Source organism: Mycoplasmatota bacterium, from assembly GCA_018394295.1.
Taxonomy (GTDB): Bacteria; Bacillota_I; Bacilli_A; order Haloplasmatales; family Haloplasmataceae; genus JAENYC01.
On sequence record CP074573.1, the window covers coordinates 2998911 to 3056581 of the forward strand.

The following is a 57671-nucleotide window of genomic DNA, read 5'->3' on the forward strand; positions in this document are numbered from 1 at the left end:
ATTGGAGCGATAAGAAAATTACCACCTAAAGAAGTGATTTTAGAGAGTATAATTCATATTAAAAATTGCGATATACTGGAATTTGATGAACTCATTAAACGATGTGTATTTATGGGGTATAAAAGACAAAGTGTTGTTGAAAATCATGGAGAAATTGCTGTTCGGGGTGGAATTATTGATATTTTCCCATTTACTTCAGATCATCCTTATCGAATTGAATTTTTTGATGATGAAATTGATTCTATTCGTTATTTTGATGAAAAATCACAAAGAACGATTAGGATGTTAGATGAGGCAAAAATTACTCCAATATATGAACTTATATATTCTGAAACAATAAAAAATAAAGTGATTAATGATTTAAAAGAAGCATTTGATGAGAAAATTAAAAATCGTAAACAACAAGAAATTAACTCTTTAAATGAATATTTTTATCATGATATAAATGATATTGAAAATTATCAAGATTTAACTCGTATCCATAAATACATTACTTATTTTTATGAAGAGTCATCCACTATTTTTGATTATTTAAATGATGGATTATTGCTTTTTATTGATTATAACAATATTCAAAATAGTTTTGATAATTTTAATTTGGAATATCATCAATTTTATACAGAACTATTAGAAGATAATAAAACCGTATTTGTACCTAGACATTATAATAATTTAGATGATTTAACTGAGGTTAAACATAATCAGGTTTACATACAAGAGTATACGAATTTTATTAAAGATATTCCTTTTTCAGATAGTGTTAATTTTAATAGTCGTAAAATAGAACAGTATTATGGTGTATTAGAAGACTTTTATGAAGAAGTGAAGAGAAATAGTGATAACAAAACTTATTGTATTTCTTTTCGTCAAAAAAATCAGTTACTTCATTTTAGCCAAAACTTAGAAGATCAAAAGATTTCATTTGCGATTATTGGTGATAATGATGAAATCATTCTTAATAAAGTGAATTTAGTATTGAGTAACATCCCTGAAGGGTTTGAATTAATAACTGATAATATTAAATTCATAACATCCCATGAATTATATAAAAAAGTCACAAAAGTAGTAAAATACCGAAGTACAATAAAAGAAGCAAGACGAATTAAAAATATTGATGAATTAAAAATTGGTGATTATGTTGTTCATCATACCCATGGGATAGGACAATATATTGGAATTCAAACTTTAGAAACAAATGGTGTCCATAAAGACTTTTTACAAATTGCTTATAAAGGTGAAGATAAATTATATTTACCTGTTGAAAATATCGATTTGATTCAAAAGTTTTTGGGTAAAGAAGGTACGAAGCCAAAAATTCATAAAATTGGTGGTACTGAATGGGCTAAAACGAAAAATAAAGTCAAAACAAAAATCAAAGATATTGCAGATAAATTAATTAAGTTATATGCTCTACGTGAGCAAACAGCTGGGTTTGCATTTTCAAAGGATACAGAAGAACAACAGGAATTTGAAGAAAACTTTATTTATGTTGAAACGCCAGATCAACTTCAAGCAATTGAAGAAGTTAAGAAAGAAATGGAACAAAGTATACCAATGGATCGGTTATTATGTGGTGATGTTGGTTATGGCAAGACTGAGGTTGCGATGAGAGCTGCTTTTAAAGCAATTATGGATAATAAACAAGTGGCTTATTTAGCACCAACAACGATTTTAACCCAGCAACATTACGATAATTTTATCGAGAGATTCCGTGACTTTCCAGTTAATATTGCATTATTGAATCGTTTTGTAAGTAAAAAAATGCAAACAGAAATCATTAAAAAGATTAAAAAAGGTCAAATAGATATTGTAATTGGAACCCATAGATTATTATCTAAAGATATCACATTCCAGGATTTAGGTTTATTGATTGTTGATGAGGAACAACGATTTGGTGTTGAGCATAAAGAAAGAATTAAAGAATTAAAAGTTAATGTAGATGTATTAACATTAACCGCAACACCAATTCCAAGAACTTTACAAATGTCTTTAATTGGTGTACGGTCGTTATCTCTATTAGAAACACCACCAGCCAATCGCTATCCGGTTCAAACTTATGTTATTGAGGAAAATGATACAGTGATTAAAGAGTCTATTGAGCGTGAACTAGCACGACACGGCCAAGTTTTTTTCCTATATAACAGAGTGGAAGATATTGAAAGAAAGGCAAGTAGACTTCAAGAATTAATACCAGATGCGAAGGTAACCTTTGCCCATGGACAGATGTCTAAAGAACGGTTAGAAAAAACAATGGTTGCCTTTTTAAATAAAGAATTTGATGTATTAGTCTGTACAACAATTATTGAAACAGGTATTGATATTGCCAATGCAAATACCTTGATTATTTCAGATGCAGATCGATTAGGTCTTTCACAGTTATATCAACTTCGTGGACGTGTAGGTCGAAGTGATAGAATTGCTTATGCATATATGATGTATCCGAAGCGAAAAGTATTAAGTGAAGTAGCGAGTAAACGCTTAATGGCGATAAAAGAGTTTACAGAACTTGGATCAGGATTTAAAATTGCTAAACAAGATTTAGCGATTCGTGGGTCAGGAGATCTATTAGGTGCGCAACAATATGGATTTATTGATTCAGTTGGTTTTGAATTATATACTAAACTATTAAAACAAGCGATAGCTGAAGGCAAGAATGAAGTATACGATGAAAATATTGATGTAAAAGAGAATGAAATTGAAATTAGAATCTTAGAAGACGCGTATATTCCATACGATTACATTGATAATGAATCAATAAAGATCGAAATGTATAAAAAAATAAAACAAATAAATTCTGAACAAGATCTAATCGATCTTGAAAATGAATTAATCGATCGGTTTTCAGATTATCCACAACCTGTTCAAAACTTGCTTAATTTAGCATTTATTAAAAGTTGTTGTCAAGATTTAGGAATAATAAAAATTTTAGATACTAAGAGTAATATAGAGTATCGTTTTAGTGAAAAAGCCAGTTCAAATGTAAATGGAGAAAAATTATTTTTAGCTGCGAATGAAGTTTCTTCCAATATAAATTTTAAATATTTAAATGGTCAAATTGTAATGATAATTGATAAACCTCGTTTAAAAGATAATTATTTAATACTTTCTAGGAAGTTATTTGTTAAAATTATCCATGGTCGAATAATGTAAAATAATGAATAATTATGAAAATTAAGAAAAAAATATAGTTAGCAAGACAATTACGAAAGCGAGGTTTTATATTGAAAGCTACAGGTGTTGTTCGTAGAATTGATGATTTAGGTCGAGTTGTAATTCCTAAAGAAATTCGCCGAAACTTGCGTATAAGAGAAGGAGATTCACTTGAAATTTACGTAGATAATGCAGGTGATGTCATATTAAAAAAATATTCACCTGTTGAAGATTTAAGTGAGTTTTCACAACAATATGCTGATGCGTTATATATGGCTATACAAAAGGATATCATCATATGTGATAGAGATTCAATTGTTGCTGGTACTGCTAACTTAAAGAAAAAGTATGTACAGAAAAAAATTAGTGATCAATTAGAAAAATTTATGACTAATAGAACAGCAAAGGTTGAAAGAGATAACGCTGAAATTGAAATTACAGAAGATAAAAAAGAACAATATGAATATGCAGTTCAACCTATATTAAGTAATGGCGATTGTGTCGGTGCAGTTATAGTCATTGGAAATGATAATAATAAAGAAATAAATGATATTGATGTTACAAGTGCAAAAACAGCAGCATCATTTATAGGTAAATACTTAGAAGGTTAATAAATTATGCCTACAGTTGTAGGCATTTTTTTATTTACATTACTAAAAAGATAACGTATAATTAAATGCAATGATGTCAAGTTTTAGGAGTTGAAATAATGATAAAACATATTTTTTGTGACCTTGATGGAACCTTATTAAAGGATTTTAACAAAATACTTGATGAAGATATCAAAGCATTACAAGCAGCACAGGAAAAAGGACTTACGGTATCAATCGCAACTGGACGCTTAGATTATGAAATCAAAATGATTATGAATAAGTATCAATTAAAGGGATATAGAATATCACAAAATGGGGCTGTTGTTTTTGATGAACTTAATCAATTAGTATATGAAAAAAGTATATCAAATGAAGATACCTTAACAATATTAAAAGCATTAAAAGGGTATCATATAGTAATCTTTTTTCAAACAGCAGATGCCTATATAGTTGAGGAAAAGATACCACTAATCGTTGAGTTTGAAAAGTCACAATCTCTGATTACTTATAATGAAAATAAAAATATTTTAAAGGAATTAGATAAACATCAATTTATCTCAATTTCTATTTGGGCAGAAGAAGATCATAATATAGAAATAAAAAAACAATTAGATAAAGTTTTACCTCCACATCTAGTTAGTTATGTTTCAAGTAAATATACCCTTGATATTACGGATGTAGAAAATTCAAAAGGGAATGGTATTAAACAGATTTGTGAAAAAAATAAAATCTCATTAAATGAGATTGCTGTTATTGGAGACTCACAAAATGATCTATCGATGTTTAATATCACAGATAATAGTTATGTGATGGATGAAGCTGATGTAGAAGTTAAAAAGCATGCTCAATTTTGTGTTGAAAGTGTAAAACATGCTGTTTTTGATATATTAAATAATAGGTGATCATATGAAATCAAAATTAATGAAAGGTGCTTTGTTTGTAACAATCGCCACCTTTTTTGTTAAGATTTTATCTATCGTATATAAAATACCATATCAAAATTTAACTGGGGATAAAGGATTTTATATTTATCAACAGATGTATCCTTTGTTTGCACTGGTTGTTGCAACAAGTAGTTTTGCTAATCCATTAGCCATTAGTGAAACAATTACACAAAAAAAAATGATGGAAAAAACGATTAGTTCAAGTCTTTTTTTCATTTTTAGTATTTCTCTATTGCTATCACTTGTTATTGTTATATTAAATCCTTATTTAGGGTTTATTATGGGTGATAGAAATCTCTCAAGTTTGTTTTACCCATTAATCCCAGTTTTATTAATCGTACCAATTATTTCAATTGTTAGAGGGTACTTTTATAGTAATGTTCATACCATTAATCAAGTTGGGATATCAATTATTAGTGAACAATTATTTCGTGTTTTATTTATAATATTTATTTTATACTTGTATTATAATGTGATTATAATAGATCTTTATCAGGTAGCTAAATATAGTTTTTATGGCTTCAGTATTGGTCTTTTTATGGCGTTAGTCATTGTTTTACATAAATTTAATATAAAGCTTATTCATATTAGATATGTTAATCTTCAAGTAGGACTTAAGATTATTAAAAGAAGTCTATTTCTACTAATTAGCGCTTCACTTTTATTATTTTTACAATTAATCGATAGTTTAACTATTACGAAACAATTAACGCATATCATGTCATTACAAGAAGCTATGGTTGTAAAGGGAATTTATGATAGAGGATTACCAATTATTCAAAGTGCTATCTTTTTTGTTTCTCCTCTACTATCAAGTATTATTCCTCATATTCAAAAAAAGGATTTTAGTAAACTCATCCTCTTTATCTTGTATTTATCATTACCAGCAATGATTGGTCTTATTTTTGTATTGAAAGATTTAAATGTCCTTCTTTTTAATGATGGTAAGTATACCTACGTTCTACAGGTAAGTGCTATTATTGTCTTACTTTATTCATTATTTTTAACTTTTTCAGCAATCACTAAAGATCATAAGCGTTTGACAATCATAATTATTTTAGGACTTGTTATTAAGACAAGTGGTAATTTAATTTTGATTGATGAAATGGGCATTGTGGGAGCCTCACTAAGTTCTGTTGCTAGTGTATTATTCATGCTTGTTTTTATAATTATATTAAATAGAGAATTCATCCAAGTACAATACCAGTTATTATTTAAAATAATGACATCTTGTGGGGTGATGAGTGGTGTTTTATTATTGAGTATTTTTATCCCCTCTTTAAACCATTTATTCATAAAAATACTATTAGGAATCAGTAGTTATTTTGGTGCTAGTTATATTTTAAAAATAGAAAAGTCAGATTTTATGATAAAATATACTAGTGACGCATAAAATAGCATAGAGTATTAACTATAACCCTATTGCATTTTTCATATATTGACTTTTTTGAAAAAAATAGTACAATATTATTATGAAATAAAAGGGAGTAGCCTTCATATAATTTATGAGATAAAATCAACAAACGGTTAAATACCTGGTTTTATCATAACGAAAGTTATTGGCGAGACTTTTATTGCTAGATGCGATAGAAGTCTTTTTGTATTGTAAAACTTAGGAGGAAACTATGAATATAGTATTGATTATTTTATTTCTGGTCTTAGGTCTGATAATTTTAATTAAATCTGCTGATTTTTTTGTTGATGCAGCCGTTAAGATAGCGGAAATTTCAGGTATTCCTAAAATGATTATTGGAGCGACAATTGTTAGTTTAGCTACCACTTTACCTGAACTTTTCACCTCTATGTCCGCATTATTTAGTGGTTCAACTGAGGCCTCTGATATGGCAGTAGGAAATGCTTTGGGATCAGCATTTTTTAATACATCGGTCATTCTTTCTATTGCAGCTATTTTTATGTCAGGAAAAGCTGACAGAAAAAATATTATTGAAAAGGCAATTATACTAGGTTTAGCACTGTCTACCTTATGGCTCTTTGCTTTAGATGGCGTTGTAACCTGGTATGAAGGAATAATTCAATTATTATTTGTGGTAGTTTATACGATTGTTAATGTGATGTCTACCAAAAAACATAAAGAAAGAAACAATAATGTTGTTGCCGTAGATAATAAAAGTAGAATACTGATTATTAATACTGTCATTTTAGTTATATCTGCAGTAGGTATTTATATTGGTTCTCAATTATTAGTTACAAATGCTGTTGCGATAGCGGAAATGACACATGTTCCAGGAAGAATCATCAGTATTACTATTATGGCTATTGGGACATCGCTTCCAGAATTAACTACAACGATTACCTCAGTCATTAAAAAAGAACAAAGTTTATCAATAGGGAATGTGTTAGGGGCGAATATCTTAAATGTAACCTTGGTATTAGGGAGCTGTGGATTATTCGCGTCAAAAGGATTGCTTGTTAATAATGAAACATTATACCTTGATTTACCACTAGTGTTTGGAATCGTTGCTTTATTTGTCATTCCTATTATTATAAATGGTAAATTAAAAAAATGGCAAGGTTTTTTAGGTCTTATTACCTATTTAGTTTATATGACTTACTTATTATCAACGATTTAAAGTTATGATTGGTTAAAGTTCTTTGTATTGACTTTAAAGAACTTTAACTTTTTTATTTAGTAATTATTGGAAAAGTAATTAAAACGATTCATAAATTCCCATAATATCGTTAGATAAATAATAACGATATTGGAGGGAATTTTTTTATGCTTAAATTAGCACATAAACATTTATGGAAAAAAGATAGGATAGATAATCATTTTCCTAAGTTAGACCATGATATAGAAGTTGATGTTTTAATCATTGGAGGTGGTGTATCAGGTGCACTTTCAGCGTATATTTTTCAAGAAAAGAATATCAATGTAGCATTAATCGAAAGAGGAAAAATTGTTAATGAATCTCCGATAGGTTCTACATCACCTGAAGAAATTGATACTGATTTCAAAAAAATCATACCCTATCTTGATGAGGTACAAGTAATGGATACTTTTTCTTTTACATTAGAAATGATTTATAAATTAGATGACATGACAGATAATCTAGCTGATAAATGTGAATTTTTTAGAAATCCAAGTCTTAATTATTCAAATCAAGATGAAGGTACTGACTCATGTGATACGAAAGGAGATTCAAACCAGTTTGCTTTTCCTTTATGTGAATGCTTATCATATAATAGTGGTGTTAGAGTTAATCCTCTAAAATTAACGAATCAATTATTTAAATATTGTAAGAAAAAGGGCCTACCCATCTATGAAAATACAGAAGTCTATGAGTTCAAACTAGAAAATAATGGGGTTACTGTTGTTACGAAAGATAAAAAACAAATTCTTTGTAAGAAAGTTTTAATGGCAAGTAGTTATGATAGTTCATTATTTTTTGATAAAAACCTAAACTGGCAAGAACATCGATTATTTAAAAAAATAGAAACATTAAAACAACAGGATAAACATTTATTAACACAATATAAGTATCAAATGATAGAAGGAAATAATGCAGTGGAATATCACTTTAATGGTCTTATGTCAGATAAAAAAGACGACATACTGTATATAGATGAACATAATGAATATCCAAACATCTATTTTAATTTTGGGATAGATAACAAAGGATTATTATATACTTTGATGGGAGCAACGCTTCTTTCAGATAAATACTTAGGAATTAATAATAAACGCTTAAATATGTTTAAATTGTATCGATAACTACATGAATTTGTGGTTATTTTTTTTTAGGCAACACTAAATTTATTTTTAAGAATAAACTAATGTAGATAGAAAAAGGATGATGAAATGAAAAAATGATGAATGAGTCTATTATAAAAAAGATGTTAATTGTTCAAAAAAGTGAAATGACTGAGCATAATTTTTATCGTAAGATTGCATCACTACAAAAAGATGAACATAATAAAAAGTTGCTTAACCATATTGCGGATGATGAGTTAACCCATTATGAGTTTTGGAAAGCTTATACTAATGTAGATGTAAAAGGGAATATATTTAGGGTTTTATTTTATTATTTTATTGTAGTTCTTTTTGGATTAACTTTTGGTGTAAGATTAATGGAAAAGAATCAAAGAAAAATCAAACGATTATATCATGAAATAAATGATGAAATTGGTGGGATAGAAGATATTATTAATGATGAAAATGAGCACGAAACAATGCATATAAATGAAATTGATGAAGAACGATTAAAATATATTGGTTCTATTGTATTAGGTCTTAATGATGCTTTAGTTGAATTCACAGGTGCTATTGCTGGATTTACCTTTGCTTTGGCAAGTAGTCAACTGGTTGCTAAAGCAGGATTAATTGCAGGAATTGCAGCTTCCTTATCAATGGCAAGTAGTGAATATTTAGCAACTAAGCATGAAGAGAACCAACGATTCGCAATAATTTCAGCGTTCTATACAGGAATGGCTTATTTGATTGCAGTATCATTAATGATTTTTCCCTATTTTATTTTTGAACAATTATTTGTGTGTTTAGGAATAATGATCAGTATTGTTGTTTTGATTATTTTTTTATTTAATTACTATATTTCGATTGCTAAAGAACTATCCTTTAAAAAAAGATTTATAGAAATGCTTTGTATTAGTTTAGGAGTAGCTACATTATCATTTTTAATTGGATATTTAGTTAGAAATGTAATAGGTGTTGATGTATAAATATAACTGCCCCAAAAAAGGCAGTTATTTTGTTTTAATTGGATTTATATGATAAAATATGTGAGAAAATATATATAGGAGATGATATTATTGTTTGATAAAGATACTGTCCAAAAAATGTTGTTCCTACAAAAAGGTGAAATTACGGATTATATTATTTATAAAAAATTAGCTAGAAACCAAAAATCAGACCATAATAAAGAAATATTAAATAATATTGCAGAAGACGAATTAAATCACTATCATTTTTGGGAACAATATACAAAAACTAAAGTCAAACCAAATCGATTTAAAGTGTTTTTCTTCTTTTTTATTGCTCGTATATTTGGTTTAACTTTTGGGATTAAATTAATGGAACGTGGTGAAGTAGAAACACAAGAAGTTTACAATGAACTAAAAGATAAAATTTCGGGCATTCAACAATTAATTGATGATGAAGAAGAACATGAAAAAGAACTCATCGATGCATTAGATGAAGAGAAACTAAAATATGTAGGGTCTATCGTATTAGGACTTAATGATGCTTTAGTTGAATTAACAGGGACTTTAGCAGGGCTATCATTTGCTTTTGCTAATCCTAGATATGTCGCGTTAGCTGGTTTGATTACAGGAATTGCGGCTTCTTTGTCAATGGCGAGTAGTGAATATTTATCTACAAAGCAAGAATCTAGTCATGGATTTGCATTAAAATCAGCATTATATACAGGTGTTGCATATGTATTTGCCGTAGCGTTTATGATATTACCATATTTACTTCTAACTAATGTTTATGCTAGTTTATTATCCACAATTGTTATCGTTATCTTAATCATTTTTGTATTTAATTATTATATTTCAGTTGCTAAAGATTTTTCTTTCAAGAAACGGTTCTTTGAAATGGTTTCTATAAGTTTAGGCGTTGCTTTACTATCCTTTGGTATTGGTATACTTGTAAAATCATTCTTAGGAATCGATATTGGATAATATGAAAAAAGTTGAATTACTTGCTCCTGCAGGTTCCATAGCTGCTTTAAAAGCAGCTATCTCAAGTGGCGCTGATGCAGTCTATTTAGGTGGCGGTCAGTTTGGGGCAAGAGCATACGCTAAAAACTTTAGTAAAGAAGAAATGATTGAGGCAATTAAATTAGCACATTTGTATGATGTTTTGGTATATATTACGGTTAACACCTTAATTTATGATCATGAATTTCAAGAAGTTATGGATTATGTTGATTTTTTATATCATCATGATGTAGATGCACTTATTGTACAAGATTTAGGATTAATGCGTGTTATTAGAGAATATTATCCTGATTTAGAAATTCATGGTAGTACACAAATGACCATTCATAATGCTGAAGGCGCTAAATTACTTGAAGAAGAAGGGGTTAAACGGGTCGTTTTGGCTAGAGAAAACTCCTTAGAAGAAGTAAAAAAAATTAATGAAAAAGTGTCGATAGAGACAGAAATATTTATACATGGTGCTTTATGTGTCAGTTATTCAGGACAATGTTTAATGAGTAGCTTAATTGGTGGAAGAAGTGGAAACCGAGGTAGGTGTGCTCAACCTTGTCGAAAGTTATATGATTTAGCATTAGAAGATAAGGTTATTGATAAAAATAAATTTCTAATCAGTCCGAAGGATTTAAATACGATTAATCACCTTGATGAAATTATTGAGTCAGGGGTTTCTTCCTTAAAGATTGAAGGAAGAATGAAGAGCCCAGAATATGTAGCGGTAGTGGTTTCAATTTATCGAAAAGCAATTGATCAATATTATCAAAAGAAGAAGATTAATATAACAACAGCTGATTTAGAACAGTTAAAACAAATTTTTAATCGTCAATTTACAAAGGGATTTCTATTTAATGAAAATGGAAATGCGTTCATTAATACTGAGAAAAATAATAACATGGGTGTTTTATGTGGCGTTGTTGAGTCATCAAAAAAACATCAAGTTTCTATCAGATGTTTTAAAAAAATTCATGTTCAAGATGGAATTTATTTTGAAGGGACGGATCAAGGATTAACGATTTCTAAAGTGTTTAGGAATGGAAAGGCAATTATTGAAGCAAATAAAAATGAATTAATTACTTTAGATGTGAAAGAAAAGATAAAACCAGGCGTTAAAGTTTTTAAAACAAAAGATGTGATGCTTGAAGAAAAAGCAAGAAATATCGATTTAAAAAGGATTGGGATAAAGGCAGAAGTTACCCTTAAAATAGGTGATAAACCTAAATTGAAACTAGTAGATGACTTAGGGTTTGAAGTTGTGTCAGAATCTAATTTTATTGTACAAAAAAGTAAAAAACAAATATTTAATGAGGATAAAATTAAAAATCAGTTAGGTAAATTAGGAAATACCCCCTTTTATTTTACCTCCTTAAACATAAATAAAGATGAAGATATCTTTATTGTCGTTAGTGCTTTAAATGAATTAAGGAGAACTGCGATTGAGCAATTAATTTCTTTAAGACAAGAACGACATAAAAGAGATAAACATGTTCCTTATCAATATCAAAAAGAAACCGTTGAAAATAATAATAGCCAACCTGATTTAGTTGTTTATTGTCATCAAATGGATCAAGTAAAGGCAGCCCATGATTGTGGTATCACTAAAATAATTGTTAATGAAGAAATATACGATGAAATAAATGAAAATAGAGAATTATATTATTGTGGTAAGAACAGAGTTAATGAAAAACCAATGATTAATACTAGTTGTAAAGGATTAGTAGTGTCTGATTTAGGTACTCTATATCTAACAAAAGACACTTCTACTGAAGTTATAACGAATTTTAATTTAAATGTTACTAATTCAGAAACGGTTAAATATTTAAAAGAAAAACAAGTTTCATATGTGACCTTATCATATGAAATGAATGATTTGAGTTATAAAAAACTAAAATATAATGATAAATTGAATTTAGAAATTATCGTTTATGGATATCAAGAGGTAATGGTAACTAAGTATTGTCTATTTACTGAAAATTGTAAGAGACAATGTCAAAAGCAAAATTATTATTTAATCGATTCTAGAAAAGAAAAGTTTTTAGTTAATATGGATAAAAAATGTCATATGCATATTTATAATAGTAAAAATTTAATATTAGCGAATGAAGTATTACGACTTATGAAATATGGATATAAAAGATTTCGATTACAATTTTCTAAGGAAAATTATGACGAATCAGTTAGGATTATTAATGCTTATAAAGACCTAATAGATGAGCATAATAAAATACCTATCGATAAGATAATAGAAGAGTATAAAATTAAAAATCAATTCACTCGTGGATATTTTAATAAGGATATTTTATAATATTAGTGAATAAAATTAATTTAAGGAGATGAATGGTATGGATATTAATTTCAAACATGATCATAAATGTTTTAATTTTCGTGTGGCTTCTGTAATCAAAAAAGAGGATAAAATATTACTTACAAAAGACTTAAATTATCATACATTACCAGGTGGAAGAGTCCATTTTGGAGAGACTACAGAAACCGCAGTTAAAAGAGCTGTATACGATGCATTAAATATACATGTTGAAATATCAAAGTTGCTTTCAATTAATGAAAACTTCTTTGATTATGGAGAAGATGATTATCATGAATTATTGTTTGTCTACTTATGTGAAATAGAAGATGATGTTGATATAGAAGATATAGATTTTAGTAAATTTACAAAAACTCAGTATCAACTTATCTCATGCAAAGAAATATTAAATTTGAATTTTAAACCAGAGTTTATTTTAAGTGATTTAGAAAAAGTTTCTAATCAAATTACTCATAATGTGAATAAATAACAATAGATAAATTCTTGCGTAAAGAGATGTAAAAAAATAAAACTAGAGAAAAGTCAATCATATTTTCTCTAGTTTTTTGTTCGTCTTATTTATTGTTTTTACTTAATAAAATAACTAATTTATGAAAAATTTAAAAAAAAGTAATAAAATATTGTATAGTACCTTGCAATGAAAGGTACCATGTGTTATAATGCTCATGTAATTAAGAGGAGGTTCAAAATGAATATACAATTTAAAAAAGGAGTATTAGAGTTATGTGTTCTTTCTATACTAGATCAAAAAGACTGTTATGGATATGAGTTAGTTAACAATATCTCACGCAGTTTTACAATTAGTGAAGGAACAATTTATCCATTGTTATCTAGATTGAAAAAAGAAGGGTACGTGACAACCTATTTAGAAGAGTCACAAGAAGGTCCCACAAGAAAATATTATGAACTGAGTCCAGCAGGAAGAAACATTTTAAAGGACCTAAAAACAGAATGGTTTTCATTTACTAAAGGAGTTAATAGATTATTGAAGAGGAGTGAAGCATATGAATAAAAGAGAATTTATGAAAGTTTTTAATGAACAATTAAAAGGGATACCAGAACAAGATAAAAAAGATATATTATATGATTATGAAGAGCATTTTACGATTGGAATGAATGAGGGAAGAGAAGAAGAAGATATCGCAAAATCATTAGGTCATCCAAAATCTTTAGCTAAAGAGATGAGAGCCAATTATATGATTACTAGAGTTGAAGAATCGTTTACAGTCGGAAATTTCTTTCGCGCATTATTTGCTTCATTAGGATTAGGTTTCTTTAATTTAGTTTTCATATTAGGACCTTTCATTGCCGTTGCAGCTACGATATTTGCATTATTTGTATCTGGTGTTGCGTTTATTGTAAGTGGATTATTTGTGATTATTGCACCATTTTTTCCAAACTTCTTTGATAATGTTCCAAGCCCTATACTAGGGATTTTTGTTGGATTAGCAATTTCTTCTCTAGGTGGATTATGGACGATTGGGACAGTTTATTTATCTAAATGGTTTTATCTAATTACTATAAAGTATTTTAAATTTAATTTAAGTATTATTGTGAATAGGAGAAAATAAAAATGACTAAAAAAATTATTATAACCTTAGTTTGTATCTTTATATTTTCAGGGATAGGTGCTATTATAGCTTTCGGAGCATCTGATAGAGTAGATTTTAATAAAACGATTAAAATTGATGAAGAAAAAGTATTTACTATTGATGATGTTGATCAATTAAACATAAAATCAACAAGTGCTGATGTCAATTTTATCTATGTTGATAGTAATGAAATCAAAGTAAAGTATTATGGAGAAATCAATTGTTTTTTATGTAAAGTAGATTATAAATTAAATGCAAGTAAATCTAATAAAACAATTGAGTTTAATGTTAATAATACATCCTTTAATTTTGGAATCTCATTTTTTGGAGATGTAAACATGGATGTTTATTTACCTAGTACATATGAAGGTAATCTTTATATTAGTACAGTATCTTCTGATGTAAAACTTCATGATATGACATTAGATTATTTAAACATCCGTAGCGTATCAGGAGAGGTTGAAGCAAGTAATTTAACGTTAAATAAAGCGAGGTTTAAATCAATTTCAGGTGATATTGATATTAAGAATATGACAGTGGCAAATGGTACCACGATACATACCACTTCAGGTGAGATATCACTTGACACAGTTACTTCTCAAATAAGTTTAGATTCTATATCAGGTGATATTGAAGTAGATGCGTTGAGTGGAAATCTTAATGCATCATCAACTTCAGGTGATTTAGAAATAAATGAAATAAGTGATAACTTTGATATCAGGGTTAATAGTGTATCAGGTGATGTAGTATTAGATGTCAATCAAGATGCATCATTTAATTTTGCAACAGATTCTATATCAGGTGATATTAAGATTAAGTTTGAATATTTAGTAAGTGGATCAAATTATGAACATCATGTTAGTGGAAGAGTAGGAGATAGTTCAAATAATATCAATATAAATACCACATCTGGAGATATTACCATTAAATAATATCTAGTAATGAACACACACCTATCTACTTGATAGGTGTGAATTTAATAATTAACTATTAAATCAGGGTATTGAATACACAATTAACTTGAATAAATTAAAGAGAGTGTTTTTCACTCTCACTTGTGTTATTTTGCACAATAAACCAATGGTAAATGTTTACTTTTTTTTACAAGCAAAGTATAATTAGATAAACAAAGAAATAATTGCTAGTATAATCATAAGAACACCAGCGTAATAATCTAAGCTAGCGTTGAGTAATTTTTGAGCTGTTTTTTTACCAATAGAAAGACCAATAAAAGTTAAAATACAGCTGACAATTGAGAAAAGGAATGCAACTATTAATATATGAGTATGATCAATTGTTGTAAATGCAATTCCAGCTAGAAAACTATCAATACTTACTGAGAAAGCAAATATACATTTATTGATAAGATTTCTTATACTAAATTGATCGTCATTCTCTTTTTTTAATAATATCATAAACCCTAATATACATAAAATTATAAAGGGAATCATTTTGATTTTTCCTTCTAAATAGGTGGCTAAATTGATTTGTGTAAAAACAAAAAAGGCTAAATAATAACCAATTAAGGGCATAAGTAAATGGAAAAGACCTACAATTAGACTTGTAATCAATTAAGGGCATAAGTAAATGGAAAATATCCCATAAACTAAACTGAGCATGAAAGCATCAATACTTAAGGCTAAGCCTATAGATAGACCATATATAATCGATATCAGTATATTAGGCATGCTAGTTCCTCTTTTCTTATGAATAAAAAACAAAGGATGATTATATGAAAAGAATAAATGATAGAACAAAAAGGCAATTAGGACTAATAATTCATTATTACAGAAATTTATATTTTCATAGTGATGCAGTAAATGCTGTAGACTATAAACAAATTAATTTTTGTCATAATATTTGTTCGCAAGCTCAATTGTCGAGGCTTGAGCATGGTGAACCACTAAAGGATCAAGAAATTTATGTTGCTTTTTTGAAAAAACTAAAACTAAATTTTGATAAAGTTTCAAACAATGACTATATTTTATTTGAAACATATTTTGAAAATATCTTAACTTATCAAAATGATGATGATTTAATTATTAATTATAATGAATATGTCCTATTGATAAATAAATTCCAAAACGTATTTAAAAAGAATATCATTTATACACATTATAATTATGCTTTAGAATTTATTTTAGCGATTCTAGCGGATGATATTGAAGAAGCAAATTATCTTCGTCAGGATGTAGAAGATAATTTAGATATATTGCCTACAAAATATTTGATTTTAACATTACAATACTTAGGAATATATTACAATAAAAATAATAATTATAATAAGGCTAATAAATATTATTTACTTTCAATTGAACATATGCATAAATCAAACATAAATAATTCAATTATTTACATTGAAATAGCTTTTAACTATATAAAGATGAATAAGTGTCTTTACGCGTTAGATTACTTAAATAAAGCATTAGAAGTTTTTATTAATACACATAATTATGAAATTTTAGAAAGAATATATCGTTGTTATGGGTTAATAAATTTAATAAATAAATATTATGATGATGGTCTTAATTTATTATCAATATCTTTAGACTATAGTATTAAGACAAAGAAAAATAAACTTATATTAAATAACTATTATTTAATTTCAGTTGGCTATTATTTAAGAGGAAATTATGATAAAGCATATAACGTGATAAATAAAGCTGAAAACTTAAAAGAAACAGAACAAGGAAAATTAATTAAACTAATTATTAGTTTAAAATTAGAACCAGTTCAACCGATTAAGTTTGATGATCAGAATTGTAGGGTAATATCAGATTTTTATTTGAATACCGATGATAAAGAAACTTATTTTGATAAGTATATAGAACCGAATTTGGATAAATTTTTAGAGACTACTCACTTACTTGTATTAAATGATATGTATCGGATATATAAAGAAAATAAAAAATATAAAAAAGCACTAGAATTATTAGAAAAATATTTTTTATAATATAGGTTTAATATAAATTAATGAATATTTATTAAAAATAACGTATGCATCGCCTTTTTTTATACAAATATTCAAATTAATGGATTTATAATTATTTTCATCATATAATTACATTAAGATGAATGTGAGGTGAATGTAATGGAATATTGGTTAGCCCCATTAATTTGGTTCTTAATCGCTATTTTACTAATAGTTATTGAATCAATGACATTTAATTTAATAACAATATGGTTTGCATTAGGTGCAATTGCGACGATGTTTATATCGATAATATTTCGAGAAGCATATGCAATTCAATTTGCTGTATTTTTAGGCGTTTCGTTGTTAATGGTGGTTACTATTAGAAACTATGCTGTTAAAAAATTTAAGGCTACGACGATAAAAACCAATGTAAATTCTTTAATTGGAAAAAAAGTAATGGTATCTAAAACAATTGAAGAATTTAAATATGGAGAAGTAAAAGTAGATGGTAATTATTGGACAGCGAAAACGGAAAATAATGAGATAATAGAAGAAAATTCAGTTGTAGAAATAATTGAAGTAAGCGGTGTGAAATTAATCGTTAGAAAAATAGAAACAAAATAGACATACTAAGTATATAAGTTAAAATTTATTTTTAGGAGGATTATCATGATTGAAATTTTATTGTATTTCTTTTTAGCTGTAATTGCTTTAATAGCAGTATTAGCAGTATTTTCATTTAGAATAGTGCCACAATCTTATGCTTATGTCGTTGAAAGATTCGGTTCTTATAGAACAACTTGGCATGATGGTTTGCATTGGAAATTTCCTTTGCTAGATAGAGTCGCACAAAGAATCTTATTAAAAGAACAAGTAATTGACTTTAAACCACAACCAGTTATTACACGTGATAATGTAACAATGCAAATTGATACAGTCGTGTATTTTCAAATCACAGACCCTAAATTATACGCTTATGGTGTTTCATCACCTATCGTAGCGATTGAAAATCTAACAGCAACAACATTGCGTAATATCATTGGTGAATTAGAATTAGATGAAACATTAACTTCTCGTGATGTTATCAACACAAAAATGCGTGTTATATTAGATGAAGCAACTGACCCATGGGGAATTAAAATTAACCGTGTTGAAGTTAAAAACATCTTACCACCACGTGATATTCAAGAAGCAATGGAAAAACAAATGCGTGCTGAACGTGAAAGACGTGCAGTTATCTTAAATGCTGATGGACAAAGAGAAGCAGCAATTAAAATAGCTGAAGGGGAAAAACGTTCTCAAATCTTACGTGCTGAAGCAAATAAAGAATCACTTATATTATCAGCTGAAGCTGAAAAAGAAGCAAAAATTCGTCGTGCAGAAGGGGAAGCAGAAGCTATCCTTCAAGTACAAGCAGCAACTGCACAAGGTTTAATGAAGTTAAACTTATCAAAACCAACTGAACAAGTGTTAACTTTAAAAGCTTATGAAGCCTTTATAAAAGCAGCTGATGGAAAAGCTACAAAAATTATTGTTCCTTCTGAATTTCAGAACCTAGCTGGACTTATCGCAGGTGTTTCTGAAGTTGCAAAAAAAGATAGTTTAGATAATTTAGAAAAGATTGAAAAAGAAGAAAAATAATTAAATGTAAAAACTGTTAAACAAAATGTTTAACAGTTTTTTTTGTTAAAGATCATATTCAATTGCATTATATTGGCTATTTCGTATCATATTTTGATACACATAATAGGTAGGAATACAAACAAATGCTTCAATTGGTAATTTAATAATTGCTGTGATGATTCGACCCGGTAGTTGGATAAAAGAACCGGATCCATACCACAGATAAAGTTGTAAGGTATTAATACCAAATGCGGTAGCACTAGTCAAAATAATAAGAATGACTGCAACAATGACTTTACTTGTGTTGCTTTTTAAATATCTTTTAATATAATAGAATAATCCTGGTATGACCCCCCACATTATACTAGATAAAGTCATTAGTGAAGGTGGATAACCTTTTAATAACATCTGAAAGATATCCGCTATTAAACCTACAATCCCTCCGTATAGAGGACCGATTGTAAAACCTGCAATCATAATTGGAATATCATATACAGTCAAGCGATATAAGGGTGATTCAATACTAACAATTTTTAATACGCCAGCAATGCTTCCAAGCACAGCGGTAAAGGCGTATAAAAAAACCTGGTTTTTGTTTTTAGACATAAAAAAGACCTCCGTATTTAAAATAAACAGAAGTCCACAACAAAAACATATACAATATATATTTTTACAGCGGACGCAATAAAAAACCGTAGGATAATCCTTTCGTCTATAGGCAACATCCCATCCTATAGCACTTAACGCTTTTTATTTACTCTGTAAGATTATTATATCATGAAAATGTTTACATTGAAATAAATATGTAAACTATTTTTAAAATAGTAGAAAAATTATCAAACTTGTATTAAAATATTGATATAGGTGGAATAGACTTCTCTATATTTTATAACTTATCATATATTGTATAGTGATAATGCAAGTGAAAAAACGTAGGTGGTAGAATGAATAAAATTCTTATTTTAGGTTCTAGTGGTTCTGGTAAGAGTACCTTAGCTAATCGTTTAGGAAAAACCTTCAATATTGAGGTATTACACTTAGATATAATTTTTTGGGAAGAAAATTGGAAAATATGTAATAAATTAGTATATTTAACTGAATTAGAAGAATGGTTACAAAAAAAACAATACATTATTGATGGCAATCATAATTATGGTGATTCTTTAAAAACAAGAATAGTAAATGCTGATACAATTATTTTTCTTAACTATAATCGTATGGTTTGTCTCTATGGTGCAATAAAAAGATATTTTAAGTATAAAAATAAAACAAGACCTAGTATGAAACAAGGTTGTGATGAAAAAATTGATTTTGAATTCGTAAAATATATTTTATGGGATTATCCTAAGAAAAAGAAAAAATTAATTTTTCCATTAATAGAAAATGAATTTAAAGGACAATGCCATCAATTTAAAACACGTAAAGCATTAAATAAATTTATTAAAAAGTTAGGAGTAATGGTTGAATGATTAGAATAGCACGTAATGAAGATTTAGATCAAATCCTTATGATAGTAAATGAAACGATTGAAGATTTACAGAAACAAGATAATTATCAATGGAGTGATACATATCCAACGAGAAAACATTTTGAGGAGGATATTAAAAATGTAAACTTATATGTGTTTGAATTAAATAATGAGGTTGCAGGATTTATCTGTATTAATAAAAAGGAAGATTCAGCTTATCAATCATTATCCTGGACAAAAGAGAGTTGCGCAATTGTAATCCATCGATTCGCGGTTAAAAGAAGCTATCAAAGACAAAAGATTGCTACTAAATTAATCGAGTTTGTGGAACATTTTGCGAAAAATAAAAATATTAATTATATAAAGGTCGATACCAATTCAAAAAATAGTAGAATGAATACTTTATTTAACCATTTAGGGTATACATTTATTGGGGAAATTAATTTAAGAGATTTAAAAGATGTGTTTAATTGTTATGACAAAATATTAACTTAAGGAGAAATTATGAGAGTAGATAAATTTTTAAAAGTATCACGCTTAATCAAGCGAAGAACAATAGCGAAAGAAGTAGCTGAAAAAGATAGGATTCAAATTAATGATAAGATAGCAAAACCAAGTTCAGAAGTTAAAGTTGGAGATTTAATCACAATCGGATTTGGAAATAAATTAGTGACCATCAGAGTTTTACAAATCCTAGAATCAACTAAAAAAGATGATGCTCAACATATGTATGAAATCGTTAAAGAAGAAAAAATTTAGAGGGTATTCCTAGTCTGAAACATTCAATAAGTGAAGGACTATTAATTAAATATTAATTGGGAGGGTTCATGGAGCCATTTGTTTATGTAATTATTTTTTTAATAATTTTCATTTTTTTAATTAGTATGATAGGAATGAAAATTGTTCCACAAGATTATGTCTATGTTGTTGAAAGATTAGGTGTTTATGACAAATTATTAGAACCAGGTCTTTATTTCATTTTTCCATTTATAGATAGAATTGCTCATAAAGTATCGATGTTAGAACATAAAATTTGTGTTAAACATAAGGATAAAGAAGTGTTACTTAAATATAATATTACTGATGTTAAACTATATATATATGGAGTAAGAAATGTTGATGAAGCGTTAACGTATTTAATTAAAGAAGCTATTAATTGTAATGAATTAGATAAAATGTCTTTACAAGGTCAATCAGAAGTCTGGGGATTTATGATTACTAGTCTAAAAATATCATAAAAGTAGCTAATAGAATATAATAAATATAATTGATAAAGGGAAATCCATTGATTTCCCTTTAATGTTTTTTAATTAAGGTCATACGTTTTAATATATGTTGAGTTATTAATATTCTCAAGACCTAATATATTTAGTGTATTATTTTGATAATAAATTAATTTACGAGATTTATCCATTTTTAAATATGATTGATAAGTTAATATATTATAATCATAAATATAAACGTAATCATTATTTAATAGATAGAGTTCATTATCTACTGTATTTTTCATTTTATTATCCCTCATATCCTAATTTTACCTTAATTATAGTACTCTATTTTATAGAACTCAATAAAGTTTAAATGAACAATTTAATCGTTTTATTATAATTTCTGGGTAAATAAATGTTTTTAATTGGTCTTATATAAAAAAGAAAATAGTACATAACGTTATCATAATTTTTATTAAATATTAATATAATTTAATGATAGTTTAAATAAAGGGGGATTTTTAATGAATCAAACTGAAATATTTAATAAAAATAATAATCAGACAAATAATAATATTAATAATCATCATATGATGATAAGAGACCGTAAGTCATTAGAGACGACGGGGGTAAAAAAAATAGAAAGTTTAAATAGTGAAGAATTTGTTTTAGAGACAATATTGGGATATATGACAATTAGTGGACAAGATTTAGAAATGATCAATTTTAGTGTTGATAAAGGCGAAATATTAATTTCTGGTTATGTAACAAAAATCGAATATTATGACCATCAAGATACAATAGATGCCCCCAAAAGTTTCTTCAGTAAATTATTTAAATAATGATTCTGAAAACTCAATTTGAATTATTACTATATTCATTTTTTATCGGGATTTATTTAGGGGTAACCTATGATTTGCTTTACTATTTTATCTTTATCTATCTAAAAAAAGTTGTTAAGTATTTTTGTGATATTCTCTTTTTTGTCTGTCAAGGATTTATTATTTTTCAAGTCATATATAAAATTAATAATGGAATTATTCCGTTATATTGTTTTATCTTTTTTGGATTAGGTTTTTTAATATATTATACTTATTCACAAAGTTATTATGAGAATAATATATATCCATTAAGAAAACTTTTTTATAGGATAATAAATAAAGTACTAAAAGTTCTTACATATTTATTTATTAAACCTTTTGTTGATACTTATGAATTCTTATTTTGTATATATGAGTGGTTGTCAAAGAAAATAATAGGTTGTGTTAAACGTGTTAAGAGAAAAATCGTTAGACAAATTAAAACGAAAAAAGCTAATAAAATTAAAAATAAGACTTAAAAAAACATGGATATTCTTTTTCATGCTAATCTATTTATTACTATTTTATGCGACTTATCTGATTGTTAGTGAGCAATTATCTTATATATATGGTAATAATTAGAATATTTTCTGCGGCAAAAAGCACGTTAAAATAAAAAAATTTATTTCTCCCATATTTCAACAGATTAATAGACCTTGATTATTTATAATAAAAATCACAGAATAAATAGGGAGAGATTTATATGAGTCAAACACTATTAGCACTAAATGAAAAGATGAATAAAGAAATGACAAATGAAAAAAGAGAGATAGTATCAAAAGATATGTTGAAAAAAGTATGTTTGTCATTTGTTTTTTCGATTTTAGCATTGTCAATTAATTATAAATTAGGAGCAGTTTTTTTGCTGCCCCTTTTATGTTCTATGCTTCAATTATATAAGAAATTAGCTTATTACTCAATGATTGCGATTAGTAGTGTATCCCTTTTGATTGATCTAGAACTTTCATTATCGGTTATTTCAGCTTTAGTCCCTTTAAGTTTATTAATTCATAAGGAGAATAAAAAAGCCTTAAACTTTTTCATTCTAACTTTAGTTTCACTCATGTCTTATTGTATTAATACTATCTTTAATTTTATTGAATTAAATATAATCTATTGTGTATTTATTATATTATTTAATTTTATATTTTTTACGATTTATGATAAAGCAATAGAAATAAACCAACATAAAAAAGATTTCTTTTTCAAAGAAGAAATAATAGGTGTTCTAACGATAGCATTAAATCTATCTCTTGGTTTATTTACTTTTAGCTTAGAGTTTCTAAATATTGGTTTTATTTTTACCTTATTATTAATTATGTTATTAGGATTAACGACATCTAAAGCAAATACAGTAGGTTATTCTTTAATTATTTATTTTATTTTATCTTATTCTAAATTAAATATAACAGGGATTGAAATCATTCCTTTTCTAGGATTAATTTCTGCTTTACTACCTCATAATAATATTTATCTTAAAACATTCACCTTTTATATTATATCGCCTCTTATGTATTACTTTGGTTATCTATCCGGGGATATTTTGTATCTATTTATTAGTGTAGCAGTTTCAACAACAATTTTTTATATTACTAGTTTTTATTTTAATCATAAATTTGCAAACCTATTAATACCTAAGTATGAAGAATCTAAGTATTACCAAATATATGTAGAAAATTTTCGCGAAGATGTTTCGCAAAGATTATTAAATTTTGCGGAATTATTTAATGCATTTGCGAATAAATCACTAGAAACAAATAATGAATTAGTTAAAATTGATGAAGCGATTGATGAGATGATAGACAAGCATTGTAAAAATTGTTTAAAAAAAGAATTGTGTTTGAATACCAATCATATTAAAACTTATAACTATTTTAATCAATTGTTAAAAGAAGGGGAAAATATCTTAAGTACAGATAAAAAACGTTTCTTAGATTTATTTGGTATGTTTTGTTTGAATGCCTTTGATATAATCAATACCGCAATAGAACTAAATCAAGAATATTTACTAGGCAATATTAAGCAAAGTAATAGTAATATGGTATTTCAATCACAATTAGAAGGACTATCACGTATATTACAGGATTATGCGATAGAAGTGAATACGGATTATGAGAGTGAAACCATAAAAATTGAAAAGATGCGTGATAAAATGAATAAATTAGGTATGAATATTTCTTATTTAAAAGTAAATAGTATTAAAAAGAAAAATGTAGATATTGATTTGGGGATAAAGGATTATGAAGAAAGATATGATCATGTAATTTGTAACTTAATAAATGATTTATTAAAAGAAGAAGTTGAGTTAGTGACCACGAAGAAAGGCAAGAGTACAGAAAAGATTAAAATTATATCTAAACAAATTTTTGATTTAGAATTTGGTACAAGTTATATTGGTAAAGATGGTTCTAGGATATCAGGAGATAATTTTTTGAAAAGTGATATGCATAATGGTAATACAGTTATTGCTTTAAGTGATGGGATGGGAAATGGGTATTCTGCTTATATTGAAAGTAAAAGCACTTTAGAATTATTAAATAAAATGTTGACAACAGGAGCAGATGATCATACAGCTGTATCTATTATCAATACATTATTGTCATTAAAAGAATATAATGAGCGTTTCTCGACGCTAGATTATATAACGATTAATAAAAGTTCAGGAACAATTGATTTTTATAAAATTGGAAGTGCTCCAAGTTTTATTATTAGAGGAAATAAAGTGATATGTATTAATAATGATAATTTACCGATGGGTATATCTAAAGAAGTTGATAAAATAACCTTTGATTTAGAACCGAATGATATTGTCGTTGTTGTAAGTGATGGCGTGGTTGAACGTTTTAATAATATAAATAAATTTGAAAAAATTATCGCTCAGATGATAAGAACCTCTTCAATACAAATGGCACATGATATCATTAGAGCAGCAATTACAGAGTTTGGTGGAAAAATAATAGACGATATGACAGCGATTGTGATTAAGGTAAACCCAAGCAAAAATAAAATAAGTGCTTAAGTTTAACATATATTTCTAGATAAAAAGAATAATAATAAAGTCAAGGATTTCTTGACTTTTTTAAATATAGTCTTATAATAACTATATGAAATACAAATATGGTGATAGAATGCTTAATGAACAAATGATAAAAGAAGATAATTGTATTGGTTTAAATGATTGTTTAATAGTAGGTGTCTCTGGAGGACCTGATTCAATGGGATTACTTCATTTTTTAATATCTATACAAAGTAAATATAATTTAAGTCTCTTTGTTGCCCATATAAATCATCATACAAGAAAAGAAGAGAATCAAAAAGAAGAATTAATGATTCGTGATTATTGTGATAAACATCATATTCCTTTTTATGTAGGTCATTTTAGGAAAAGTGGAAGTAATAATTTTCATGAAGAAGCTAGAAATTATCGGTATAATTTTTTTGTGGATTTGACAAAGAAATTGAATGCTAATAAAATTGTTTTAGCACATCATGAGGATGACCAGATTGAAACGATTTTATTTAAGATAACTAGAGGAAGTCATATTAATGGTTATTTGGGAATGAAAAATTGTTTTGAAATAGAAAAAAATATCACTGTTGTTCGACCATTTCTTGATGTAAAAAAGAGTGAAATTATAGATTATTGTGAAACTAATCAGGTTCCATATGCGATTGATTCATCAAATTTAACTAATAAATATACTAGAAATCATATTAGAAACCGAATTATTCCACTTTTTAAAGAAATACAGCCTGATTTTAATCATAAAATTATGCAATTTCATGACCAACTATCTGAAGTTGATGATTTTTTAAAACAAAATGCGAAAATATTAATGAAAGAAATGATAATTTCTTCTGAAAAAGATAGAATAATACTAGACCTTAATAAATTAAGAAATACTCATATAGCATTAATTCGTGTGATATTATTAGCAGTTGTTAATGAAGTGTATCAAGATCCTTTTTATTTAACTTATGAAAAGGTGAAAAATTTATTAAATATAATAAATAATAATAAACCAAATGTAACCTTTGATTTAGGTAAAAATTTATATTGTGTAAAAGAATATGATAAGTTAATATTTGAAGTTGGACAAAGAGAATACGAAGAATATGAACTTGTAATTGATGAATTTAAAGATTACGAACTCCCAAATGGGATGAAACTTCGTGTTAAAAAACTTGAAGAAAAAGCAAAAATCAATAACAAATCGTTAATTTTATGTTATAATAGGATTATATGGCCATTTGTTGTAAGAACAAGAAAACAAGGCGATTTTATTAAGACTAAAATAGGTAGAAAAAAGGTAAATCGATTATTTATAGATGCGAAAATTCCAATTAATTTACGTAAAACTTGGCCTTTATTAGTGGACAAGGACGGAAATATATTATGGGTGATTGGAATACAAAAATATAACTTCAATCAATATACTCCATGTGATGAAATGATATTAATTGAAGTTTTAAATTGATGGAGGTAAATAATGCATCAAGATATAAAAAAAGTATTAGTCAGTCAAGAAGCGATTGCGGATAAATGCAAGGAATTAGGTGGGATTATTTCTCGTGATTATAAAGGTAAAAACCTTGTAGTCATTGGTTTATTGAAAGGATGTGTTCCTTTTATTAGTGACCTAGCTAAACATATTTCAATTCCAATGCGACTTGATTATATGTCTGTTTCTAGTTATCATGGAGGAACCTCATCAACAGGACATGTACGGGTCAATAAAGATTTAGATGCTTCAATTAATGGATGCGATATTCTAATCGCTGAAGATATAGTTGATACTGGTAAAACATTGAAGAAAGTTATAGAAATGTTAACTGTTAAAGGTGCTAATAGCGTAAAAATAGTAACATTATTAGATAAACCAGAAGGACGTTTAGTCACACTTGAACCAGATTATGTAGGGTTTGTAATCCCTAAGGAATTTGTGGTTGGATATGGTTTAGATTATGATGAATATTATAGAAATTTACCATATATAGGAGTCTTAAAAGAAGAAGTGTATTCAAAGTAAGGAGGTTTAAAAATGGCAAACGCAATTAAGAAAAAACCAAATAATGGCTGGAGTGGCTATTTAGTTTATTTCCTTGCCATTTCAGTGGTTTTTCTCATCATTGTTTATATAATGAGGGACCATGGAACAGTACAAGAAAAAAATTATAATGAAGTTATATCATTAATAGAAAATAATGAAACGAATGAAATAAAAATTACTGAGATAACCTTTTCACCGCAAACAGGTGATTATAATAGTAATATTCACTATCTCCGTATGAAAACTACAGATAAAAATATTGTTTATGAAGCAAAACTATATGGTCCATATGCTTTAGAACATATTGAACAAGCAGCATTAGATAAGAATATTAGTATGGAAGTCCAACCAGCGAAATCTTATGGTGGATTCTTCACGATATTATCATTCTTATTCCCAATTTTATTAATTGGTATATTTGCATTTATTTTCTTTAAAAATGCTGGAGGTAATAATAAAGCATTTGATTTTGCGAGATCTCGCGCTAAATTAAATAAATCAAAAGAAGTAACATTTAAAGATGTTGCTGGTCAAGAAGAAGAAAAAGAAGAATTGGTTGAAATTATTGATTTTCTTAAAAATCCGAAAAAATATAATGAACTTGGTGCTAGAATTCCAAAAGGTGTCTTATTATCAGGGCCTCCAGGGACAGGTAAAACATTATTAGCAAGAGCAAGTGCAGGAGAAGCGAATGTGCCATTTTATTCGATTTCAGGTTCTGACTTTGTTGAAATGTTTGTTGGGGTTGGTGCAAGCCGTGTACGTGACATGTTCAAAACAGCTAAACAAAATGCCCCATGTATAATCTTTATAGATGAGATTGATGCAGTTGGTCGTCAAAGAGGTGCTGGATTAGGTGGTGGACATGATGAGCGTGAACAAACACTTAATCAGTTACTTGCTGAGATGGATGGATTTGGTTCTAATACTGGCGTTATCGTTATGGCTGCGACAAACCGTCCGGATGTTTTAGACCCAGCTTTATTACGTCCAGGTCGTTTTGACCGTCAAATTATGGTAACAAATCCAGATGTTAAAGGACGCGAAGAAATCTTAAAAGTTCATTCAAGAAATAAAAAATTCGCACCAACAGTGCAATTATCAGAAGTTGCTAAACGAACACCAGGATTTAGTGGTGCTGATTTAGAGAACTTATTAAATGAGTCAGCGTTACTAGCAGCAAGATATAATCGTAAGGTTATTGAAATGCAAGATATTGATGAAGCGATGGATAGAGTATTAATGGGACCAGCGAAAAAGAGTCGTAAATACTCTAAAAGAGATAAAGAAATTGTCGCATTCCATGAAGCAGGTCATGCAGTTATTGGCCTTAAGTTAGATAATGCGGAAATTGTACATAAAGTAACGATTATTCCTCGTGGACAAGCAGGCGGATATAATTTAATGCTTCCTGAAGAAGAAAAATTTGTTCAAACAAAACAAGACTTATTAGATCAAATTACAGGTCTTTTAGGTGGTCGTGTTGCTGAAGAGATTGTCTTTAGTGAAATCACAACAGGAGCTCATAACGACTTTGAGAAAGCAACTAAAATTGCTCGTGCGATGGTTACTGAATTCGGTATGTCTAGTTTAGGACCTGTTCAGTACGAACAACGTTCAGGAAATGTTTTCTTAGGTAGAGACTATATGAAAGATAGAAACTTCTCAGGTCAGATTGCTTTAGAGATTGATAAAGAAGTACGTCGTATTATTGATGAATGTTACGAACGTGCGCAAGTTGCGATTAAAGAAAATCGTGAATTATTAGATCTTATCGCAAATCAATTAATCGAAATGGAAACATTAACAAGAGAAGATATCGAAGAATTAGTTGAAACTGGTAAAGTAAAGTGGTGGGATGAAAAGAAAGCCCAAGATAAAAAAGAATTAGAAGAAATTAAAAAAGCAGAAAAAGAAAAAGCAGAAAAAGAAAAAGTTGAAAAAGAAGAAGAACCTAAGAAGGATGATAAAGTAGACTTTTAATGATTAATCCCTTAAGGATAACTTAAGGGATTTTCTTTCTTTTTTGTAATTTTTTTTGAAAATATGATAAAATAATAGCGAGAATAATATTAAAGGAGTCAATATGAGAGATTATTTAGTAAGAGCCACTTCATTTGATGAAAAAGTAAGAATCTTTGCGGTTAATGCGACTTATACAGTACAAGAAGCACAAAGAAGACATCAAACCTGGCCAACTGCATCAGCTGCTTTAGGAAGAACTCTAGTGGTAGGTTCAATGATGGGAGCGATGTTAAAAGGAAAAGAAAGTCTTACGATAAAAGTTAAGGGCGATGGACCCATTGGGGAAATATTAGTTGATGCGAATGCTAGAGGTGAAGTTAAAGGGTATGTTAGTAATCCTGAAGTTCATTTTCAATATCCAAATGGAAAATTAAATGTAAGTCAAGCAGTAGGAACAAAAGGTGAAATTCAAGTAATCAAGGACTTGGGGATGAAAGATTTTTTTGTTTCATCGGTTGATATTATAAGTGGTGAATTGGGACAAGATTTTACGTATTATTTTGCGAAGTCAGAACAAACACCGTCTTCTGTTGGGTGTGGGGTTTTAGTTGAAACGGATAACTCTGTTTTGGCTGCTGGTGGATTTATTATTCAGGTAATGCCTGATGCTACTGAAGAAACAATTTCCCAATTAGAAAAAACAATCGCATCAATAAAATCTGTTTCTGAAATGATTAATGAAGGGTATACTCCTGAAGATATTGTTAAGGAAATATGTAAGGATGAACCTTATACAATACTTTCTTCATTAGATATTCATTTTGTTTGTCATTGTAGTAAAGAAAGATTTGCTTCTGGTTTAGTAAGTTTAGGTAAAGATGAGTTAAAACAAATTATTGATGAAGATAAATCAGCTGAGGTTGTATGTCATTTCTGTAATGAAAAGTATCAATATTCTGAAGATGAACTTACAGATTTATTAAATAGTATATAATAAAAAAATTACCTTTTAGGTAATTTTTTTTAATCTTTGATATAATGTACCAACAGGTAAACCAACAACTGTAAAATAATCCCCTTTTATCTCTTTAACAAACTTAGATGCATATCCCTGTATCCCATAAGCCCCTGCTTTATCAAAAGGTTCTTTTGTTTTTATATAATCGTTTATTTCTTCATCATTTAAATCATAGAAAGCAACATCGGTTGATGTATAAAAACTCTCAATCTCAGTACTGTGTATAAGTGTTACACCAGTGATTACCTGATGAGTCTTACCTGATAATCGTTTCAACATTTTATAAGCATCGTCTTCATTTACTGGTTTTTCTAAAATTTTATCCTCTAAACAAACAATGGTATCACAACCGATGATTAAATCTTGAGGATGATTCTGACTAACCGCTTGGGCTTTTAGTTTTGATAGATACAATACAATTTCTTGTGGTAGTAAATTTTTATCATAGGTCTCATCTACATGACTAACAACTACAGTAAAATCATTTGTGATATACTGTAGTAATTCTCTTCTTCTAGGGGAATTACTCGCTAAGATAATATTCATCGTATTCTCCTTTTTTATTTATATTTTATCATATTGATTAACAGCTTAAAATAAATACTCTATTATTATTAGAAATATTTATAAAATAATATAATTGATAATATAATTTTTAGATTAAATAGTATTTTTTCCTTATGCTAATCAGTTTACTGAGTTGTATTAATAGATTTTTGAAAATTGATATCAATGTGGAACACATAGAAAATAATGTTATTTTACAGCTGAAAATAAGGTATCTGTTACTCTAAGTAAAAGCAATTATGTTAGTGAAATAAAAAGAATTGCTAATGTAGTAATTGATTATTATAATTCTGATCCAAGAATACTTACTAAAGATGATTATGAGAAAGAGGGACTCTTGAAGTTTTGGAATAACATAAATACATTAGAGAAAACTATTCTTAAATAGTGTAACGTAAAAAAAAGCAGGGTGTTCAATAAAAAGTGCTATAATTGGCAATTTTATCATGTAAACATACTGTTGCTTTTGAATTGCTTGATTTGTTAATGCTTATATGTAAAATAGTAGGTAGGGGTGATACAAGATGAATACAATTAATGAAAACATTAGAAGATTAAGAGACATTAAAGGAATGACTCAACAAGAAATTGCTGATGGATTATACGTTACTAGACAATGTGTTTCAAGATGGGAGCAAGGAAAAACAATCCCAGATATAAAAAGTATAGAAAGATTAGCTACGTTGTTAGATTGTAGTATCAATGATTTAATCGATAATGATTCTGTAAAATCTATTGCGATAGAACAAGCTATATCTAATAAGAAGAAAGCTAGGTACCGTTGGGTTTCTATAGTAATTAGTATATTAGCAATAAGTATTCCAATTGTTGGTTATATAAATTCAAAAAGGAATGAGGAGTATGTTCCAGCAATTCAAACAGAGTATGCGTATATTAAAGAAGTTGATAATGAAAATGGTAAAGTATACTTTAGTACTACTTTAACTGATCTAGAATTGCCTGTCTTTAGTGTGCATACATCAGACGTTGAGATACTTGACAACAGAGATAATATAATAAATTATGTAGACCTAAAAGTCGATGATAAAGTTCGAATAAGATACGATCCAAATACAAATGAATTTTATAAAATAAAAGTTATCGATTCAAAAGTTCATAGCAGTTTACTAGGTATTTTTGTTAGTTATACTGGGGAAGATTACAATAACATCAATGATTTATATGAAAAATGGGGTGTTAAATTATTTATAGCTGATGATGTGGCTAATAGAACAAATCTTGAATACGATGTAGAATTCATTCTAGAAGATATATATCGAGCAGAAGTTTATGATATTTATGTATATATAAATGAATTGAAAATTATAAATGATCTTGAGATAGGACTGATAACTTCTGAGGGAATTGAGATGGTTGATATCGTCGATTTAAAAAATCCTCCAATATATACTTATAGTGGTGAATATGAAGATGATTATAATAACTTTTTTACTGTGAATAGTGTTGATGTAACCTATAAAGTACACATAAATTATAAGTTTTCATATTCTAGTATTGAAGTTTATGAATATGATAAGAACAATCAGTTGATTAAAGAGAGTACTTTATATACTTACGATGATGTTTTATTTTTCAGTGCACACGAGGATGGTCTATATTGTAAAGTAAAAATAAATTCAACATATAGTAATGGGAACAAAAGTTTAGTACATGAATTGCTATTAGGTGAAAATATTTATGTAATTAATGTTGATAGCTATGGGTTTGTTTATGAATCATGGTTAAGGTATGAATAAAATAAGATATATATAAATATAACAACACTGTAAAGAAAATTTTGTCATCTTAGTTAAAATAAGTTGATGCAAAAGCAGTTTTATATATACAACCTAAATTCAGTATATTAAATTGTTAACAGTGATATATTCACTATAGTGACTTTTATTTTGTTATATAGCAGTATTTAGTTTTTGGCTAAAATAAAAAGCCCAAATTTTGAGGCTGCTGAAAAAGTCTCATCAAATTATGAATTGGGAAGAGTATATTAATTATTCTTCCTTTTTTCATATAAATACAACGAAAAGAAAGTGAAAAATGATATAATGAAGGTAGAAAATAATTTGAAATTGGTGATAGTATGCTACCTAATAAAGAACTTGTCTTAAGTCCATACAGTAAGTTGTATGATATTGTGGTTCCAAAGAATCATATATTAAGAAAATTTAAAGAATTAGTGGATTTTGAATTTGTTTATGAAGAATTAAAAGATAAATATACAAAGGATAATGGAGCGACAGCGAAATGTCCTATTTTTATGTTTAAATTATTATTATTAAAAGTAATGTATCCAATGTCTGACCGAGATTTAGTTGAGCAAGCACAATTAAATATGGCATATAAGTATTTTTTAGAAATAGCTCCAGAAGAAACAGATATTATCCATCCAACAAGTTTAACAAAGTTTAGAAAGTTACGATTAAAAGATGGAGAATTATTAGATAAACTAATTTCAAAAACAGTAGAGCTAGCACTAAACTTAGGATTAATAAAATCAAAACAAATAATAGTAGACTCAACACATACAAATAGTATGTTTAATTATAAATCACCACTTGAAATCTTAGAAGAGAAATCAAAAAATTTACGAAAAGTAGTATATAAGACTGATGAAAGTTATAAAGATAAGATGCCTGAAAAGCCAATATCAAAGAATATAGACGATCATATAAAATACTGTAATGAATTAGTTGAATTAATTAGAAATGATGAAAATTTACTAATCAGAGAAAATATTAGATTAAAAACAAACTTATTAGAAGAAATAGTAAATGATAATATTGAAGAAATAAATTCAATGGTAGAAAAGGATGCAAAAGTAGGACATAAATCAGCTGATACATCATTCTTTGGATATAAAACACATATCGCGATGGTGCCAGAACGAATTATCACAGCGGCAGTTGTGACAAGTGGAGATAAACACGATGGAAAGCAAGCAAGAGAATTATATGTGAAATCAAAAGAAAATGGAATTGAAGTTGATGCTTTTATAGGGGATGGAGCGTATTCAGAAAAAGAACTAATAGAATATGCGAAAAAAAATGAATTTAAATTAGTTTCAAAATTGAGTAAAACAGTATCTAAAGGAAATAAAAGAAAATGTGAGGATTTTGAATATAATAAAGATGCGAAAAGATATGTATGTAAAGCAGGTCATATGGGAGTTAGAGTTGCACTACATGGTAAAAATAAACATGAGATAGAAGGAACTCCATTGCGAGAAACGCATTATTTTGATGTAGAAAAATGTAAAACGTGTCCATTTAAAGAAGAATGTGGATATAAAGAAGGACAAGATAGTAGATCTTATACAGTTACATTAAAGAAGGATAATGTTCATGCAGAACATGAAAAATTTCAAGAAAGTAAAGAATTCAAAGAATTAGCAAAAGAAAGGTATAAGATAGAAGCTAAAAATTCTGAATTGAAAAATAGTCATGGATATAAAAGATGTCAATCCCATGGCCTTTTAGGTATGCAGATACAATCAGCAATGACAATATTCGCAGTAAACTTGAAAAGAATTGTAACACTAATGGGATAGAATATATCTCATTCTTTAATAGAAACAATAAAAAAGTTAGAAAATGAAGTTAAATCATTTCTAACTTTTTTTATTTAATATTAGTTATCTGAAAATAGACTAGATTTTCAGCACCCTCCAAATTTTTATCTTTTTTACGTAAAGATAGAGTTTGGTTTTTTTTTGTTTGAATTACCATCAGTATAATGTCGATTGGACAAACTTTGGTAATAGGATTCCAACTGTCTAAAAAAAAAATCTCTCCATAGATTGGGTGATTTAGATGTATAATTATCATGTTGATGGTTTCTTTTGTATTGTATAAAATAGTAAAAAAATATGCATATACGATGCAATGTATCAAAATAGCAATGTCACCTTAGGATATAGGTAAAAATAATTTCAAAATCTTGGCTAATTTTTTACAAATCATTACAAAAGCTGCTTATTTAATTACTGATAATTACAACATTAATGATACTAATAGATTTGAAATGTATTCATTGATATATACTTTATATTCTAATGAATACAATAAAATGAAGAACCTTCAACGTGAAGGTATACAACAAAGTAAGAGAAATCATGTATATAGAGGTAGAAAAAAAATTAATGTACCTCTTCCGAAACTAGAAGAAGTAATAGAAAGAATGAAATCAAAAGATATTACCGAAAAAGAAGGGAAAGAGATTCTTGGCTTGAAATCTCGTAGTACATTCTACAGAAGGATTCGAGAGTTTAAGAATGAAAATTCACAATAGAGATTACGAAAATGCTTTTATGAAGAATATATCATAATCCATATATTTGAATTGTTTGTTTTATATCGAAAATTATATAATAGCAACACCATAAAGATAACCCTCTGTGTTAGAATAGTTGTCATGGAGCTCTAAAAATAGTATAGTAGACATAGTAAGTTATTTCAAGACAACTAGTTGTCTTGAAATAAAATTTAATAACTTAGTAAGGAGAACAACTTTATGGCAAGATACTCAAAGGATTATAAGTTATCATTAATACAAAGAATGATGCCACCACATAATGAATCAGTCAAAGAATTATCAAGAGAATCAGGAATACCAGAAATAACACTTTTTACTTGGAAAAAGAAAGCGAAAGAAAATGGAATCCCTGTTAACGAACAACCTTTAAAATCAGAAGAATGGAGTACACAAGATAAGTTTCATATTGTCTTAGAAACTGCAACATTAAGTGAAGTAGAATTATCTAAGTATTGTAGAAATAAAGGACTATATGTTAATCAAGTTAAAGAATGGCGAGATGCATGTATGCAGGCTAATGGTGGTGTAGCTAAACAAGCAACAGATCTACAAAAGCAGTTAAGAGAAAAAAATCAAGAACTTAAGAAATTAAATAAAGAACTACAAAGAAAAGAATCAGCACTTGCAGAAGCAGCAGCCCTTCTTGTACTTAGAAAAAAGGCAAGTGCGATTTGGGGGAAGACGAGGAAGATTAATCAGTGCCACAGATCGCAAAAAAGCAATATCACTGATAAGAGAAGCTGTAGATAATGGAGCAAGACAAGAAAAAGCATGTGAAGAAATAGGAATTAGTTTACGAACACTTCAACGATGGAGAAGTGATTCATCACCAAATGAAGATCAAAGACCAATTAGTAAAAAAAAGTACCCAAAAATAGATTAACTAAAAAAGAACGAGAAGAAATTTTAAAAGTCGTAAATCAGCCTGAATATAAAAACTTATCTCCTAATGAAATTGTGCCACTCCTAGCTGATAAAGGAATATATTTAGCATCTGAATCAACAATATATAGAATCTTAAGAGAAGAAAAACAACTAAAACATAGAGGAAATACTAAAAAGCCCCAAAATAGACCTATATCAACACATTATGCCACAGGTCCTAATCAAGTATGGATGTGGGATATTACTTATCTAAAAGGACCAATAAAAGGGATATATTATTATTTATATTTGATCCTAGATTTATTTAGTAGAAAAGTAGTAGGATGGGAAATATGGTCTGAACAATCTGCTCAACACGCTAGTGAACTAGTTAAAAGAGCAGTATTAGCAGAAAATATACTTTTACATAAAAAACCTTTAGTGCTTCATTCTGACAATGGAAGTCCGATGAAAGGAGCCACTCTTTTAGAGACCCTTTATCAACTAGGTATTACTCCATCAAATAGTAGACCTAGAGTAAGTAATGATAATCCTTATGCGGAGTCTATATTTAAAACATTCAAATATTGTCCAGGTTACCCAGATAAGGGCTTTGAGACTATTAAACAAGCAAGAACTTGGTCATTACAGTTTATAAACTGGTATAACTATGAACATCTTCATAGTGGGATAAAATATTTAACTCCACATCAAAGGCATTCCGGTTTATCTAATAAAATATTAAAAAAGCGAATTAAAGTCTATGAACAAGCACAACTTAAACACCCAGAAAGATGGTCGAGAAACATAAGAAATTGGAGTGTGGAAAACATAGTTTGGTTAAACCCAGAAAAATCATCAATTTTGGAAAAAGAAGAAACAAAATCTTCTTAAAAAAATTAAAAATATGCGACAACTACCTTGACATTAAGCGATAAGTAGGGTTTATATGATATATAAAGTCTTATATAGGAGGGTTAGATGAAAAAAAATACGTTCAAAAAATTATTTTCAAATGGTAGGGGAAAGGCTCTTCAGTTTTTGAGAGAAATTAGTCCAAATACTGAAAAGTATGAAGAAATAATTGTAACAATATGTAGTACATTTACTGGATTGAATTTCCAATCAGAAGGATGCAATCCTGATTATTATTTGGAAGCTATTTCTCTATGTAAAAATAAGGACCTGATTGTAGAAAAAGTACAATACAATTTGTTCTCAAATACTAATTATGAAAGCATTCAAAAGACTTTTACAATATTGTTACATTTATCAACAGATTATTCATTCCTAGTAAATGGATTAAAAGAATATTTAATGACCAGATTGATTATTGCTAAATATGATCTAGGTGATTATCCAAGATATAATAGAGATTTGTTTTTAGGTCTCTGTCATAAATGTCTGGATCATGATTATGATCTAGGAAAATTGGCAATGCAACTATTTATGGAATTATGTAAGACAAAAGGTCATGAAGCTAATATTGATGAATTTGAACTCTGTGAGAATGATTATAAATACTTTTGGCCAGTAGTTAAAGAACTAGGTTATTTTCAAATCATTAGTGATGCTCACAACAAAGTTAAAAAAATGAGAGAAGAATACCAAAACTCACTTCAACATGAGAAAAGAAAGAGACCAAAAGAGAAATCATACAAACAAATGATGACTTAGATATAATAGAACAATTAATACAAGGTAAACGTCCTAAAGGTAAATATCAATTTGAAATATGGATGTGGACTTATATTGAACATATCGAACTAGGAAATACTGTTGATGAAAATATTGCTATATATTTCTATGAAAATAGTAAAAGTGGATACTATAGGTATAGAGCACTACTTATGCTTGACTCAATCAATGCAATCACTGCTGAAATATTAGATGAAATACCGCATGATGAATATTGGCGAATAGTAGAATTTGCAGCTTCAAAGAAATAGAATAAAAGATATCATTTGTGATTAGTAAAAAAAGTGTGATTTAAATATCGTAAGGACAACTATAGCTAGTCCATAAAGAACAACTATATTAAGTATACCAAGGTACTATAAGATGATAGTGCCTTTTTTAACTTCTGTGGTAAAATATTAAAGAAGGTTGAGTTAATTTTTATTCTTTTTCTAAACCTTAGTATTTAACATAGGGAGTGATGTGAATGAGAGAGTTATTATGTGAAAAAAGATTTGATATAATTAGTAATAAGGACAAAGAATTTATAATTAAGTTTAATAAAGAAATGAATAAACTAGGATATGGACACAAAAATGTAATTGGACCTGGATATTGTTGGGGTAAATACATGATCATTTATTCCAAATTAGGAATTAAAAGCAAAAAAATTGTGAGTAGAATATACATCCGTAAAGAAAGTATTGTACTTAGGTTATATTTGAATAAAATAAATAGACATAAAGAGTATATAGAGAATTCAGAAGATTTTATTCAAAAGGCATTCATTAGTGAATATGGTGATTGTGGAAAATGTCACAATAATCATGATGGAGAGTGTAAATTTAGAAAGTCTTATTCATTACATGATACATTATATAACAAGTGTAATGGTACTACATTTGAATTTGGTAATCCAACTACTGAGAAGTTAAGTGGATATATTGGCTTGCTACGAGAGTTTTATCCAGGAACTAGTAAATAAACACTTTAAAGAAATTTAACATTACAGTTTAGTAAAGACAAGTATGGTGTTATTTAGTAACACTCTTTTTAATACAACAATATAGTTACATTTTTAAAAACTAACCTATGTTATACTTTAATTGTTGATCAACAAGGAAGTGATAAGATGATTAAATTGTATAAAGTTATAGATTATATTGAATCTAATTTGTTTTTAGATATTAGTTTAAATGAAATTGCGAAGGAACTTAACTACTCAAAATATTATTTAAGTAGAGAATTTAACACCAAAATAGGGATGTCAATTCCAGATTACATCATTACCCGAAGGTTTACGGAAGCTATTTTGCATATTAAATCTACAGATGATTCTATCAGTGACACAGCTTTTAAATGTGGCTTTAATTCATCATCATACTTTATAAAAAAATTTAAAAGCAAATTTGGTATTACACCTAAGGTGTATTTAAAGAAAAATGTATATTTGAACTTGTTAAGAAGAGTTCAAGGTAGTGTCAAATAAATTATGAAAACTCATGATAACTCTATGACCCAAAATAAAAAAAACTGGAATTGTAGTATGTTAGATTACAATACTCAGTTTTATCTTACTATATCATTATATGCAAATAAAAAAGGCATATTTAAATACGCTTATATAGAGATACTCCTTAGTTAAAAATTAGTTTATATAAGAGTAACTCATATCTATTAGAGAAAGCCATTTGCTTGGCATATGAGGTAAATCCTCAAACTCTTCTAATTTAACAGGTGGGTTATAACCTAACGATTTATGTGGTCTTAGAAAGTTAAAAAACGTTGTAAACAAGACCATATAAGCATTAGCGCTCTTGATATTACCAAATCCGTTCATTTGGATATAATCGTCTTTGAAAGTTCTATTTAAACGCTCAGTTACTTGTTTAAATGGACGGTAATCCTTGTCTGTTTTCGTGTTATTAGTGAGTCCTATAACTTGAAATAAATCGAAATTTATGTTCATGCTTTTAAAGTATGACCATGCAACGTTGTAAATAGGATTACCATCCACAACTACTTTCAAATTCTTAGGTAGTTCAGTGTATTTTTTGAATGTTTGATATAGTGAAACGACTGCTGAAAAAGTATCACGTTTACTAAAAACTTGATAAGAAGTAATAATCTTTTTAATTTTATCTGAGAAGAAGAAGATATAATGCTTCTTCCCCTTAACCCTAACATATGTTTCATCCCCACAAAGGTCAGATGATAAATCATATGGGTAATTTTCAAGTAAGGGACGAATCATTGTAGAAACACTATTTGCATAATTCATCACGGTTTGATGGGAAATCTTAACTTGGTGAATATCATACATGATAGCTGCAGTTTTCCTACTCGACAAACCGTAGTTAACGTAATACGTTAAGATTAAGCCTAGAGTATGCTTAGAATGTCTGATATTGGCTAAATCAACCTTCATATTTAAATTAGACATAGAGTCACGTTCTAGGGAATCAAAGTTAATATCGAAAGCACGATAGATATAATGAAGTTTAAATTTACCTGGTTTCTTTTTGAATTGTTTTAATTGATCTGGTGTTAATTTCTTTAATTTATCTAAATAAAAGGAACATTTCTTATGTCTACATTTATAAATAATATAACTATTACGGTCTTTAATTCTTTCAAGGTTCTTTGAACAATGAGGACATTTTAAAATAATCTTTTCAAGAAAATCATTATTCAAGGTAAATGTATGACTACATACCTTACAAAGTAACTGTTTTGATTTAATATTATTTTCATAGATGTAATCATGAGGAGCACCACAAATAGGGCAATTTCCTTTGAAATCAAGTTTTGATGGCCTTCGTCTAGTAACTGGTTTGAGATGCTTATTGTACTTTAAAAAATACACATTAAGCAATTCTTGATAATCTAGCTTTTCAACCTTCTGAATAATAGGTTCACCATCAACAGTGAACTTCCTAAAAGGTTCATAATAAGTGCCAGATGACTTAGAACTAGGTGTAGAAATAATGTGTGAATCTAGAAAAAGAATAAATTTATAAAGTAGTTTGTTTAAATACTTTAAAAATACTGAAAGAACTGATATAATTTTAACCATGATAGATACTCCTTATAGTTTTTTTGTGGTGATTAAATTATATCAGGTGTATCTATCTTTTTGTATATAAAGGGTTAAAAAAATATAACGAGAAACCTCCCAAACACAGGGGGGGAACTCATTATATAATAAAAAATAATATATATATAAGGTTTTGTATAGGGTTTAAGAAAAACTTTTACACTACCGAGTTCAAGTTAGGGAGGGTAAAATGAAATTTGATAGTATTGAATCTTTGGTAGAATATATAACTAATAACATTGTAGACCTTGAAGATTTTAGTAGGTTTTCTGCAACTATTGATAATTGTGTTTTCCTAGATAATGATAATGAATTCATTGAGATGGTCTACTTACTTCAAAGATCACATAACAGTATTTTATATTACATTAAAATTAACTTGTTAATTAGTACATTCGAAAAGAGAATAATTGCTGATGATCAATTCCAAGGCGTTGTAAAACTAGAATCGATTTTTAAAGAAAACAGTGATGTTTATGTTCAAACTTTTCATAATAAGAACAATATTACATTAACTGCTAAGCTAGTACATATAGGTGAAAGAAGATATACTGTAGGTGTATGTAGATTAAACGATGACATCATTAGTTCAATGAAAGAATACATTCCATATGGACAACAGATAAATAAAGAAGTTATAAATGAAATTATGAAATTATCAAACAACATCGAAATTGAACAATACATTTCAAGTGATTCGACAGTAGATATAATTAGACATTATAACGACTTGTTTTTGTTTGCCAAACTAGAAAACGGAAATAAAACTTTAACTTTGTATTCAGTATTAGTTGATATGAAAAAGAAAAATTATGTATATGATTGTGAGTTTGTTTTTAATAATTTTGGAATGCAACCAACACTGAAATGGGAAGAAAATAAACTTTGTATATTTTTAGATGATAAATATTTCGCTGAAGTGAGTTTAGTTAAAGGAAATGAATATAACGCACCATTTGCTTTAGAATTTGAAAACGGATTGAGAGGACTTACTTCGCAAATCAAAGATATTTGTAATTAAAAAATACCAGCTCAATAGCTGGTATTAAAGCACATAGTAAATTAGTAAAGATATCAATATCCCAAGGTGCTGTCAGATGATGGTGCCTTTTTTGTTATATGTGTGGTAAAATATATTAATAAGGAGATGAGTTATATGAAGAAGGAAAGTATTATATTGTTAGTATTAAGTATAGTAATTTATCCTATTGAGTTATCTTTTTGGTGGGTTCCAACAAAAACTATTAATGAGATGGGATTGAATGGACTGTATATTTTAACTATATTTGGACCATGGTTTTTATCAATAATATTAATAATTTTAAGTTTGAGTTATTTAAAAAAATCAAATGGTAATAAATTGTTTAAAGTCAGTTTATGTTTGAGTAGCATATTTTTCTTTTTACCTATAGCATTCTTTATATATGTTATAAGCTCTGGTATTACTGCATAAGTAAACCTTAGTATAGACTAAAAGTATAATGGTGAGGGGATAAACATGAATATTAATATTAGAAAGGCAAATAAGGATGAATATGAAGTACTAGGGGAAGTTCATTATGAATCTTGGTATGACACTTATAAAGATAAAATGTGTGATGATTTTTTAAGTTACAATAATATAAGTAAATTAGTAAATGATTTTATACCTAAAATTTCTAATACAATAGTAGTTGAAGTAGACAAAAAAATAGTTGGATTTTTGTATTATAGAAAGATAGATAAGGTGGGACTAGAAGTTCATGAATTATATATATTAAAAGAATTTCAAGGTCAGGGCTTAGGTAAAAAGTTAATCAATTATTTACTTGAATTAAACAAAAATATTAGTGACGTGATTTTATGGGTATTAGAAAAAAACGAACCAGCAATTTATTTTTATAAGAAATATGGATTTCATGATAATTATAAGAGAGAATATATTGAAGTTTCTTCAGGTGTTAAATATACTGTTTTATGCTATGAAATGAATAATCCATTTCAATGATTATACTAAGTTCTGTAGGGTATGCTGTTGAGATGTGAATAATAAAAAAGGAGAAAATTTATATGTTTTCTCCTTTTTGGTTTTAGTAATTTAATTTATTTAGTAATAGTATTATTTGTTAATTCATTCTTATCTAGTTTATATCTTGATGAGATGATTAATAAAACTAATCCGATAAGGAGTAGTGGAATTAAAGCTAAAGTAGCTAAACGAGTATTATTGGATAATGAAACTGTTAATCCCATTAATATTGGTCCCATTACAGAAGCAAATCGACCAAAGATATTAAAGAATCCGTAGTATTCACCTGATTCATGTTTAGGAATTAGTTTTCCAAAGTAAGCTCTACTAACAGCCTGTAAACCACCTTGGGCAGAACCGATTAATGCCACAAAAATGAGTAAATCTACAGTAATGCTACCCGTCATATGACCTAAAAAATAACCTATCAGACAAATACCAATATAAGCCATAATCCCATAAGCTAACATTTTGATTTCGCCAAACTTCTTAGCGAATGCACCGAAGGCGATTGCACAAGGAAAAGCAATCACTTGAACAACTAGAGATACTGCTAAAAGTGCCATATCTGTAACTTCATGAGATTTAGCAATGATTACAGCTGACTTAATAATGGAATAAACCGCATCGATAAAGAAAAAATAGGCAAGTAAATAAAAAACTAATTTTGGTTGTTTAATGATCTTTTTGATTGTTTTACCTAATCGTGTGAATGTATCTTTAATCCAGTGCTCACTCTTTTCTAGATAATATTTTTGTTCAACATTTTTAAGCATAGGTAATGAATAGAACCACCACCAGAGTAAAGAAATGGCGAAAGCGATTGCGATGGCGATTTTAGGATCAAATTTTATTATTTCTAAATAAACTAATCCATAGATTCCTATACCTAAAATAAATGGAATACAACTACCGATATAACCCCATGCATAACCAGCAGATGATACTTTATTATATCTATCTTCAGTTGTAACATCAGTTAGAAATGAATCATAAAAGACATTAGCTGCTGTATAACCTATTGTCGCAATGGAATAGATGATAAGTATTACTTGCCAAGGAATCACTGGGATACATAATAATAATCCAAATATTAATCCAATAGACAACGATGCTTTAAAGAATTTTTTCTTATGACCCTTAAAATCAGACATTGTACCTAGGATTGGGGATAATATAGCTACAATAAATGAGATGATACCTGTTGCATATAATAAAATGGAGTTGGCGATATTATTATTTGTCGATTCATTCGCACTAAAGGCTCCCTTTGTGATTAAGAGATATAATAATGGAAATAATACGGTCACTATGGTTAATGTGTACGCTGAATTGGCGATATCATACTTAATCCAACTTTGTTCCTCTTGATTGAATTCTTCTAAAAAACTATCAAACATATACTTTCTCCTTAATTTAATTTTTTATAAATTTATAGTATAATAGAGTTGTTAATGTTTTCATTATAACATAAACTAAAAATAAATAAATGAAATTATGATTTTGTTTTTGTAAAGAAGAGGAGATAGTTATGCCTGATTTTGTCACTCACGCAACATTTGCGCTTGATCTTATAAATAAACTAGATAATGAAAAATTAAAGGACATCTTATCAAAGCATCAGTCTTCCTATTTTCTTGGAGCACAAGGGCCAGATGTTTTTTATGTCCATCAGTTATTTTCTTTAAAAAGAAATCCTCTATATGATGGTTTAGGGAATGTGATGCATGATACTAAAGTAAAAGATTTTTTTGTTGAAAGTATTAAATATTTAAAAAATAATTATAGTGAAATTTTACATAGTTATCTATTTGGTTTTATGTGTCATAATGTCTTAGATCGGAGTGCTCATCCTTATGTATATCATGTTACAGGAGAAGGAGATAAAAAATATCGGGGGAATCATGTTCGTTTAGAACGAGCGATTGATAGTTGGTTTATTATTAACCGGTGGAATGTATCATCTCCCCATCGGTTTAAGATTTATAAACACATATTAAATTTTCGATTGAATAAAAATATTTTTGTTCCATATTATAATTATGTTTTAAATAAGGTTTTTAATATTAAAAATGGTGGAGAAGTATTTATTAATTCAGCGATAAATTATAAGAGATATTCGAAAATATTATATGACCCTTTTGGTATTAAGAAGAAATTCGCTAGATGGGTTGATATACATTTTAATAAAACGGGTAAAATTGTTTTAGAAACATTATTTTATTATAAAAATATAGATGATACAATTGATTACATGAATTTTAATAAAAAAGAATGGCATCACCCAGTGTTAAATGAAATGAAGTCAACTGAAAGTTTTTTAGATTTATATAATCATGGTCTAAATGAAGCTAAGAATGAAATAGGAACGATAAATTTATATTTAGATAATAGTATTGATGAAACAGAATTAAAATCAAAAATACGTGATTTATCCTATGCTACAGGTTTAAATTGTACTGATAATAATGATATGAAATATTTTAATGTCATATTTTAAAGGAGTGATAGATTGAAATTATTATTTGCATCAGATATACATGGTTCTTTTTATTATACGAAACGATTAATTGAAATTTTTCATGAAGAAAAAGCTGATAAATTAATTTTACTAGGTGATATTTTATATCATGGACCTAGAAATCCACTAACAAAAGATTACAATCCCATGAAAGTCGCAAATTTATTAAATCAATACCGTGATCAAATACTTTGTGTACGTGGTAATTGTGATAGTGAAGTAGATCAAATGGTGTTAGATTTTCCAATGATGGCAGATTATACACAGCTAGTTGTGGATAACTATCAATTTTTCTTAACCCATGGTCATTTATATAAACCAAATGATATTCCTGATTCGGGTAAAAATATTTTTGTATATGGTCATATACATGTTCCTGTGTTAGAAAAAAACAATGTTTTTGTATTAAATCCTAGTTCAATCGCTTTACCAAAAGAAAATAATCCAAGTACCTACGCAATTTATGAGAACAATATGATTCAGATAAAAACATTAGATAATAGGATTATTAAAGAATTAGAATTATCATGATAATAAGTTATGTTAAAAGCATAACTTTTTCATTTTTGTCGATTATAAAAATAAATTGATAAATGAAGTAAAAAATTGTAAAATAAGATAAAGGTGATAAAATGAAGTGGAACATAAATGATATTGAAATAGCTAATCAGGTGGTCGTTGCCCCAATGGCAGGTATTAGTAATGTAGTATTTAGAAAAATATGTAAGAAAATGGGGGCAGGGTTAATTTACGCTGAAATGGTAAGTGATAAAGCCTTAATCTATGAAAATGAAAAGACTTTTGAAATGTTGCAGGTTGACAATTCAGAACAACCTGTTACAATGCAAGTCTTTGGTGGAGATATTTCTTCAATTGTTAATGCAGCTAAAATTATTGATAAACGTTGTAATGCGAAAATCATTGATATCAATATGGGATGCCCAGTTAATAAAGTTGTAAAATCTGATGCTGGAGCTAAATTGTTATTAGAACCAGATAAAATATATGAAATCGTGAGCCGTGTAGTTGAGGTTGTAAAAAAACCAGTGACGGTAAAAATGAGAACAGGTTGGGATAGTCAAAGTATTTATGCATTAGAAATTGCTGAAAAGTGTGAGAAAGCAGGGGCTGTAGCGATTGCTATACATGGTAGAACACGTGCACAGATGTATGAGGGGCATGCTGATTGGGATATTATAAAACAAGTTAAGGAAGTTGTTAAGACAATTCCAGTTATAGGAAATGGTGATGTTAAAACAGCGATAGATGCTAAACGGATGTTAGATGAAACCAAAGTTGATGCAGTAATGATGGGGAGAGCAGTATTAGGGAATCCATGGTTAATTAAACAAACTGTTCATTATTTGGAAACCAATGAATTGTTAAAAGAACCAACTCCATCTGAAAAAGTGCAGCAAGCATTAACGCATCTAGATTCTTTAATGGATTTAAAAGGAGAGAAATTAGCAGTATTAGAAATGAGAAGTCATATTCCTTGGTATATTAAAGGGTTATATGAAGCAACAAGTGTTAAAAGAAAGATTAATACATTAAAGACAGCTGTTGAAATTAAAAAGGTGATGTATGATTATTTAGAAAGAATTAATCAATATTCTACGCAATAGAATAGAGGGTGGTCTGTATGAAGAAAAAGTATGTTTTGGATCGTTTTATATCGTTATGTTATGATTATATATTTGTGATAATCGTATTGGGGATTATTACCTTTGGATTAGATTTTTTAAACAAACAATATGTCCATTTTAACCATTCTTGGTATGTGATAATTGCCATAGATGTTTTCGTGTATCTATTTGGCTTTTCATTTATTTATTTAAAATTAGATGGTTCAGTTGGAAAATCCTTAAATGATTTTTATATAGAATCAACCTATGGGACAATAACATATGGGAGAATTTTATTTAGAGAAATAATTATGAAACAGTTATTTTATCTAACAGTTATAGGATTTTTGATTGAAGTCATATTCTTTATTGTTAAAAAAGATACTATACACGATTATTATTTAAAAACAAAGGTTATTAAAAAAGGAATTGATTTTTCAAACAGAAGATAAAAAAGGTAATTTATTTAGAAAAAACAAATAATACTTAGTTGTATAATTCATAATATATTTGGTATAATGGTTTAAGTTAAACAAAGGAGTGAAAAAATTGAGCGATCAAATAAAAGAAAATGAATTGAATTTAAATGAACAGATGATAGTTCGTCGTGAAAAGTTAGAATTTTTAAAAGAAAAGGGAGTCGATCCATTTGGTAAACGATTTGATCGAACTCATAATACAAAACAAGTTAAGGATCAATTTGAAAATTTTAATAAAGAACAATTAGAAGAAGAACACCATGTAGTGGTTATCGCTGGTCGGATGATGACAAAAAGAGGACAAGGAAAAGCAGGATTTGCTAATATCCAAGATCAATATGGTCAACTCCAAATTTATTGTCGAAAAGATCGTTTAGGGGATGATTATGAATTATTCACTAAAGCAGATATCGGTGATATCATTGGTGTGAAAGGTGAAGTATTTAGAACGCGAACTGGAGAATTAACCATTAAAGCTACTGAATATTATCATCTTACAAAAGCATTAAGACCACTACCAGATAAATTTCACGGGTTAAATGATATTGAAGAACGCTATCGTCGTCGCTATGTTGACTTAGTCGCAAATGAAGAGACACGTCGTCGTTTTGAAATTCGTTCTAAAATCATGTTTGCTTTACGTCAATATTTTAACAACCTAGGTTATTTAGAAGTTGAAACTCCAATTTTAAATACTATTTTAGGTGGTGCTGCAGCGAAACCATTTGTAACCCATCACAATACGTTAGATTTAGATATGTATTTACGTATAGCACCTGAGTTATGGCTGAAACGCTTAATTGTCGGAGGTTATGATGGTGTTTATGAAATAGGTAGATTATTCCGTAATGAAGGAATGTCTCAAAAACATAATCCAGAGTTTACAACACTTGAACTTTATCTAGCTTATTCAGATATGGATGGCATGATGGAATTATCAGAAAATGTTATTTCTTATTTAGCTGAAGAAGTTTTAGGAACAACAGAAGTTGAATATGAAGGAACAAAAGTTAATTTAGCAAAAGGCTGGAGTCGTGTTCATATGGTTGATGCAATCAAAGAATATGCAGGAGTTGATTTTTGGAAACAGATGACCTTTGATGAAGCAAAAAAAATAGCTGAAGAACATAACATTGAAGTTCCTGCACATTATACAGGTGTAGGTCATATCATAAATGAATTTTTTGAACATTATGTTGAAGAGAAACTAATTCAACCAACTTTTATTTACGGGCATCCAGTAGAAATCTCACCACTCGCTAAAAAAGATGATAATGATTCTCGTTTTACTTCTCGTTTTGAGTTATTTATAATTGGAAGAGAATATGCAAATGCATTCAGTGAGTTAAATAATCCAATTGATCAACGTGAACGTTTTGAGTCACAATTAAAAGAACGCGAATTAGGAAACGATGAAGCAAATGAGACGGATGAAGATTTTGTTGAGGCATTAGAATATGGTATGCCACCAACCGGTGGAATTGGAATTGGGTTAGACCGTTTAATTATGCTTCTAACTAATTCATCAAGTATTCGTGATGTATTGCTATTCCCAACGATGAAACCAATTAAACAACAATAAAAGTATTAAAAACTGCCATTGGCAGTTTTTTAATTTATATACTGATTTTTATAATTTTATAATCTGAATAAAAACAAAACAAGATAAGAAGTATAAAACATATATACATATCTAGAGTATTTAGAAACATGGAAAAAGTTTAGTGATTAAGATTAGGTCTTTTAATTATATTTTTAAATGTAAGTTAGTCCTCTTATTAGTGTAGATACAGATATTGGTAAATTTGTTTTGGGTTATTCACATAATGTAGCGATATGCCAAAATTTATGATATAATATTAGGAAGAATAAGAAGGAGAGAATGAAATGAATAAAAAGAAAAGGCGATTTGGTGATAGGTATGATGGTAGAATATTAAAAAACGTCGATCCATTTTTCAAAATTATTCCATATATAATGAAATCACGAGTAGATGCACAAGTATATTTTGATGATAAGATAATCCTCACTAAAACAGAAAAGTTTTTACTAGAGAAAAGAGAAGAAAAAATAAATATTGGTTTCTTGCATATTGTTTGTGCTGCAATGGTTAGAACAATTTCACAAAAACCTAAATTAAACCGATTTGTGAGTGGAAGAAAAATGTTTGCTCGTAATGGTATTTATATTAGTTTAGCTGTTAAAAAAGATATGACTGAAGATAGTCCTGAAACTACTGTAAAAGTGAAATTTAAACCAACTGATACAATTTTTGATGTAGTTGAAAAAGTGAATCGTGTAATTAATGAAAGTCAAGGTCAAAAAACTAGCAATGAAACGGATAAAACCGCAAAAATGATCTCTATGTGCCCACGATTCGTTATTAGTATATTAGTTAAATTCTTAACTTGGTTAGACAAACATGGAAAGATGCCTAAAGTTATTAACGAAGTAAGTCCTTTTCATACAAGCTTATTTATAACTGATATGGGGTCATTAGGAATTAGACCGGTTTATCATCATATATATGATTTTGGAACAACATCTATTTTTATTGCCTTTGGTATTAAAAATAAAGAAAAAGTATTTGATCGTAATAATAACATAATTGAACGTAAATTTATTGACATGAAAATCGTAGTAGATGAAAGAATTTGTGATGGATTTTATTATGCAAAAGCTTTAAGAATCTTTAAACGATACATGGAAAATCCTCATCTTTTAGAAAAAGCTCCTGATAAAGTTGTTGAAGATAACGAAATTTAATATTGATAACTTGCATAGCAAAATTGCCTTGCAAGTTTTTTTATGTATGTAAAAATTGTAGTTAGAAATTTAAACTAAGTATAGAGCTGAATAATAGGTTTACTATAAAAATTCTATCAAAAAACACTAGAATTTATAAAAAATCCTAGTGTATCTTTTCTTAGAAAGTTTATCATTTTAGTTATTTAATTAATAACACGACTGCTTCGCAAGCAATACCCTCATTTCGACCAATAAATCCTAGTTTTTCACCACGTGTTGCTTTTATATTTATGTTTTCTACATCAGTTTCTAATAACTTCGCAATCAAAGTTCTCATATGTGGGATATGAGCTACCATTTTTGGTTTTTCAGCATAGATAGTTGCATCAAGGTTATTTATATGATAACCTTTTTCTTTTGCTAAATTGTAAGCATTTGATAAAAGGATTTTTGAATCAATGTTTTTATAAGCTTTATCTGTGTCTGGAAAATGAGTACCGATGTCACCTAAACCTAAAGCACCAATAATTGCTTCAGTAATGGCATGTAATAAAGCATCAGCATCACTATGTCCTAAAAGACCTTTTTCAAAGTCTATTTTAATGCCGCCTAATATTAAATCTCTATTTGGTACTAACTGATGAATATCAGTAGAATGACCAATTCGTATATTCATAAAAGCTCCTTCTTTCTAGTTAAAGTATTTATCATATAAACGCTCAGCATAGATTAAATCTTCTTTTGTCGTGATTTTAATATTCTCATAGTTTGATTCAATGAGTTTAACTGATAGTGGCGTATATTTTTCAACTAGACTAGCTTCATCTGTTCCCAAGAAATTTTCTTCTTTTGCTAATTCATGTGCTTTTTTGATTAAACTTGTTTGGCAAGCTTGTGGTGTTTGAACAGCATATAGAAATTCTCTTGGTAAGGTTTCTTTAATGAAATTATTGTTTACATACTTAATGGTATCTTTTACTTTAACACCAGGGATACAGCATCCATTAGTTTTAGCTTCTTCTACTAATTGATGAATTAATTCTCTTGTGATAAATGGTCTGGCTCCATCGTGAACTAAAACAATATCATTTGTGACATTTTGAAGACCATTATAAACACTATATTGGCGTTCATAACTGCCGCTGACAATCATACATTTTTCAGTATATAAGTCATGTTGTTTTAGGATTAACTCTAGGTCTTTTATTTCTTTTTCATTTCCTACAATAATAATTTCAGTGCAATTTTCATCATCTAGAAATTTTTGAATTGATAATGTGATTAATGGTTTATTCTTTAATGTAAAAAACATTTTATTATAGCCTAAGTTCATTCTTGAACCACTACCAGCAGCCAGAATAATCGCAGTATATTTCATCTTATCACCTTTAAATCTGTATTAAAATAATTTTAACACAGATAATTCAAAATTTAAATAAAATAGGGAGATAACTCAACATCTTTCTTTTCTAAATCGTGTATCGATTTAATTCTTCGGATGGTTCCAGTTTTACCACGGATTAATAATGTTTCTGTTTCAGATATATTTCCTTTTCGACTAATTCCATCCAAAAGATCTCCTTTTGTGATTCCAGTTGCTGAGAAAATAATATTATCATTTTTAACTAAATCATTTAATTTTAATATTTTATTAGGTGTAACATTCATCTCTGCACATCGTTTCTGTTCCATCTTAGAAATTTGTCGATTCTCAAGTGTATCTCCTTTTACGTCTTTTCTTAAGAGTAGTTTAGCATTCATATCTCCACCAAACGCTGTGATTACTGCTGCAGAAACAACTCCCTCTGGGGCACCCCCAATACAATATAAAACATCTACTTCACTAAATGGCATACAAGTTAATATGGAAGCAGCAACGTCACCATCTGGAATTGCATATACTTTAATTCCTGCTTTTTGCATATTTAATATCAATTTATCATGTCTTGGTTTTGCTAGTGTGATGACTGTTAAATCAGTTAATTCTTTATTTAATTTTTTAGCGATTAATTTCATATTATCTAATAAAGGTAAATTCAAATCAATAACACCTTTAGCCATAGGTCCTACAATAAGTTTTTCCATATACATATCAGGCGCCTTTAAGAAAGCATCTTTTTCCCCAACTGCTAATACAGATAATGCATTACTTTGTCCTAAAGCAGTCATACGGGTACCTTCTATTGGATCTACAGCGATATCAACTGGTGCTCCTGTCCCATTTCCTACATTTTCTCCAATATATAGCATTGGGGCTTCATCTATTTCCCCTTCACCAATGACAATTTCTCCATTAATATTAATTCGATTTAACATGGTTCTCATCGCTATGACTGCTGCATGATCTGCACTGTTTTTATCTCCACGCCCAAGCCATTTATAAGCAGCAAGTGCAGCAGCTTCAGTCACACGAGAAAATTCTAAGGCCAATTCTCTGTTCATTTCTATTTCCTCCAATTATATAATTAATAGAAAATACTTCACTGAAGTGAAGTATTTTAATAATTTATACTAGTATTAACGATTTATCATGGTCTTGTGTAGAGCATGGCGAAACCGTATCAGTCATTCTACATTGTGGATAATTATATACTAGTGTAGTCATATCAATCATAGGGGTTGACTTTAGTTTAAATACACAACCGTTTTTTAATATAACTTTTGACATAGTATCATCCTTTCAATGTATGTTCTGTATTATTATAGCAAATGTGTTTTTTCATTTCAATTAAAATGAAAATTCATTAAATGGAAAATTTGTGGATGGTTTTTTCGTAAAAGTGAGTAATTCTTTAGTCGTTGGATGATAAACTGATAATTGATAAGCGTATAAACCGATAGAAGTGAAACCATCTTTTTTTCCATATTTTTTATCTCCAATTAAGGGATGATGAATATGTGAAAATTGAACTCTAATTTGATGGGGTCTTCCAGTCTTTAAATCTATATCTACTAAAGATAAGTTATCTTTAAATTGAATACGTTTATAATGTAATTCAGCTCTTTTTACCTGACTAACCTCTTGTGGCTTAACATAAACAGTATTTGTTCTTACATCTTTTTTTAAATAATTAATAAGTGTGTCTTCGACTTTTGTTTTACCATGTACAACGGCTAAGTATTTTTTTTGAAAAGAGTGATTTCTTACTTGTTCACTTAAGCGAGAAGCAGCTTTACTTGTTTTGGCAAATATCATAACACCACCCACCATACGATCTAAACGATGGATGAGTCCTAAAAATACATTGCCAGGTTTATTAAATTTTTCTTTCAAATAAGATTTAATCAAGGTTAGCATGTCTTTATCGCCTGTGTTATCTTCTTGACTTAATATTCCTGGTTCTTTTACAACAACGATAATATGATTGTCTTCATATAAAATCTCCATTACTTCATCTCCCAGCGGGAATAAATACCGCATGGTAAAACAAGATTAGTTTTAGAGGTTTTTAATCCTAATTCTCCTGATTGTAAATTTCCGGGATATTTTTTATTTAAAGTCGTTTTCATTATATTGTGTAAAACAATTGGAGAAAACGCGGAAGTATAACTATTAATGATGTAAAATAATGGTTTTTCACTTAATACATTCAATGTTAAATTAATCAAATCCACTAATTTTTCTTCAATTTTCCATACTTCATTTTTTGTTCCTCGTCCAAAAACAGGTGGGTCCATGACAATCGCATCATAGGTTCTTCCGCGTCTTATTTCTCTTTCAACAAATTTAATAACATCATCAACGATAAAGCGAACATTTCGGTCCCCTAATTGTGACAATTGTATATTTTCTTTCGCCCAAGAAACAACGCCTTTAGCTGCATCAACATGACACACTTCAGCACCAGCATAAGCACAAGCAACTGTTGCTCCTCCAGTATAAGCAAATAAATTAAGAACTTTAATCGGACGTTTCGCTGTTTTTATTTTTTCAATCATAAAATCCCAATTAACAGCTTGTTCTGGAAATAACCCGGTATGTTTAAAACCAGTTGGACGAATATAGAATTTTAAATTATTATATTCTATTGTCCAAGACTTAGGAAATGAAGCAATCTTCCATTTGCCCCCACCAGTAGAACTTCTTTCATAATAACCATGATATTTATCCCACGATGAAAAGTCCTGACGTGGCCAAATTGCTTGTGGGTCAGGACGTCTTAAAATATATTTTCCCCATTGTTCAATCTTTTCATTATCTCCTGCATCAATTAATTTAAAGTCTTTCCAATTATCTGCAACTAAAAGCATTTTTTCCTCCTGTATTTATAATTATTATGACAAATATTTTTCAAATCTTATATCATCGTACCATATCCCATTATAAAATGTAAACCGAGGGATACGGCCAATCGGTTGATAACCTAATTGTTTATAAAATGAAATGGCTTTTGTGTTAAATTCAAAAACACCTAATTCCATCCTAGTAAATCCTATACTTTTTGCATATTGTTCAATATAACACATGGCTATCTTTCCAATCCCTAATCCTCGATAAGGTTTTTCTCCAATTGTGATCCCTAACCAGCAAGAGGATTGGTCTTTTTTGAAAAGAAAGTCAGGATTATCAATAATATTAACATCCCCTATAATATAATTATCTGCCACAATAAAAAATGCATGCTTCTTATATTTGGTAATAAGGTTTGATTGAGAAACATATTCAGGTGATATATAACTTAATGATCCTTGATAAAAATTGGGTGAAATTAAATAATTGATTTCTGGGTCATTAAACCATTTGGCTAAAATGGCACAACTGTTCATATCAGAGAAATCAATTGGGATAAAATCAATTTTCATTCTTACACCTCATATTTATTTAAAATGAAGTATCTAAAAAAACCTTCTTGACAACATCATCAATATTGCTTATACCGATTACTAAAAAATCTTTTGGGAGTTTGTATTTTTCAATATCTTTTTTTGGTATAAAAGCTCTTTTAAAGCCCATTTTATAAGCTTCCTGGCATCTTGCCTCTATTCTTGATACACGTCTCACCTCTCCAGTTAACCCAACTTCACCGATAAAAACATCTAGAGGATTAAGGGGTTGGTTTTTATAACTTGAAACAATGCTCATTAAGATGGCTAAATCAGCCGCTGGTTCACCTATTTTAGCTCCTCCAGTTACTTTAATATAAGCATCTTGGTTTTGAAGGGTATATCCTAAACGTTTTTCAATAACAGCAATTAATAATGATAATTTATTATTATCAAATCCTGAAGCGGTTCTTTTAGGATTATTAAAAGAAGTGGTTGATAAAAGGGCTTGTATTTCAATTAAGACAGGTCGTGTACCTTCAATACTAGCTACAACACTAGTACCAGGGTAACCTAAAGAACGATCTTCAAGAAAGATACCAGAAGGATTTAAGACTTCAACCAACCCATCTTCTCTCATGTCAAATACGCCGATTTCATTTGTTGAACCAAAGCGATTTTTAACGGCTCGTAGAATTCTAAACGTATGGTGATTATCTCCTTCAAAATATAAAACTGTATCCACCATATGCTCAAGCATTCGTGGACCTGCGATGGCACCATCTTTTGTCACATGTCCTACTATAAAAGTTGGGATGTTTTTGGATTTAGCAAGTTTCATTAATGTTTGTGTACATTCTCTTACTTGAGATACACTCCCTGGGGCTGAATTGATATAATCTAAATAAATCGTTTGAATTGAATCAATTATAATGTATTCAGGATGTATATTTTCAATCTGATTAAGCACAGCTTGTAAATTATTTTCTGAATAAATATATAGTTCGTCACAATTAATACTTAATCTTTCTGCACGATTTTTTATTTGCTGTGGAGATTCTTCGCCACTAACATATAAAACAGTTCCCTTTAAGGCAATACTTTCACTCATCTGTAGTAATAAAGTAGATTTTCCTATTCCTGGATCACCACCAATTAAAACCAATGAACCTAATATTATTCCGCCGCCTAAAACACGATTAAATTCTTGAAGGGATGTTTTAATTCTAATTTTCTCATCTATTTTTAATTCATTAATTTTTTGGAGTCTATTGTTTGTAGATATAGAATTTTGATGATGGGTCTTTTTTTTGGGTTCTTTAATTTCTTCAACCATTGTGTTGTATTGTCCACAACCAGGACACTTTCCGACCCATTTTAAAGTTTCATTACCACATTCTTTACAAAAGAATATTGTTTTTGTTTTTGCCACAGAACCCCTCCTAAATTTCTTATAAAAATTTCTTTGAAATTTCTTATTAAATGAATTATAACGTATTTATGGGAAGAATTCCATGAAATTATATACTATTTTTTGATAAAGAAACGTTTTTCTTTTTCATTATATTTTATCACAAAACTATTTTGTTCATGATTAAAGAAACATTCATATAATAGATTTTCTAATTCACTATTATTATTTTTATCAATATGGGCGACAATATCATCAAAATCTTCAAATACAAGTGCTTTATTGTTAGTTTTAAAATATAAAATATATTTATCTAGTAAAGATTCTTGTTCTTTAGTGGTTTGTTTTAAGAAACGATTAAGGTTAATCTTCTCTTTAAAACGAAGTTCTCCTTTGTACTTCTGCTCAATTTCTAAGTTCAAGAAACCAATAGATTTATGATTAGAATTTTCAGTGGCTATTATTATCGTATTTGTAAAATATATTTTGTTGCTAGCTAAATCTTCAACATAGCCACTATTTAAAATATCTTTAAATAATTGTGTGATATTCTGTGCACAATTTTCGATATTTTTTAGTAGAATAATTGACCGAGGGTATTTTTGTACAAATTTTGTTAAAGTATTTGGATTATCAAAACCAACATATCCAGGAGGAGAGCCTATTAGATTTGAAATACTATGTTCATCTGAAAAATTATTAAGATTAATTATTTTGAGTGCTTCATTACGAATGTTGAAGATATAAGAAATATCATCGATAAATAGATTCAACTGATTCTCATCGGTATACTGACAGAGGATACTTGTTATGGGTTCAAATGAATTTGTTATATTACTATAATAACGAAGAAAATACTTTTTTAAGAAAGGATAACATTCTAATTTTTTTAAGCTTTTGTTATTGTAGTGTTGGTTATTAACAGTTTTAATAATGTAATCAATCGTTTTGAAAGAAATTTGATTTAATTGATTTAATTTAGCGTAAGAACATGCTTCATCTAAAACATCAATAGCCTTATCAGGAAAATAACGATTGATAATTGCTTTTTCAACATGTTCACATAAATAAGGAATCGTGTTTGAAGGGATATCAATCTGATGAAATTTTTCAAAATATTGTTTAATATTCGTGAGAATATTAATCGTTTCTTCTAATGTGGGTTCATCTACGAAGAT

61 protein-coding genes (2 of these 61 cut by a window edge) are annotated in these 57671 nt (G+C 28.3%); 46 read left to right on the forward strand and 15 right to left on the reverse strand.

The window, feature by feature from the left end:
* From mfd to KHQ81_14295, 13 genes are all read left to right on the forward strand, one after another.
* On the forward strand, positions 1–3150 hold the 3' portion of the coding sequence (gene mfd, locus KHQ81_14235; GenBank protein ID QVK17965.1) for a transcription-repair coupling factor. 366 nt of this gene lie to the left of the window's left edge; only the last 3150 of its 3516 coding nucleotides appear in the window; its start codon lies beyond the left edge, outside the window; the stop codon is at positions 3148–3150.
* Between the two features lie 71 nt (positions 3151–3221).
* Entirely contained in the window at positions 3222–3761 is a 540-nt protein-coding gene (locus tag KHQ81_14240) for an AbrB/MazE/SpoVT family DNA-binding domain-containing protein (protein QVK17966.1), read from the forward strand.
* A 98-nt stretch (positions 3762–3859) separates the two neighbouring features.
* Positions 3860–4645, forward strand: coding sequence for an HAD family hydrolase (locus KHQ81_14245; GenBank protein QVK17967.1), 786 nt, complete (start codon positions 3860–3862; stop codon positions 4643–4645).
* Positions 4646–4649: 4 nt separating this feature from the next.
* The gene (locus KHQ81_14250; protein QVK17968.1) at positions 4650–6080 is read left to right on the forward strand and encodes an oligosaccharide flippase family protein; all 1431 of its coding nucleotides are present in this window, start codon (positions 4650–4652) and stop codon (positions 6078–6080) included.
* 232 nt (positions 6081–6312) lie between these two features.
* Positions 6313–7278 carry a calcium/sodium antiporter gene (locus KHQ81_14255; GenBank protein QVK17969.1) on the forward strand — a complete coding sequence of 322 codons (966 nt, stop codon included), beginning with the start codon at positions 6313–6315 and terminating at the stop codon, positions 7276–7278.
* Positions 7279–7424: 146 nt separating this feature from the next.
* Positions 7425–8420, forward strand: a complete 996-nt coding sequence (locus tag KHQ81_14260; protein QVK17970.1) for an FAD-dependent oxidoreductase — start codon at positions 7425–7427, stop codon at positions 8418–8420.
* Positions 8421–8515: 95 nt separating this feature from the next.
* Entirely contained in the window at positions 8516–9385 is an 870-nt protein-coding gene (locus KHQ81_14265) for a VIT1/CCC1 transporter family protein (GenBank protein ID QVK17971.1), read from the forward strand.
* Between the two features lie 81 nt (positions 9386–9466).
* On the forward strand, positions 9467–10348 hold the full coding sequence (locus tag KHQ81_14270) for a VIT1/CCC1 transporter family protein (GenBank protein QVK17972.1): 882 nt from the start codon (positions 9467–9469) through the stop codon (positions 10346–10348).
* Entirely contained in the window at positions 10341–12686 is a 2346-nt protein-coding gene (locus KHQ81_14275) for a U32 family peptidase (GenBank protein QVK17973.1), read from the forward strand. Before KHQ81_14270 ends, KHQ81_14275 begins: the two co-directional genes overlap by 8 nt.
* 37 nt (positions 12687–12723) lie before the next feature.
* A complete protein-coding gene (locus tag KHQ81_14280) occupies positions 12724–13173 on the forward strand; it encodes an NUDIX domain-containing protein (protein QVK17974.1) in 450 nt (149 codons plus the stop codon).
* A gap of 219 nt (positions 13174–13392) precedes the next feature.
* A complete protein-coding gene (locus KHQ81_14285; protein ID QVK17975.1) occupies positions 13393–13716 on the forward strand; it encodes a PadR family transcriptional regulator in 324 nt (107 codons plus the stop codon).
* Positions 13709–14275, forward strand: coding sequence for a DUF1700 domain-containing protein (locus tag KHQ81_14290; GenBank protein QVK17976.1), 567 nt, complete (start codon positions 13709–13711; stop codon positions 14273–14275). The genes KHQ81_14285 and KHQ81_14290 overlap by 8 nt, the downstream gene beginning before the upstream one ends.
* 2 nt (positions 14276–14277) lie before the next feature.
* On the forward strand, positions 14278–15228 hold the full coding sequence (locus KHQ81_14295; protein QVK17977.1) for a DUF4097 family beta strand repeat protein: 951 nt from the start codon (positions 14278–14280) through the stop codon (positions 15226–15228).
* Between the two features lie 186 nt (positions 15229–15414).
* Here the strand turns inward: KHQ81_14295 and KHQ81_14300 are convergent, their stop codons facing one another.
* On the reverse strand, positions 15415–15828 hold the full coding sequence (locus KHQ81_14300) for a manganese efflux pump (protein ID QVK17978.1): 414 nt from the start codon (positions 15826–15828) through the stop codon (positions 15415–15417).
* A gap of 200 nt (positions 15829–16028) precedes the next feature.
* Between KHQ81_14300 and KHQ81_14305 the strand changes: the two genes are divergently transcribed.
* The 3 genes from KHQ81_14305 (at position 16029) to KHQ81_14315 (ending at position 18851) form a co-directional block, all read left to right on the forward strand.
* Complete coding sequence (locus KHQ81_14305; protein ID QVK17979.1) at positions 16029–17249, forward strand: hypothetical protein; 1221 nt, start codon at positions 16029–16031, stop codon at positions 17247–17249.
* A gap of 138 nt (positions 17250–17387) precedes the next feature.
* Positions 17388–17834 carry an NfeD family protein gene (locus KHQ81_14310; GenBank protein QVK17980.1) on the forward strand — a complete coding sequence of 149 codons (447 nt, stop codon included), beginning with the start codon at positions 17388–17390 and terminating at the stop codon, positions 17832–17834.
* 45 nt (positions 17835–17879) lie between these two features.
* On the forward strand, positions 17880–18851 hold the full coding sequence (locus KHQ81_14315) for an SPFH/Band 7/PHB domain protein (protein QVK17981.1): 972 nt from the start codon (positions 17880–17882) through the stop codon (positions 18849–18851).
* 45 nt (positions 18852–18896) lie between these two features.
* Here KHQ81_14315 and KHQ81_14320 read toward each other — a convergent pair whose 3' ends face one another.
* Positions 18897–19439, reverse strand: coding sequence for a folate family ECF transporter S component (locus KHQ81_14320; GenBank protein ID QVK17982.1), 543 nt, complete (start codon positions 19437–19439; stop codon positions 18897–18899).
* Between the two features lie 338 nt (positions 19440–19777).
* Here KHQ81_14320 and KHQ81_14325 point away from each other — a divergent pair, with 338 nt between their 5' ends.
* The 4 genes from KHQ81_14325 to KHQ81_14340 all read left to right on the forward strand — a co-directional run bounded on the left by KHQ81_14325 (position 19778) and on the right by KHQ81_14340 (position 21539).
* Positions 19778–20302: a hypothetical protein gene (locus KHQ81_14325; GenBank protein QVK17983.1), complete on the forward strand. Its 525-nt coding sequence runs from the start codon at positions 19778–19780 to the stop codon at positions 20300–20302.
* A complete protein-coding gene (locus tag KHQ81_14330; GenBank protein ID QVK17984.1) occupies positions 20299–20796 on the forward strand; it encodes a GNAT family N-acetyltransferase in 498 nt (165 codons plus the stop codon). The genes KHQ81_14325 and KHQ81_14330 overlap by 4 nt, the downstream gene beginning before the upstream one ends.
* Before the next feature lie 9 nt (positions 20797–20805).
* Positions 20806–21060, forward strand: coding sequence for an RNA-binding S4 domain-containing protein (locus tag KHQ81_14335; GenBank protein QVK17985.1), 255 nt, complete (start codon positions 20806–20808; stop codon positions 21058–21060).
* A 68-nt stretch (positions 21061–21128) separates the two neighbouring features.
* Positions 21129–21539 carry a hypothetical protein gene (locus KHQ81_14340; GenBank protein QVK17986.1) on the forward strand — a complete coding sequence of 137 codons (411 nt, stop codon included), beginning with the start codon at positions 21129–21131 and terminating at the stop codon, positions 21537–21539.
* A 68-nt stretch (positions 21540–21607) separates the two neighbouring features.
* Here KHQ81_14340 and KHQ81_14345 read toward each other — a convergent pair whose 3' ends face one another.
* Entirely contained in the window at positions 21608–21811 is a 204-nt protein-coding gene (locus KHQ81_14345) for a hypothetical protein (protein ID QVK17987.1), read from the reverse strand.
* 222 nt (positions 21812–22033) lie between these two features.
* Here KHQ81_14345 and yabP point away from each other — a divergent pair, with 222 nt between their 5' ends.
* The 7 genes from yabP to hslO all read left to right on the forward strand — a co-directional run bounded on the left by yabP (position 22034) and on the right by hslO (position 30379).
* Positions 22034–22351 (forward strand): sporulation protein YabP, encoded by a 318-nt coding sequence (gene yabP / locus KHQ81_14350; protein QVK17988.1) that lies wholly within the window; start codon positions 22034–22036, stop codon positions 22349–22351.
* Complete coding sequence (locus tag KHQ81_14355; protein ID QVK17989.1) at positions 22351–22848, forward strand: spore cortex biosynthesis protein YabQ; 498 nt, start codon at positions 22351–22353, stop codon at positions 22846–22848. Before yabP ends, KHQ81_14355 begins: the two co-directional genes overlap by 1 nt.
* Before the next feature lie 224 nt (positions 22849–23072).
* The gene (locus KHQ81_14360; GenBank protein QVK17990.1) at positions 23073–25388 is read left to right on the forward strand and encodes a SpoIIE family protein phosphatase; all 2316 of its coding nucleotides are present in this window, start codon (positions 23073–23075) and stop codon (positions 25386–25388) included.
* Between the two features lie 109 nt (positions 25389–25497).
* Entirely contained in the window at positions 25498–26847 is a 1350-nt protein-coding gene (tilS, locus tag KHQ81_14365) for a tRNA lysidine(34) synthetase TilS (protein ID QVK17991.1), read from the forward strand.
* 9 nt (positions 26848–26856) lie between these two features.
* Positions 26857–27399, forward strand: a complete 543-nt coding sequence (hpt, locus tag KHQ81_14370) for a hypoxanthine phosphoribosyltransferase (protein ID QVK19657.1) — start codon at positions 26857–26859, stop codon at positions 27397–27399.
* A 12-nt stretch (positions 27400–27411) separates the two neighbouring features.
* Positions 27412–29403: an ATP-dependent zinc metalloprotease FtsH gene (gene ftsH, locus KHQ81_14375; protein QVK17992.1), complete on the forward strand. Its 1992-nt coding sequence runs from the start codon at positions 27412–27414 to the stop codon at positions 29401–29403.
* A 103-nt stretch (positions 29404–29506) separates the two neighbouring features.
* Positions 29507–30379: an Hsp33 family molecular chaperone HslO gene (gene hslO, locus KHQ81_14380; GenBank protein QVK17993.1), complete on the forward strand. Its 873-nt coding sequence runs from the start codon at positions 29507–29509 to the stop codon at positions 30377–30379.
* Between the two features lie 15 nt (positions 30380–30394).
* Here hslO and maf read toward each other — a convergent pair whose 3' ends face one another.
* Positions 30395–30949: a septum formation inhibitor Maf gene (maf, locus tag KHQ81_14385; protein QVK17994.1), complete on the reverse strand. Its 555-nt coding sequence runs from the start codon at positions 30947–30949 to the stop codon at positions 30395–30397.
* A gap of 545 nt (positions 30950–31494) precedes the next feature.
* Here maf and KHQ81_14390 point away from each other — a divergent pair.
* The 10 genes from KHQ81_14390 to KHQ81_14435 all read left to right on the forward strand — a co-directional run bounded on the left by KHQ81_14390 (position 31495) and on the right by KHQ81_14435 (position 39329).
* The gene (locus KHQ81_14390; GenBank protein QVK17995.1) at positions 31495–32727 is read left to right on the forward strand and encodes a helix-turn-helix transcriptional regulator; all 1233 of its coding nucleotides are present in this window, start codon (positions 31495–31497) and stop codon (positions 32725–32727) included.
* A 341-nt stretch (positions 32728–33068) separates the two neighbouring features.
* Complete coding sequence (locus KHQ81_14395; protein QVK17996.1) at positions 33069–34535, forward strand: IS1182 family transposase; 1467 nt, start codon at positions 33069–33071, stop codon at positions 34533–34535.
* Positions 34536–34924: 389 nt separating this feature from the next.
* Positions 34925–35275 (forward strand): hypothetical protein, encoded by a 351-nt coding sequence (locus KHQ81_14400; GenBank protein QVK17997.1) that lies wholly within the window; start codon positions 34925–34927, stop codon positions 35273–35275.
* Between the two features lie 222 nt (positions 35276–35497).
* Positions 35498–36049 carry a transposase gene (locus KHQ81_14405; protein QVK17998.1) on the forward strand — a complete coding sequence of 184 codons (552 nt, stop codon included), beginning with the start codon at positions 35498–35500 and terminating at the stop codon, positions 36047–36049.
* The gene (locus KHQ81_14410; GenBank protein QVK17999.1) at positions 35964–36182 is read left to right on the forward strand and encodes a helix-turn-helix domain-containing protein; all 219 of its coding nucleotides are present in this window, start codon (positions 35964–35966) and stop codon (positions 36180–36182) included. Before KHQ81_14405 ends, KHQ81_14410 begins: the two co-directional genes overlap by 86 nt.
* Positions 36183–36202: 20 nt before the next feature.
* Entirely contained in the window at positions 36203–37057 is an 855-nt protein-coding gene (locus KHQ81_14415) for an IS3 family transposase (GenBank protein ID QVK19658.1), read from the forward strand.
* Positions 37058–37144: 87 nt separating this feature from the next.
* The gene (locus tag KHQ81_14420; protein QVK18000.1) at positions 37145–37840 is read left to right on the forward strand and encodes a hypothetical protein; all 696 of its coding nucleotides are present in this window, start codon (positions 37145–37147) and stop codon (positions 37838–37840) included.
* Positions 37841–37902: 62 nt separating this feature from the next.
* A complete protein-coding gene (locus KHQ81_14425) occupies positions 37903–38112 on the forward strand; it encodes a hypothetical protein (GenBank protein QVK18001.1) in 210 nt (69 codons plus the stop codon).
* A 215-nt stretch (positions 38113–38327) separates the two neighbouring features.
* Complete coding sequence (locus KHQ81_14430) at positions 38328–38825, forward strand: hypothetical protein (GenBank protein ID QVK18002.1); 498 nt, start codon at positions 38328–38330, stop codon at positions 38823–38825.
* A gap of 147 nt (positions 38826–38972) precedes the next feature.
* A complete protein-coding gene (locus tag KHQ81_14435) occupies positions 38973–39329 on the forward strand; it encodes a helix-turn-helix transcriptional regulator (protein QVK18003.1) in 357 nt (118 codons plus the stop codon).
* A gap of 159 nt (positions 39330–39488) precedes the next feature.
* On the opposite strand, the gene KHQ81_14440 is transcribed toward KHQ81_14435, so the two are convergent.
* Positions 39489–40916, reverse strand: coding sequence for a DDE-type integrase/transposase/recombinase (locus KHQ81_14440; protein QVK18004.1), 1428 nt, complete (start codon positions 40914–40916; stop codon positions 39489–39491).
* 211 nt (positions 40917–41127) lie between these two features.
* Between KHQ81_14440 and KHQ81_14445 the strand changes: the two genes are divergently transcribed.
* The 3 genes from KHQ81_14445 to KHQ81_14455 all read left to right on the forward strand — a co-directional run bounded on the left by KHQ81_14445 (position 41128) and on the right by KHQ81_14455 (position 42924).
* The gene (locus KHQ81_14445) at positions 41128–41958 is read left to right on the forward strand and encodes a hypothetical protein (GenBank protein QVK18005.1); all 831 of its coding nucleotides are present in this window, start codon (positions 41128–41130) and stop codon (positions 41956–41958) included.
* A gap of 135 nt (positions 41959–42093) precedes the next feature.
* Positions 42094–42390: a hypothetical protein gene (locus KHQ81_14450; protein ID QVK18006.1), complete on the forward strand. Its 297-nt coding sequence runs from the start codon at positions 42094–42096 to the stop codon at positions 42388–42390.
* 45 nt (positions 42391–42435) lie between these two features.
* Positions 42436–42924, forward strand: a complete 489-nt coding sequence (locus KHQ81_14455) for a GNAT family N-acetyltransferase (protein ID QVK18007.1) — start codon at positions 42436–42438, stop codon at positions 42922–42924.
* 95 nt (positions 42925–43019) lie between these two features.
* On the opposite strand, the gene KHQ81_14460 is transcribed toward KHQ81_14455, so the two are convergent.
* Positions 43020–44345: an MFS transporter gene (locus KHQ81_14460; protein QVK18008.1), complete on the reverse strand. Its 1326-nt coding sequence runs from the start codon at positions 44343–44345 to the stop codon at positions 43020–43022.
* A gap of 131 nt (positions 44346–44476) precedes the next feature.
* On the opposite strand from KHQ81_14460, the gene KHQ81_14465 reads away from it, so the two are divergent.
* From KHQ81_14465 to KHQ81_14490, 6 genes are all read left to right on the forward strand, one after another.
* Entirely contained in the window at positions 44477–45445 is a 969-nt protein-coding gene (locus KHQ81_14465; protein QVK18009.1) for a zinc dependent phospholipase C family protein, read from the forward strand.
* Between the two features lie 12 nt (positions 45446–45457).
* Positions 45458–45997, forward strand: coding sequence for a phosphodiesterase (gene yfcE, locus KHQ81_14470; protein QVK18010.1), 540 nt, complete (start codon positions 45458–45460; stop codon positions 45995–45997).
* Between the two features lie 101 nt (positions 45998–46098).
* Entirely contained in the window at positions 46099–47091 is a 993-nt protein-coding gene (dusB, locus tag KHQ81_14475) for a tRNA dihydrouridine synthase DusB (GenBank protein QVK18011.1), read from the forward strand.
* Between the two features lie 17 nt (positions 47092–47108).
* Complete coding sequence (locus tag KHQ81_14480) at positions 47109–47543, forward strand: RDD family protein (protein ID QVK18012.1); 435 nt, start codon at positions 47109–47111, stop codon at positions 47541–47543.
* A 142-nt stretch (positions 47544–47685) separates the two neighbouring features.
* Positions 47686–49152, forward strand: coding sequence for a lysine--tRNA ligase (lysS, locus tag KHQ81_14485; GenBank protein QVK19659.1), 1467 nt, complete (start codon positions 47686–47688; stop codon positions 49150–49152).
* A gap of 305 nt (positions 49153–49457) precedes the next feature.
* Entirely contained in the window at positions 49458–50336 is an 879-nt protein-coding gene (locus KHQ81_14490; protein QVK18013.1) for a 2-oxo acid dehydrogenase subunit E2, read from the forward strand.
* 181 nt (positions 50337–50517) lie between these two features.
* Here KHQ81_14490 and ispF read toward each other — a convergent pair whose 3' ends face one another.
* From ispF to KHQ81_14535, 9 genes are all read right to left on the reverse strand, one after another.
* On the reverse strand, positions 50518–50994 hold the full coding sequence (gene ispF / locus KHQ81_14495; GenBank protein ID QVK18014.1) for a 2-C-methyl-D-erythritol 2,4-cyclodiphosphate synthase: 477 nt from the start codon (positions 50992–50994) through the stop codon (positions 50518–50520).
* 15 nt (positions 50995–51009) lie between these two features.
* Complete coding sequence (gene ispD, locus KHQ81_14500) at positions 51010–51696, reverse strand: 2-C-methyl-D-erythritol 4-phosphate cytidylyltransferase (protein QVK18015.1); 687 nt, start codon at positions 51694–51696, stop codon at positions 51010–51012.
* A 53-nt stretch (positions 51697–51749) separates the two neighbouring features.
* Positions 51750–52760, reverse strand: a complete 1011-nt coding sequence (glpX, locus tag KHQ81_14505) for a class II fructose-bisphosphatase (GenBank protein QVK18016.1) — start codon at positions 52758–52760, stop codon at positions 51750–51752.
* Between the two features lie 64 nt (positions 52761–52824).
* Positions 52825–52986: a hypothetical protein gene (locus KHQ81_14510; protein ID QVK18017.1), complete on the reverse strand. Its 162-nt coding sequence runs from the start codon at positions 52984–52986 to the stop codon at positions 52825–52827.
* A gap of 60 nt (positions 52987–53046) precedes the next feature.
* Complete coding sequence (locus KHQ81_14515) at positions 53047–53739, reverse strand: RluA family pseudouridine synthase (protein QVK18018.1); 693 nt, start codon at positions 53737–53739, stop codon at positions 53047–53049.
* On the reverse strand, positions 53706–54569 hold the full coding sequence (locus KHQ81_14520; GenBank protein QVK18019.1) for a class I SAM-dependent methyltransferase: 864 nt from the start codon (positions 54567–54569) through the stop codon (positions 53706–53708). The genes KHQ81_14515 and KHQ81_14520 overlap by 34 nt, the downstream gene beginning before the upstream one ends.
* Before the next feature lie 24 nt (positions 54570–54593).
* Positions 54594–55121: a GNAT family N-acetyltransferase gene (locus KHQ81_14525; protein QVK18020.1), complete on the reverse strand. Its 528-nt coding sequence runs from the start codon at positions 55119–55121 to the stop codon at positions 54594–54596.
* 19 nt (positions 55122–55140) lie between these two features.
* Positions 55141–56514: a DNA repair protein RadA gene (gene radA / locus KHQ81_14530; GenBank protein ID QVK18021.1), complete on the reverse strand. Its 1374-nt coding sequence runs from the start codon at positions 56512–56514 to the stop codon at positions 55141–55143.
* 95 nt (positions 56515–56609) lie between these two features.
* Positions 56610–57671, reverse strand: partial view of an ATP-dependent Clp protease ATP-binding subunit gene (locus KHQ81_14535; protein QVK18022.1) — the 3' portion only. The gene runs 975 nt beyond the window's last position; only the last 1062 of its 2037 coding nucleotides appear in the window; the start codon falls outside the window, past its right edge; it ends in the stop codon at positions 56610–56612.

Coding starts and splice junctions, on each gene's coding strand:
- KHQ81_14245 (QVK17967.1), top strand. CDS start 3,860: ATGATAAAACATATTTTTTGTGACCTTGATGGAACCTTATTAAAGGAT.
- KHQ81_14250 (QVK17968.1), top strand. CDS start 4,650: ATGAAATCAAAATTAATGAAAGGTGCTTTGTTTGTAACAATCGCCACC.
- KHQ81_14255 (QVK17969.1), top strand. CDS start 6,313: ATGAATATAGTATTGATTATTTTATTTCTGGTCTTAGGTCTGATAATT.
- KHQ81_14260 (QVK17970.1), top strand. CDS start 7,425: ATGCTTAAATTAGCACATAAACATTTATGGAAAAAAGATAGGATAGAT.
- KHQ81_14265 (QVK17971.1), top strand. CDS start 8,516: ATGATGAATGAGTCTATTATAAAAAAGATGTTAATTGTTCAAAAAAGT.
- KHQ81_14270 (QVK17972.1), top strand. CDS start 9,467: ATGATATTATTGTTTGATAAAGATACTGTCCAAAAAATGTTGTTCCTA.
- KHQ81_14280 (QVK17974.1), top strand. CDS start 12,724: ATGGATATTAATTTCAAACATGATCATAAATGTTTTAATTTTCGTGTG.
- KHQ81_14285 (QVK17975.1), top strand. CDS start 13,393: ATGAATATACAATTTAAAAAAGGAGTATTAGAGTTATGTGTTCTTTCT.
- KHQ81_14290 (QVK17976.1), top strand. CDS start 13,709: ATGAATAAAAGAGAATTTATGAAAGTTTTTAATGAACAATTAAAAGGG.
- KHQ81_14295 (QVK17977.1), top strand. CDS start 14,278: ATGACTAAAAAAATTATTATAACCTTAGTTTGTATCTTTATATTTTCA.
- KHQ81_14300 (QVK17978.1), bottom strand. CDS start 15,828: ATGCCCTTAATTGGTTATTATTTAGCCTTTTTTGTTTTTACACAAATC.
- KHQ81_14305 (QVK17979.1), top strand. CDS start 16,029: ATGAAAAGAATAAATGATAGAACAAAAAGGCAATTAGGACTAATAATT.
- KHQ81_14310 (QVK17980.1), top strand. CDS start 17,388: ATGGAATATTGGTTAGCCCCATTAATTTGGTTCTTAATCGCTATTTTA.
- KHQ81_14315 (QVK17981.1), top strand. CDS start 17,880: ATGATTGAAATTTTATTGTATTTCTTTTTAGCTGTAATTGCTTTAATA.
- KHQ81_14320 (QVK17982.1), bottom strand. CDS start 19,439: ATGTCTAAAAACAAAAACCAGGTTTTTTTATACGCCTTTACCGCTGTG.
- KHQ81_14325 (QVK17983.1), top strand. CDS start 19,778: ATGAATAAAATTCTTATTTTAGGTTCTAGTGGTTCTGGTAAGAGTACC.
- KHQ81_14330 (QVK17984.1), top strand. CDS start 20,299: ATGATTAGAATAGCACGTAATGAAGATTTAGATCAAATCCTTATGATA.
- KHQ81_14335 (QVK17985.1), top strand. CDS start 20,806: ATGAGAGTAGATAAATTTTTAAAAGTATCACGCTTAATCAAGCGAAGA.
- KHQ81_14340 (QVK17986.1), top strand. CDS start 21,129: ATGGAGCCATTTGTTTATGTAATTATTTTTTTAATAATTTTCATTTTT.
- KHQ81_14345 (QVK17987.1), bottom strand. CDS start 21,811: ATGAAAAATACAGTAGATAATGAACTCTATCTATTAAATAATGATTAC.
- yabP (QVK17988.1), top strand. CDS start 22,034: ATGAATCAAACTGAAATATTTAATAAAAATAATAATCAGACAAATAAT.
- KHQ81_14355 (QVK17989.1), top strand. CDS start 22,351: ATGATTCTGAAAACTCAATTTGAATTATTACTATATTCATTTTTTATC.
- KHQ81_14360 (QVK17990.1), top strand. CDS start 23,073: ATGAGTCAAACACTATTAGCACTAAATGAAAAGATGAATAAAGAAATG.
- tilS (QVK17991.1), top strand. CDS start 25,498: ATGCTTAATGAACAAATGATAAAAGAAGATAATTGTATTGGTTTAAAT.
- ftsH (QVK17992.1), top strand. CDS start 27,412: ATGGCAAACGCAATTAAGAAAAAACCAAATAATGGCTGGAGTGGCTAT.
- hslO (QVK17993.1), top strand. CDS start 29,507: ATGAGAGATTATTTAGTAAGAGCCACTTCATTTGATGAAAAAGTAAGA.
- maf (QVK17994.1), bottom strand. CDS start 30,949: ATGAATATTATCTTAGCGAGTAATTCCCCTAGAAGAAGAGAATTACTA.
- KHQ81_14390 (QVK17995.1), top strand. CDS start 31,495: ATGAATACAATTAATGAAAACATTAGAAGATTAAGAGACATTAAAGGA.
- KHQ81_14395 (QVK17996.1), top strand. CDS start 33,069: ATGCTACCTAATAAAGAACTTGTCTTAAGTCCATACAGTAAGTTGTAT.
- KHQ81_14405 (QVK17998.1), top strand. CDS start 35,498: ATGGCAAGATACTCAAAGGATTATAAGTTATCATTAATACAAAGAATG.
- KHQ81_14420 (QVK18000.1), top strand. CDS start 37,145: ATGAAAAAAAATACGTTCAAAAAATTATTTTCAAATGGTAGGGGAAAG.
- KHQ81_14425 (QVK18001.1), top strand. CDS start 37,903: ATGTGGACTTATATTGAACATATCGAACTAGGAAATACTGTTGATGAA.
- KHQ81_14430 (QVK18002.1), top strand. CDS start 38,328: ATGAGAGAGTTATTATGTGAAAAAAGATTTGATATAATTAGTAATAAG.
- KHQ81_14435 (QVK18003.1), top strand. CDS start 38,973: ATGATTAAATTGTATAAAGTTATAGATTATATTGAATCTAATTTGTTT.
- KHQ81_14440 (QVK18004.1), bottom strand. CDS start 40,916: ATGGTTAAAATTATATCAGTTCTTTCAGTATTTTTAAAGTATTTAAAC.
- KHQ81_14445 (QVK18005.1), top strand. CDS start 41,128: ATGAAATTTGATAGTATTGAATCTTTGGTAGAATATATAACTAATAAC.
- KHQ81_14450 (QVK18006.1), top strand. CDS start 42,094: ATGAAGAAGGAAAGTATTATATTGTTAGTATTAAGTATAGTAATTTAT.
- KHQ81_14455 (QVK18007.1), top strand. CDS start 42,436: ATGAATATTAATATTAGAAAGGCAAATAAGGATGAATATGAAGTACTA.
- KHQ81_14460 (QVK18008.1), bottom strand. CDS start 44,345: ATGTTTGATAGTTTTTTAGAAGAATTCAATCAAGAGGAACAAAGTTGG.
- KHQ81_14465 (QVK18009.1), top strand. CDS start 44,477: ATGCCTGATTTTGTCACTCACGCAACATTTGCGCTTGATCTTATAAAT.
- dusB (QVK18011.1), top strand. CDS start 46,099: ATGAAGTGGAACATAAATGATATTGAAATAGCTAATCAGGTGGTCGTT.
- KHQ81_14480 (QVK18012.1), top strand. CDS start 47,109: ATGAAGAAAAAGTATGTTTTGGATCGTTTTATATCGTTATGTTATGAT.
- lysS (QVK19659.1), top strand. CDS start 47,686: ATGATAGTTCGTCGTGAAAAGTTAGAATTTTTAAAAGAAAAGGGAGTC.
- KHQ81_14490 (QVK18013.1), top strand. CDS start 49,458: ATGAATAAAAAGAAAAGGCGATTTGGTGATAGGTATGATGGTAGAATA.
- ispF (QVK18014.1), bottom strand. CDS start 50,994: ATGAATATACGAATTGGTCATTCTACTGATATTCATCAGTTAGTACCA.
- ispD (QVK18015.1), bottom strand. CDS start 51,696: ATGAAATATACTGCGATTATTCTGGCTGCTGGTAGTGGTTCAAGAATG.
- glpX (QVK18016.1), bottom strand. CDS start 52,760: ATGAACAGAGAATTGGCCTTAGAATTTTCTCGTGTGACTGAAGCTGCT.
- KHQ81_14510 (QVK18017.1), bottom strand. CDS start 52,986: ATGTCAAAAGTTATATTAAAAAACGGTTGTGTATTTAAACTAAAGTCA.
- KHQ81_14515 (QVK18018.1), bottom strand. CDS start 53,739: ATGCGGTATTTATTCCCGCTGGGAGATGAAGTAATGGAGATTTTATAT.
- KHQ81_14520 (QVK18019.1), bottom strand. CDS start 54,569: ATGCTTTTAGTTGCAGATAATTGGAAAGACTTTAAATTAATTGATGCA.
- KHQ81_14525 (QVK18020.1), bottom strand. CDS start 55,121: ATGAAAATTGATTTTATCCCAATTGATTTCTCTGATATGAACAGTTGT.